Below are 57,671 nucleotides of genomic sequence, written 5' to 3'. Positions count from 1 at the left end.
GGCGCGCTGGTGAACACCAACCTGCCGTCCGGCTTCAAGTCGAGCCTCGGCTACGACTCCAACAACGCCTATCTCAATCTGGTGCTCGACTACACGCCGCCGACGCCGCCCGGGCCGCCAACGCCGCCAGTGGTCAACAGCGGTCTCAATGCCAACCAGACCCAGGTCGCCAATGCGCTGACGAGCTACTTCACGCGTACCGGCAGCATTCCGATCGTGTTCGGCGCACTGACCCCGAGTGGGCTCAGTGCGGTATCGGGCGAGACCGCGACCGGCGCACAGCAAGCGACGTTTGGCGCCATGACGCAGTTCTTGGGCGTGCTGACCGATCCGTTCGGCAACGGCCGCGGCTCAGCGAATGCGACCTCCGGCGCCTTGCCGTTCGCCGATGCCGGGCAAGCCGGTTCGGCCCGTGACGCCTATGCGATGCTGACCAAAGCGGCCGCGCGCACCCCGTTCGCGCCGCATTGGAGCGTGTGGGGCGCCGGCTTCGGCGGTTCGCAGACCACCGACGGCAATGGCTCGCTCGGCTCCGCCAGTTCCACCAGCCGGCTCGTCGGCATCGCCGCCGGCGCCGATTACTGGCTGTCGCCGCAGACCGTTGCCGGCTTCGCTATGGCGGGCGGTGCGACGCAATTCGGTCTCGCCAACGGCCTCGGCTCGGGGCGCTCCGACCTGATGCAGGTCGGCGGCTTCGTCCGCCACAGCTTCGGCGCCAGCTATCTCACCGCGGCGGCGGCCTATGGCTGGCAGGACATCACGACGGAGCGGACTGTCGTCGTCGGCGGCTTCGATCAGCTTCGTGCCGACTTCAATGCGCATGCTTATTCGGCCCGTGTCGAAGCCGGCCATCGCTGGGTTGCACCGGCGCTCGGCGGCGTCGGCCTCACGCCTTACGCCGCCGCGCAGGTCACCGCTTTCGATCTGCCGGCCTATGCGGAACGGGCGGTGGGCGGCAGCAGCGTGTTCGCACTCGACTATGCAGCCAAGACCGTTACCTCGACGCGCAGCGAACTCGGCCTGCGCAGCGACAGGTCGTTCGCGCTGGACGGCGCGCTGCTGACGCTGCGGGGCCGAGCGGCATGGGCGCACGAATTCGACGTCGAACGGTCTGTCACCGCCACCTTCCAGGCGCTGCCGGGCGCCAGTTTCGTCGTCGGCGGCGCCCGCCCGGCACGCGATGCGGCGCTGACCACGGTGTCGGCGGAGGTGAATTGGCTGAACGGATTCTCGGTCGCAGCCGCGTTCGAAGGCGAGTTTTCGGACGTCTCGCGCAGCTATGCGGGCAAGGGCGTGCTGCGCTATTCGTGGTGATCGCTGCGGCGGGCATCTGCCGCACCCGACCGCTCAATGCATGGTCTTGCTGCTCTTGAGGAACGGCCGGCGGGCGGATTCGTGTTTCTCGTAGAGCTCGAGCCAGCGGCAGTCTTCGGGCCGGACCCACTCATTGCGCGTGACCTGCGGCAGCGGCATGCTCTTTCTGATAATTTCCTCCAGGCGGAAATATTCGGCGGTTTCTTCCGCCGTCAGCCCGATCAGCACCCGGTTCCCGAACCGGTCCAGCTCGTAGTCGTCGTCTTTGATCATGCGGTTAGGTGACCACGCCTTTCGGCCCGGTCAACGCGATTACGTTCTTAACCTAACCGATCAACCTTACTTCGTAGCTCAGGTAGTCCGAATTCGTGGCTCTACGAGGTAAGCGTTAACCGCTTCTTGTAGGCTTGCACTTAGTTGTGAGCACAACGGATCACAAGCAGCGCCCAGAGAAGGACCCGCACAGATGCTCAACTCGATTTCGGCCCGGATGATTTTCGCTATCACGCTGGTCGCGATCGGCTCGTGCGCGGTTTTGGCCGGCTTCAGCGTCTGGCGGCAGCAGGCGACGATCGACGTCGCGCTGGAGCGCGAACTGCGCGCCGACTATGCCAACATCACCGCGGCCACCGAAGCCGAGACGCGGACGACGCTCGCACTCAGCGATAGTCTGGCGGCGTTGCAACCAGTGCGTGAAATGACCAAGGCGGGCGATCGCGCCGGGCTGATGAAGCTGCTGAAAGAAGGCCGCGACCTCACCACGCAGCGCGGACTGTCTCTCTACACGATTCAAATCCCGCCTTCGTCGACCCTGATCCGAATTCATAATCCCGAGAAGTTCGGCGACGACGTCTCGGCGCGTCGCAAGATGGTGGTGCAGGCGATGACCACCGGCCAGGCGGTCGGCGGCATCGAGCCGGGCCTCGATAACCTCACCGTGTTCGGCACCACGCCGATGGTCGAGAACGGCAAGGTGATCGGCACCGTCGATATCGGCGCGCCGTTCGGCAAGGCCTTCGTCGAGCGGATGAAGGCGCGGTTCGGTGTCGACGTCGCGATCCTTCAGCTCAACGGCGACAAGGTCAACGTGATCGCCTCGAGCCTCGCCAAGCCCGGCACCGACCTCGCAACCCTGCGCCGTGCGTTCGGCGGCGAATTGGTGATCGAAAAGGGCGAGGCCGACGGCAAGGCGGTGGCCACCACCTTCGGTCAGATCAAGCGGTTCTCCGGCGATCCGGTTGCGGTGCTGCAGATCGTGCGCGATGCCAGCGCCTACGCGGCGCTGGAACGGCAATCGATGCAGTGGCTGGCGTTCGCGGCGATTGCCGCCGTGCTGGCGGCTGCCGCGGTCGCGGTGTGGCTCGGCCGCGGCATGGCGAAGCCGATCCAGGCGCTGGAAAGCGCGATGCGCGCCATCAGCAGCGGTCGTCACGACGTCGAGGTACCCGGTAAGGGCCGCCACGACGAGATCGGCTCGATGGCCCAGGCGGTCGAAGTATTCAAGGAAGGGCTGATCGAGACCGGCCGCCTGCGCGCCGCGCAGGACGAACAGCGTATCAGCCACGAGAGTGAGCGGCGCAAGGCGATGCACGAACTGGCGGCGCGGTTTGAAACCGGCGTCGGCAGCGTGGTCACGCTGGTCGGCTCGGCCGCGACCGAACTGCGCGGCACCGCGGATTCGATGGTCGGCACCTCGCGCGAATCCGAGCGCCGTCTGGTGGCGGCGACCGCGGCCTCGTCGCAGGCGACGTCGAATGCACAAGCCGTCGCGGCTGCGGTCGAAGAGTTGGACGCCTCGATCACCGAGATCGGCAACCGGGTCGATCAGTCGGCGCGGGTCGCCAACGAGGCGGCGAACCAGGCCGGCCGGACCAATGACGAGGTGAGGGGGCTGGCCGAAGCGGCGCAGAAGATCGGCGAGGTGGTGACGCTGATCAGCGACATCGCTTCGCAGACCAACCTGCTCGCGCTGAACGCCACGATCGAAGCGGCACGCGCCGGCGATGCCGGCCGCGGCTTCGCCGTGGTCGCCGCAGAAGTGAAGGCACTGGCCGAGCAGACCTCCAAGGCGACCGAGGAGATCACCACGCAGATCAATTCGATCCAGCAGGCGACGCAGTCGTCGGTGCATGCGATCGAGGGCATCACCGGCACGGTGGCGCAGATCAACGAGATCGCCGCCGCGATCGCCAGTGCGGTGCGCGAGCAGAGCTCGGCGACCCGCGAGATCGCCCACAACGTCGCCGAAGCCGCGCGCTCCACCACGGAGGTGTCCGGCAACATTGCCGGCGTCAACGAGGCCGCCCGCGAAACCGGTGTGGCGGCGACCCAGGTGGTCGAGTCGGCGTCCGAATTGTCGCGCAGCGGCGAGGCGCTGAGGACTCAGGTCGAAACCTTCCTGCGCGAAGTGCGCGCCGCCTGATCAGACGAGCGTGTTTTCGAGCGAAGCCGACACCGGTTGGCGTGCCGAATACGCCTCACAGCGAAAGACAAGAGCCCCGGTTCCGACGCGATCGGAATCGGGGCTCTTGCGCATGACGACATCGCGGCGCCGCGGACGTAACTGTCCGCGCGCGGCGTATCGTTAACAAATCGTCGCCCGATACCGTTCAATTCTCTTTAATCAGATTGGTGGACTGTGCGCGGATGACGCGCGGAGTTCGTTTGTATCTCGTCGGCTCCTTCGTGCTCGTCTCGCTTGCGGGATGCGGTCGCGGTCTGTTTCAGATCGCCGAACGCGAACCGTGGCGGGCCGAGGCCGAGATCGCATGCCTGAAATCGGGCGCGGTCCGAGAAGGCCCGGATTTGGTGCGGATCGATCCGATCTCCGGTCCCGGTGTGTGTGGCGCCGAGTTTCCGCTGAAGGTCGCTGCGCTCGGAGAAAGCGGTGCGATCGGCTATGCCGACGATCTGCGTCCGCCGGGTGCGATCGGTGGCACCGCGCAGCAGCCACGCTGGCCGGCCGGCCAGCAGCCCTACGGTGCCTACAAGGCGCCGGCCCAACGCAGCTATCAGGAGCAGCCGCGCGCCGGCTACGGCACCAACGCCGGTGCCGCGCAGCCTTACGGTGCGGGCGCGCCGGGCTATGGCCGCGGTAGTGCGCCGGTGTCCCTGAATGCGCCGGGTGTGGTGCCGGCCCACCCGGACAGCGATCTGCCGCCAGAGGGCGAGCCTGCGGCCGAACGTCCGCCGGCGGAGAACGTCACCGGCTATCCGCAGGATCGCAACTACTCGCCGAACTCGCACTATCCGAACGACGCCGAGCGACCGCTGCCGCGGCTCGGGCCGGGCCAGCAGGCCGGCATCACCGGCTCGGTCGGGCCGGTCGCAATCAAGCCGACCGCGACGCTGGCGTGCCCGATCGTCTCGGCGCTGGATCGCTGGCTGGTGGAAGCGGTGCAACCTGCGGCGATGCGCTGGTTCGGCGTGCGGGTGGTCGAGATCAAACAGATCTCGGCGTATTCCTGCCGCGGCATGAACGGCAATCCGAACGCGCACATCTCCGAACACGCTTTCGGCAATGCGCTCGACATCGCCGGCTTCGTGCTGGCCGACGGCCGTCGCATCTCGGTGAAGAACGGTTGGCGCGGTCTGCCGGAAGAGCAGGCGTTCCTGCACGACGTGCAGGACTCGGCGTGCCGGGTGTTCAGCACGGTGCTGGCGCCGGGCTCGAACGTGTATCACTACGACCACATCCACGTCGATCTGATGCGCCGGCGCAGCCAGCGCACCATCTGCAAGCCGGCCGCGGTGTCCGGCGAGGTGATCGCGCAGCGACTGCAGCAGCGCAATCCTTACGCGGCGAGCGGCTGGAACGGGCCGACCGGCTCGATCGGCCGCGCAACCGGGCGCAAGGCAGTGGATCGCGACGAAGCCGAGGACGATTAGTCCAAGCGGCTTAGTTGCCGGGCTTCTTCCGGTAGGTCGCCAGAAACATCCGGGTCGCGCTGTCGACGACTTCGGCGATATGTTCGGCCGAGGGCGCGCCCATCGTCTGGAAGATGTACGGCAAGAACAACGTCGCCTGGCACAGCTTGGTGAATTGCGCCGCGGCGAGATGGCAGTCGTCGATCTGCAGCGCGCCGGCTTGCACCTGCTGCTGCAGATAGCGGGTGAACTTGCCGAGCGAATTGGCGATGACGCGCTCGTAGTAATGGCGGCCGACGTCCGGCATCCGTTCGGCGATCGCCATCACGGTCCGGATCGCGGAGGCGCCACGCGGATCGCAGAGCAGCTTGATATAGGCCTCGCCGAACACCTTGAGAGAGGTTTCGACGTCGAGATCCGGCGAGAACTCGAATGCCAACATGCCCTGTGCCACGCTCTCCTGTTCCATGATCTCGCAGAACAGCGCGTTCTTGTCGGCGAAATACACGTAGAGCGTGCCTTTGGAGACCCCGGCCGCGCGGGCGATCTCGCCCATGCTGGCGCGGTCGAAGCCCTGCTCGAGAAACACCGTGCGGGCGCCGTCGAGGATCTGGCGTCGCTTGGCGCTGTCCTCGTCGTTGTGAATCGGCACCGCCGACGCTGTTGCAACCATTGGTTCAGCCTGTCCGGTAAATTCAGTCGAGATAGGGTGAGAGCGGAATTGCTCTAATGCTACCCTTCTGTCGGCAGATTATGTTGACCGAACCGTTCGGTCAATGGTAGTTGAGGGTGCCAGCTCGGGCTACCGTCGGGCTGGTCGTTTTTTTGTCGTGCGAGCTGAGTTCAGGAGAACCCGATGTCCGGACGCGACCAAGCTGCCCGCGTGCTGCGCTCCGAGCCGGAAAACGGGGAGGCCGTCCCGGCCGCCGGCGCGTCGCCGCATCCGGCTGCGCCGCAAGGTGCGCCGTCGCAGGCCGACGCGCTGCGATCGCTGCTGGAAGATCCCTCGACCCTGAAGCTGGCCGATCCGCCGGAGCCGGAAGCCGAGACCGAGCCGGTGGCACCGGCCGCGCGTCCTGGCACCGCCGCCAAGCCGCCGAGCAAGAAGAAGTTCGTGCTGATCGGCGTCGGCATCGCGGCGCTGGCCGCGCTCGGTTACTTCGGCACCGAGTACATGCTGGTCGGCCGCTTCATGGTCGGCACCGACGACGCCTATGTCCGCGCCAACAACACCACGCTCGGGGCCCGGGTTTCGGGACACCTCGCCGCGATTCTGCCGCGCGACAATTCCGAGGTGAAGGCCGGCGACGTCGTGTTCCGGATCGACGACGGCGACTACAAGATCGCCGTGGACTCCGCGCGCGCCAAGATCGGCACCCAGGAAGCCACCATCGCCCGGATCGGCCGCCAGATCACGGCGCAGCAGAGCGCGGTGGAGCAGGCGCAGGCGCAGCTCGACTCCGCCGAGGCCGCAGCCAAGCGCGCCGCGCTGGATTTCGATCGCCAGCAGGCGCTCTCGACCAAGGGCTTCGCCTCACGCGCGGTGTTCGAGACCTCGCAGGCCAGCCGCGACCAGACCGTCGCCTCGGTCGCCGCCGCGAAGGCCGCGTACGATGCCGCCCGCGACAACGTCGAAGTCACCAAGGCTCAACAGGCCGAAGCCCGCGCTCAGCTCCTCGAGCTGCAGAGCGCGCTGGCCAAGGCCGAGCGCGATCTCGCCTTCACCAGTGTACGGGCGCCGGTGACGGGTGTGTTCTCCAACCGCCTGGTCAATGTCGGCGACTACATCAATGCCGGCCAGCGCATGGCCAATATCGTGCCGCTCGACGGCGTTTATATCGACGCCAATTTCAAGGAGACGCAGCTGCGCCGGTTGAAGCCGGGCCAGAAGGTCGCGATTTCGGTCGACGCGTTCTCCAGCCGTAAGATCGAAGGCACGGTCGACAGCCTGTCGCCGGCTTCCGGCCAGGTGTTCACCCTGCTGCCGCCCGACAACGCCACCGGCAACTTCACCAAGATCGTGCAGCGCGTCCCGGTCCGCATCCGCGTCCCCGCCGACGTCGCGCGCGAGAACCTGCTGCGCGCCGGCATGTCGGTGTACGTCGACGTCGACACGCGGACGGGCGAGGCGAAGTAGTTCCTTTCTGTCAGCGTCATTGCGAGGAGCAAAGCGACGAAGCAATCCAGCGCAGTGCACCGAGCCCTGGATTGCTTCGCTTCGCTCGCAATGACGGAAACTCTCTTCGAATCTTGACGGCCCTTCGGGGCGGGCGCTGAGAACGCAACGATGTCCGCGACCACCACAGCAGACACCCGGGCCGCCGCGGCGCCCGCCGAACCGTCCGAGCACGTCCCGGCGAGCCGGCTGATCGCGTTCCTGATCATGGTGTTCGGGATGTTCATGGCGATCCTGGACATCCAGATCGTCTCGGCGTCGCTGTCCGAAATCCAGGCCGGCCTGTCGGCGTCGTCGAGCGAAGTCTCGTGGGTGCAGACCGCGTATCTGATCGCCGAAGTGATCGCGATCCCGCTGTCCGGCTTCCTGTCGCGCGCGCTCGGCACCCGCAATCTGTTCGCGATCTCGGCGGCCGGCTTCACCTTTGCGAGCTTAATGTGCGGCTTCACCTCGACCATCGCCGAGATGATCGTGTGGCGCGCGATCCAGGGCTTCCTCGGCGCCGGCATGATCCCGACCGTGTTCGCCTCGGCCTATACGGTGTTTCCGCGCAGCAAGTTCAACATGGTCGGCCCGATCATTGGCCTCGTCGCGACGCTGGCGCCGACCATCGGGCCCACGGTCGGCGGCTACATCACCGATCTGATGTCGTGGCACTGGCTGTTCTTCATCAACGTCGTGCCCGGCGTTCTGATCACCATCGGCGTGCTGGCGCTGGTCGATTTCGACGAGCCGCATTACGAGCTGCTCGATCACTTCGACTGGTGGGGCCTCGGCTTCATGGCCGGCTTCCTCGGCTCGCTCGAATACGTGCTGGAGGAGGGGCCGCGCAACGACTGGTTCAACGACGAGTCGATCTTCATCTTCGCGATCGTTGGCGCGGTGTCGGCGGTGGCGTTCTTCTGGCGGGTGCTCACCGCGCGCGAGCCGATCGTCGACATCCGCGCCTTCACCGACCGCAATTTCGCGATCGGCTGCATGTTTCAGTTCTGCGTCGGCATCGGACTGTACGGCCTGACCTACATCTATCCGCGCTATCTCGCCGAAGTGCGCGGCTACAGCGCGCTGATGATCGGCGAGACGATGTTCGTCTCCGGCATCGCGATGTTCTGCACCGCGCCGATCGTCGGCCGGCTGATGGCGCTGGTCGACATGCGGATTCTGGTCGCCGTCGGTCTGTTGCTGTTCGCCGGCGGCACCTGGCAGATGACCTGGATCACCCGCGACTTCGATTTCTACGAGCTGCTCTGGCCGCAGATCTTCCGCGGCGTCGGCATGATGATGGCGATGGTGCCGGTCAACAACATCGCGCTCGGCACGCTGCCGCCACACCGGGTCAAGAACGCCTCCGGCCTGTTCAACCTGACCCGCAACCTCGGCGGCGCGCTCGGGCTGGCACTGATCAACACCGCGCTCGACAACCGCACCGACTTCCACATCTCCCGGCTGCACGACAAGGTGAACTGGGGCAACGCCCAGGCGGTCGAACTGCTCAACACCTTCACCCAGCGCTTCCAGGGCATGGGCGACGCCTCGATGATGGCGCTGAAACAGCTCACCAACATCGTCCACCGCCAGGCGGTGGTGATGAGCTACGGCGACGCCTTCTTCCTGCTGACGGTGTTCTACCTCGGCCTGACCACGCTGGTGTTCCTGCTGGCCAAGCCGGCCAACCCGATGGCCGCGGCGGGCGGCGGGGGGCATTGAACTGCTCTCGTCAGTTGCGTTCTCTGCGGCTGGCGGAGCAGCTCGTATTCTAGTTACCCACGAGGTGCGTCGAGCCAAGGGAAGCTTTGGGATAAAGATCGGCGAAGGTCCTACTAGATAGTAGGATTGCGAGCTATTGGCGTTTGGAGCGGCTTGTGGATAGCCGGGACAACCCAAATCTATCTAGCCAGCAGTTGGAGATCAATGCGAGCTTGTTATTACCGACGAATCAAGTTTGCTGGATTGCGCACTAGATTAGTCTGGTGGTGAGCAGGACGTCGCATTGAGAGAAGGGAAAGACTATGAGTTCGGACGACGAAAAGATCTTCGGGACGAATTCCATCGGGGATATCTCGACTAATTCGTTGACTACCTCGCACCTTTTCAAACCGGTCAAGTCTGACTCGTCCCCAGCTCAGCAATCGCAGCCAGCGTCGGAAGTGGCTCCCAAGCCGCCGAAAAAGCAAGAATAAATATGCCTTATGCGGATGAGGTGAGCTATCTGGCAAATATTACTGCAATTTTGGCGCTTCTGATTGGCGTCGTCGCACTATGGTATGCTGGTCGGCAACTCGATCTGGCGCGTAAGGCGGGGTCAGCGACGGCGCTTATTGCTCTTGCTCAATCGTTTCGGAGTGGGTGGTACTTGGTGCGGACGTCAAAGAATGATGATGAACGAGGTTATCACTTTGCCGACCTCATGAATGAGCTTGAGATCGCTTGTGCTGTCATTCGCGACGAAGTGTTTTTCGATAAGTCCAAGGATTTATTGGAGTGCTATCTGCTTGATGTGTTTGATGGAATTGAGCGTGACGAGCAAACTTTGGCGTTGTTGCGACCTTGCTTGGCGGATGCCACGACATTCGAGAACATTCGCGTCTTTTTGAGAAATCATCGCAAATCAGCAGAAGCGTTCGTGCCGAGCTAGGGCGAAGGGCCCGACGTTTCCGCCGAGCCCTTCATGAAGAAGTATCAGCCGGCCTGTAAGCCGGGTTCTGGAGAGCACCGCGTCCTTGCGGACGTGATACGCGACGGCCATTCCTCTGGGACGCTGTTTGCACAGCGCCTCGAGCAACCTACCCGGACGGCGGGTTTGACATCACCCTGCGGAGTTATCGCTGCGAGCAGCGAACTATCCGCGATGCCGTCCCTATTCGGTTTTGCTCCCGGTGGGGTTTACCATGCCGTCTCCGTTGCCGGCGACGCGGTGCGCTCTTACCGCACCTTTTCACCCTTACTTGCCCCCGCCCCGAAGGAAGGGGGAAGCGGTTCGTTCTCTGTGGCACTTTCCCTGGGGTCGCCCCCGCCGGACGTTATCCGGCACCGTATGTCGATGGAGCCCGGACTTTCCTCCCCCGCAGCCTTTCGGCCCTAGCGGGAGCGGCCGTCCGGCCGACTGACGCGGCAAGCCATGCGGGCTCGGGCCGTGATCGTCAAGCTGCAAGTGGTGTGGAGGAAGCGCTCAGCCCAGCGCCGCGATGGCGCGGGCTTCGACCGGGAGGCGGTCGAGCAGCGTGTGCAGCGTCGCCAGCGTCGAGGCGTCGGCGATGCCGTCGACCTTCTCGGGGCGGAAGTGACGCTGGAACGCGGTGACGACGTCGTTGGTGGCGTGGTCGTAGCTGCCGTTCACCGGGACGCGGTAGCCGTAATCGGCGAGCGCCTGCTGCATCAGCCGCACTTCGTCGCCCTCGGCGCCTTGCTGCAGCGCCGGCCCGGGCACGATCCGCGCCGGCTCGACCCATAGGCCGACGCCGGAGGCGGCGAGCGAGCGCCACGGGAATTTCTCGCCCGGATCTTTCTTGCGGGCCGGTGCGACGTCGGAATGGCCGACGACGCGATGCGGTGGCACGTCGCGGCGCAGGATGATGCCGCGGCACAGCGCGATCACCGCCGCGATCTGGCGCAGCGGGTAGTCCGGATAGCCCCAGTCGTGGCCGCGATTGATGATCTCGATGCCGATCGAGCAGGAGTTGATGTCTTCCTCGCCGGCCCAGCAGGCGAGGCCGGCGTGCCAGGCGCGCTTGGACTCCTGCACGCATTGCAGGATGCGGCCGTCCTCGAGCACGACGTAATGCGCCGAGACTTCGGTGCCGGCCTTGCACAGCCGGGTCAGCGCGCCTTCGACGTCGGGCATGCCGGTGTAGTGCAGCACGATCATGTCGGGCCGGCGCGCCTTGTTGCGCTCGCCGAAATTGGGCGACGGCAGCACGTCGGACACCATCGACGAGTCGGGCGTGAAGGTCTGCATGGACGAGATGCCCTTGGGCAAAGGGAGGGCACGTCGACGTTTCGACTCCGGACCAGCGGACGCTAACGAACCTGACAACATCGGACGACTCAATACTGGCAGGACCACGGCGAGGCGGAGCGGCGCCGGCTGCAACTTCCAATTTACTATCTGAGTCCCTACGGCTTCCTGCAACGCGCTGTATTCACGATTTTGCCATTTTCTGTGGACGAGGCCGGGTTCCTTCATCTTGCAGCGCATCGCGATGCAGTGACGAAACGCCGCCTGCTCCCCCGCGCGGAATGACCGGGCAGCCGTCAACGGTTTCTTAAGCGTAAGCGCCGTTACTGAGGGGTGAACAGCCGGTGTCAAATTGCCGGCAAAATCTCCTGTGACGCCCCATAAGCCGATGGAAATCAACCAGATTTCTTACGGAGAGCTAGGTTCGTCGGCCGTCTTGGCCGGCTGGCACAGCGCTCTGTCGGCGGATTGGGACGAGGCGAGGCACGATGCGCCCATTGCCCTGCAGCAAGCCGACGATCAGCCGGGCCGGTTTTCGCACGATGCGGACCGGACGTGGCTCTGGCGCGGCCGGGGCGATCGCATGACGTCTTCCGACGCGCGCCATATTCCGGTGCTCGGCCCCGAAGCGGTCGGTCTGCTCGCGCCGCGCGACGGCGGCGTCTATGTCGACGGCACGTTCGGGGCCGGCGGCTATACGCGGCTGATCCTGCAGACCCCCGGCAGCCGCGTGATCGCTATCGACCGCGACCCGACTGCGATCGCTGGCGGCGCCGAGTTAGTGGCCGAAGCCGGCGGTCGGCTGACGCTGGTGCACGACCGGTTCTCCAATCTGGCTGACGTGTGCGCCGGGCAGGGCGCCGATAAGGTCGACGGCGTGGTGATGGACATCGGCGTGTCGTCGATGCAGCTCGATCAGGCCGAGCGCGGCTTCTCGTTCCGGTTCGACGGGCCGCTCGACATGCGGATGGGGCGGGACGGGCCGAGCGCGGCCGATGTCGTCGCGCGCGCCTCCGAAACCGATCTCGCCAACATCATCTACATCTTCGGCGAGGAGCGCTATTCGCGCCACGTCGCCCGCGCCATCGTGGCGGCGCGCAACGAAGCGCCGATCACCACCACCAAGGCGCTCGCCGACATCGTCGCCAAAGTGGTGCGCGCCAAGCCCGGCGAGATCCACCCGGCGACCCGCACGTTCCAGGGCCTGCGGATCTTCGTCAACGAAGAGCTCGACGAATTGCATCGGGCGCTCGACGCCGCCGAGCGCGCGCTGAAGCCGGGCGGCCGGCTGGCGGTGGTGTCGTTCCATTCACTGGAAGACCGCATCGTGAAAACCTTCCTCACCGCGCGCAGCAAGACCGGCGGCGGCTCGCGCCATCTGCCGGAGCTCGCGCAGGCGGCGCCGAGCTTTACGCTGCTCGGCAAGCGGCCGGTCGTTGCCGGCGATGCCGAAGTCGCGGCCAATCCGCGCGCCCGCTCGGCCAAGCTGCGCGGCGCCGAGCGGACCCACGCGCCCGCGCACCCCGCCGGCGATCTGCCGGGATGGCCGACGCTCGCCAGCGTGATGAGGGCCGGCCGATGATGCGCCTCGTCCATGTGCTGGTGATCGGCATGCTGGTGTTCGCCGCGGCCTATGTTTACCGCATCAAGCTGGAATCCACCGTGCGCACCGAGAAGGTGCTGCAGCTCCATGCCGAGCTGCGCAAGGAGCGCGAGGCGATCGCCCGGTTGCGCGCCGAATGGGCCAAGCTGGACTCGCCGGGCCGGCTACAGGGGCTTGCCGCCCGGCACCTCAAACTGAAGCCGGTCGCCGCGCGCCAGTTCGATGCACTGAAGAACCTTCCCGAGCGCCCGCCGGCGGTCGTCGATCCCAACGCTCCTGATCCGATCGCCTCGATGATCGAAAAGATCGACCCCGACATCGTCACCGGCTCTCTGCCGGCTCCGGAGCCCGCCCAGTGACAGATTCCACGATGCCGCTCGTCGGCCACCACATCAAATGGCGCCAGCGCCTGATCCGCAGCCTGATCTACGGCAGCGAGGTCGACCGCGACGCCAAGGCGCGGGCGCGGGTCGGGCTGGCGATGATCGCGTTCGCGGCGGTGTACGGCGTGATCGCGTTCAAGCTGGTGATGATCGCGGTGATCGGTGACGGCCATGGTGCACGGCGCGGCGTATCGCAGGACGCGGTCGCCACCGCACGGCCGGACATCGTCGATCGCAACGGGCAGATCCTCGCCACCGACGTCAAGACGCCGTCGCTGTTCGGCGAGCCGCGCCGGATCATCGACCAGGACGAGGCGGTGGAATTGCTCACCGCGACGCTGCCCGACCTCGAAACCCAGGAGGTGCGCGAGCGGCTGGCGTCGAAGAAAGGTTTCGTCTGGCTGAAGCGTGAAATCACCCCGCGCCAGCAGGCCGAGATCAAGAAGCTCGGCATTCCCGGCATCGGCTTCCTGCGCGAGAACAAGCGCGTCTATCCCAACGCCGCCGAAGTGTCGCACCTGATCGGCCTGGTCAACATCGACAACCAGGGCATCGCCGGCATCGAGAAGTGGCTCGACAGCAATGGCCTCGCCGACCTGCACCGCGCCGGCTTCGCCTCCGACCGGATGCAGCGGCCGATCGAGCTGGCGCTCGACGTCCGCGTCGAGCATGCGCTGCGCGACGAACTGCTGAAGGCCAAGGAGAAGTTCAGCGCCAAGGCGGCGTCCGGCCTGGTCTCGGACGTCAACACCGGCGAGATCGTCGCAATGGTGTCGCTGCCGGACTTCGACCCGAACAATCCGAAAGAGGCCAACGACCCCGACCGGATCAACCGGCTCACCACCGGCGTCTACGAGATGGGTTCGACCTTCAAGACGCTGACGCTGGCGATGGCGCTGGACAGCGGCAAGGCGACGCTGAGCTCGATGTACGACGCGCGCGCGCCGCTGCAATACGGCAAGTTCAAGATCCACGACGACCACCGGATGGGGCGCTTCATCTCGCTGCCGGAAGTCTTCACCTATTCGTCCAACGTCGGCGCGGCCCGGATCGCGCTGGCGCAGGGCGTCGAGGCGCACAAGGCGTTCCTGAAGAAGATCGGCCAGCTCGACCGGCTGCGCACCGAGTTGCCGGAGAGCGCCTCGCCGCTGGTGCCGAAGCGCTGGGGCGAACTCAACACCATCACCATCTCGTTCGGTCACGGCATCGCGGTGGCGCCGTTGCAGGCGGTGATGGGCATCAACGCCATGGTCAACGGTGGCTATCTGATTCCGCCGACCTTCCTGAAGCGCACCCACGAGGAGGCGATGAAGGTCGCCAAGCGGGTGATCAAGCCGGACACCAGCGAGAAGATCCGTTACCTGATGCGGCTCAACGCCGAGGTCGGCACCGCGCGCCAGGCCGAGCAGATCGCCAAGGGCTACTATCTCGGCGGCAAGACCGGCACCTCCGAGAAGGTCATCAACGGCCGCTACGCCAAGAAGCAGGTATTGAACTCGTTCACCGCGATCCTGCCGGCCGACAAGCCGAGATACCAGGTGCTGGTGATGCTCGACGAGCCGAAGGGACTGCCGGAGACCCACGGCTTCATCACCTCGGGCTGGAATGCGGTGCCGACGGGCGGCAAGGTGATCGAACGAATCGCGCCGCTGCTCGGAATCGAGCCACGGTTCGACCTGCCGCCCCCGGACCGCCTCATTCTTGCGGCATCGCGGGCCGGCCAATAGCCGCGCGGATTGCCGCGCCGGCGGCACTCCTGTCGTTTTGCGTGGCGCCCCGCTTGCGCTAAAAGCCTCGCAGGCGTGAGAACATCTCTCGAATCGGACGCCCGAGGACCATGAAGCTCCGCGACCTCTTCAGCGACGAGGCCGAGATCGCCGCGCCGGCGGCCGACCTCGCCATCGGCGGGATCGCCGTCGACAGCCGCGCGGTGAAACCGGGCGATCTGTTCTTCGCGCTCGCGGGCGCCAAGACCGATGGCGCACGCTTCGTCGCGGCGGCAATTGCGGCCGGTGCAGTGGCGATCGCAGGCGAGCATCGGCCCGAGGGCCAGCTGGCGGTGCCGTTTGTGCGGCTCGCCAATCCGCGCCTGGCGCTGGCGCTGGCCGCGGCACGGTTCTATCCGCGCCAGCCGGAGGTGATCGCCGCGGTCACCGGCACCAGCGGCAAGACCTCGGTCGCAGCCTTCACCCGGCAGATCTGGCAGCGGCTCGGCCATGCCTCCGCCAGCATCGGCACCATCGGTCTGGTGACGCCGACGCGCAGCGTGTACGGCTCGCTGACCACGCCGGACCCGATCGCGCTGCATCGCTCGCTCGACGAGATCGCGCGCGAAGGGATCACCCATCTGGCGCTGGAAGCCTCCTCGCACGGGCTCGATCAGTTCCGCCTCGACGGCGTCCGCGTCGCCGCCGGCGGCTTCACCAACCTGTCGCGCGACCACATGGATTATCACCCGACCATCGCGCACTATCTCGATGCCAAGCTGCGGCTGTTCCGCAATCTGGTGCAGGACGGCGGCGCGGCGGTGATTTCCGCCGATCATGACTGTTCGGCGCAAGTGATCGAAGCGGCGCGGACCCGCGGTCTGCGGCTGATCGCGATCGGCCGCAACGGCGATCCGGGCGCGGGCATCAAGCTGATCGACGCCGCAGTCGACGGCTTCGCGCAGCGGCTGACGATCGAGCACGAGGGGCGGCGGTCCACCATCAAGCTGCCGCTGGTCGGCGAATTCCAGATCGAGAATGCGCTGGTCTCGGCCGGTCTGGTGATCGGCACCGGCGGCGACGCGGCGGCGAGCTTTGCCGCGCTCGAACATCTCGAAGGCGCGCCGGGCCGGCTCGACCTGGTCGGCGCCCGGGGTGGCGCCCCGGTGTTCGTCGACTACGCGCACAAGCCCGATGCGCTCGCCAAGACGCTGCAGGCGCTGCGGCCCTATGCGAAGCGCAGGCTGGTCGTGGTGTTCGGCGCCGGCGGTGACCGCGACACCGGTAAGCGGCCGCTGATGGGCGCGATCGCCGCCGAGAACGCCGATGCGGTGATCGTCACCGACGACAATCCGCGGAGTGAAGATCCCGCTGCGATCCGCGCCGCAATTCTCGCGGCCGCGCCCGGCGCGCGCGAGATCGGCGACCGCGCCGAGGCGATCCGCATTGCGGTCGATGAACTGCAGCCGGGCGATGTGCTGCTGATCGCCGGCAAGGGACACGAGATCGGGCAGATCGTGGGCGACACGGTGCTGCATTTCAGTGATCACGAAGCCGCGCACGCGGCGTTGTCAGCGAGCGCCGCATGAGCACAGAACCGCTATGGACCTCCGACGCGATGGCGGAGGCGATGGCCGCGGCGCCGAGCGGCACGCTGCCGCGCGACGTGTTCGGCATCTCGATCGACAGCCGCACGCTCGCACCCGGCGACGCATACTTCGCCATCAAGGGCGACGTGCATGACGGCCACGACTTCGTCGCCGCGGCGCTGAACGCCGGCGCGGCGCTGGCCGTGGTCGAGAAGGCGCAGCGCGACAAGTTCGCCGCCGACGCGCCGCTGCTCGTCGTCGACGACGTGCTCGAAGGCTTGCGCCGACTCGGCATCGCGGCGCGCTCGCGGCTGCCTGCCAAAGTCATCGCGGTCACCGGCTCGGTCGGCAAGACGTCGACCAAGGAGGGCTTGCGTGCTGTGCTCGGTGCGCAAGCCCCGACCCATGCGTCGGTGGCATCGTTCAACAATCATTGGGGCGTGCCGTTGACGCTGGCGCGCTGTCCGGCCGGTGTAAACTACGCGGTGTTCGAGATCGGCATGAACCACGCCGGCGAGATCGAACCCTTGGTGAAGATGGTGCGGCCGCACATCGCCATCATCACCACGGTCGAACCGGTGCATCTGGAATTCTTCTCCGGCATCGAGGGCATTGCCGATGCCAAATCGGAGATCTTCGCGGGACTGGAGCCCGGCGGCATCGCGGTGCTCAACCGCGACAACCCGATGTTCGACCGGCTCAGCGCCAACGCGCTGCGCGCCAATGTCGGGCGCATCGTCACCTTCGGCACGAATGCTGCGGCCGATGCGCGACTGCTCGACGTCGCGCTGCACGCCGATTGCTCGGCGGTGCACGCCCGCATTCTCGGCCACGACGTCACCTACAAAATCGGCATGCCGGGCCGGCACATGGCACTGAATTCGCTGGCGGTGCTGGCTGCTGCGGAGCTTGCCGGTGCCGATCTCGCGCTCGCCGCCTTGGCGATGTCCCAGGTCCAGCCCGCATCCGGTCGCGGCGCGCGCAAGCCGCTGTGGATCGGCTCCGGCGAAGCCACGCTGATCGACGAAAGCTACAATGCCAATCCGGCCTCGATGGCGGCGGCGCTCGGCGTGCTCGGCGGCGCCGAGATCGGCGCGCAGGGGCGGCGGATCGCGGTCCTCGGCGACATGCTTGAACTCGGCCCGACCGGACCGGAGCTGCATCGCGTGCTGGAAGCGGCGGTCCGAGCCAATGGTATCGATCTGGTATTTTGCTGCGGTCCATTGATGCGCAATCTGTGGGACGCCCTTTCCTCCGGCAAACGAGGCGGCTATGCAGGCGATGCGGCCGGACTCGAATCCCAGGTCGTCGCCGCGATCAGAGCCGGCGACGCCGTGATGGTGAAGGGTTCGCTCGGATCACGCATGAAAACGATTGTCACCGCGCTCGAGAAGCGCTTCCCCGGCAAGGCCGCGCGCGACGGCGCAGCGGTGTAAGGCGGCTTGAATGCTATATTGGCTGATCGACCTCTCCAGCTCGTTTCCTGCGTTCAACGTTTTCCGCTACATCACTTTCCGCACCGGCGGCGCGATGGTGACCGGGGCGCTGTTCGTGTTCATGTTCGGCCCGTGGATCATCGACAATCTGCGGCTGCGGCAGGGCAAGGGCCAGCCGATCCGCACCGACGGTCCGCAATCGCATCTGGTGTCCAAGAAGGGCACGCCGACGATGGGCGGCCTGATGATCCTGTCCGGGCTGACGGTCGGCACCGTGCTGTGGGCCAATCCGCTCAATCCCTATGTCTGGATCGTGCTGGCGGTGACGCTCGGCTTCGGCTTCGTCGGCTTCTACGACGACTACATGAAGGTCACCAAGCAGACCCACGCCGGCATCTCCGGCCGCACCCGGCTGCTGATCGAATTCACCATCGCCGGCGCGGCGTGCTTCGCGCTGGTGTGGCTCGGCCGGGCGCCGCTGTCGAGCTCGCTGGTGATCCCGTTCTTCAAGGAAGTGATGATCAACCTCGGCTGGGCGTTCGTGGCGTTCGGCGCCTTCGTGGTGGTCGGCGCCGGCAATGCGGTGAACCTGACAGACGGGCTCGACGGCCTCGCGATCGTGCCGGTGATGATCGCCGCGGCCAGCTTCGGGCTGATCTCCTATCTCGCGGGCAATGCAGTGTTCGCCGAATATCTGCAGATCAACTACGTCGCCGGCACCGGCGAACTGTCGGTGCTGTGCGGCGCGCTGCTCGGGGCCGGGCTCGGCTTTCTGTGGTTCAACGCGCCGCCAGCTTCGATCTTCATGGGCGACACCGGCTCGCTGGCGCTCGGCGGCATGCTCGGCTCGATCGCGGTCGCGGTGAAGCACGAGATCGTGTTGGCGGTGATCGGCGGCCTGTTCGTGCTCGAGGCGGTGTCGGTGATCGTGCAGGTCGCCTCGTTCAAGCTCACCGGCAAGCGCGTGTTCAAGATGGCGCCGATCCACCACCACTTCGAACAGAAGGGCTGGACCGAGCCGCAGATCGTGATCCGGTTCTGGATCATCGCGGTGATGCTGGCACTCGCCGGCCTGTCGACGCTGAAGCTGCGGTGAGGGAAATGATGCGCACCCCTCCACGAGTCGTCCCCGCGAAGGCGGGGACCCATAACCCCTGTGGTTGGGATGAACGTATTCGGCTCCATACTCCGACCGAGAGCGCAGGGAATATGGATCCCCGCCTTCGCGGGGATGACGGCTGTGCAGTTGGTAAGGCGCGCGCGCCCATCTGGAGTCCGGCATGATCCCCGTCACCACTTTCGCCGGCCGCTCGGTCGCGGTGTTCGGGCTCGGCGGCTCGGGGCTGGCGAGCTGCCATGCGCTCAAGGCCGGCGGCGCCGAAGTGATCGCCTGCGACGACAATCTCGACCGCATGGTCGAGGCGGCGCAGGCCGGCTTCGTCACCGCGGATCTGCGCAATCTGTCGTGGATCAATTTCGACGCGCTGGTGCTCACGCCCGGCGTGCCGCTGACGCATCCGACGCCGCATTGGACCGTGCTGAAGGCGCAGGAAGCGGGCGTCGAGGTGATCGGCGACGTCGAACTGTTCTGCCGCGAGCGCCAGGCGCATGCGCCGCGCGCGCCGTTCGTCGCCATCACCGGCACCAACGGCAAGTCGACCACGACGGCGCTGATCGCGCATCTGCTGCGCGAGGCCGGCTGGGATATTCAGCTCGGCGGCAATATCGGCACCGCGATCCTGTCGCTGGAGCCGCCCAAGGACGGCCGTGTCCACGTGATCGAGATGTCGTCGTATCAGATCGACCTGACGCCGTCGCTCGATCCGACCGTCGGCATTCTGCTCAATGTCACCGAGGATCACATCGATCGCCATGGCACTATCGAGCACTACGCCGCGGTGAAGGAGCGATTGGTCGCCGGCGTGCAGGACGACGGCACTGCGATCATCGGCGTCGATGATGAATTCGGCCGCGCCGCGGCAGACCGAATCCAGCGCGCCGGCAAGCGCGTGGTGCGGATGTCGGTGCAGGGACCGCTCGAGGCCGGTATCACCGCCGATCTCGATGCCATTCGCCGCATCGACGGCGGCACCTCCACCGAGGTCGCCAAACTCGGCGGCATCGGGTCGCTACGCGGCCTGCACAATGCCCAGAACGCAGCGGCGGCTGCCGCGGCGGTGCTGGCGCTCGGCGTGTCTGCCGAAGTGCTGCAACGAGGGCTGCGCAGCTTCCCCGGTCTGGCGCACCGGATGGAGCAGGTCGGCCGGCAAGAGGGCGACAAGGGCGCGACGCTGTTCGTCAACGACTCCAAGGCGACCAACGCCGATGCCGCCGCCAAAGCGCTGTCGTCGTTCGGCGACATCTTCTGGATCGCCGGCGGCAAGCCGAAGACCGGCGGCATCGAGAGCCTGGCCGAGTATTTCCCGCGGATCCGCAAGGCCTATCTGATCGGCGAGGCGGCGGCCGAGTTCTCCGCCACGCTGGAGGGGCGGGTTCCTTACGAAATCAGCCGGACGCTCGAGAATGCGGTGCCCGCCGCGGCGCGCGATGCCGCCGCGTCGGGGCTCGCCGAACCGGTGGTGCTGCTGTCGCCGGCCTGCGCGTCGTTCGACCAGTTCCGCAATTTCGAAATCCGCGGCACCAGGTTCCGTGAGCTGGTGACGGCGCTGGACGGCGTGCACCCCATCCCCTGACGTCATCGCCCGCGCAGGCGGGCGACCCAGTATTCCAGGGCGTTTCGATTGAAGCGATAGGCTCTGGATACTGGATCCCCGCCTTCGCGGGGATGACAGTGGAGGGGGGACAGCGCGTGTGGGATGGGAACGGGTCCGTCGTTCACATCTCAATTCCGCCTCAAAGCATTAACCGCGTGGCAACCACGCGAGCGCACCAATGGGCGGTCTGTTTACCCAGGATCGCCGATGATCTCCCGTGACCAACGCACCCCATTCAGCGAATGGTGGTGGACCGTCGACCGCGTGCTGCTGGTGGCGCTGATCGCGCTGATGCTGGCGGGCGTGATCCTGTCGCTGGCGGCATCGCCGCCGGTCGCGACCCGGATCGGGCTCGACCCGTTCCACTTCTTCAACCGCCACGTCTTGTTCCTGTTTCCGTCGATCGTGGTGCTGATCGGCGTGTCGTTTTTGTCGCCGCGGCAGATCCGGCGCTCGGCGCTGGTCGTGTTCGCGCTGTCGGTCGCGTTGATCGTCGCCACGCTGCTGATCGGGCCGGAAGTGAAGGGCGCGCGGCGCTGGATCACGCTGGTCGGCGTCAACATCCAGGCCTCGGAAATCGCCAAGCCGTCGTTCGTCATTCTCGCCGCCTGGCTGTTCTCGGAAGCGGCGCGGCGGCCGGAGATGCCGGCGACCTCGATGGCGATGATGCTGCTGCTGACGCTGGTGTCGCTGCTGGTGATGGAGCCGGATTTCGGCCAGACCATGCTGATCACCATGGTGTGGGGCGCGCTGTTCTTCATCGCCGGCATGCGGGTGATCTGGGTATTCGGGCTCGGCGCCACCGCGGCGGGCGGCTTGTTCGCCGCTTACTTGCTGGTGCCGCACGTCGCCGGCCGCATCAAGCGGTTCATGAACCCGGCCTCCGGCGACACGTTCCAGGTCGACATGGCGAGCGAGGCGTTCAGCAATGGCGGCTGGTTCGGCCTCGGGCCGGGCGAGGGCATCGCCAAGCGCAGCCTGCCGGACAGCCACACCGACTTCGTGTTCGCGGTCGCCGGCGAGGAATTCGGCATCGTGCTGTGCCTGGCGCTGCTGGCGCTGTTCGCCTTCATCGTGCTGCGGACGCTGTCGCGGGCCTATCGCAGCGAGGATCTGTTCTCGCGCTTCGCCGCTTCCGGGCTGGCGATCCTGTTCGGCATCCAGGCCGCGATCAACATGTCGGTGAACCTGCAACTGATCCCGGCCAAGGGCATGACGCTGCCGTTCATCTCCTATGGCGGCTCGTCGATGGTGTCGCTGGCTTACGGCGTCGGCATGATGCTGGCGTTGACGCGGCAGCGGCCCAAGACCGAGGTCAATGCGATCGAGGCGGCGGGAAGCTACGCTTGAGATCATGACAGATGCACCCTTGATCCTGCTCGCCGCCGGCGGCACCGGCGGGCACCTGTTCCCGGCCGAAGCGCTCGGCGTGGTGCTGATCCGGCGCGGCTATCGCGTCCGCCTGGTCACCGATCATCGCGCCACCCGCTACAGCGGGCTGTTCTCCGCCGAGATGACCGACGTGGTGCCGAGCGAAACGGTGCGGGGCAGGACGCCATGGGCGCTGGCGAAGACCGCGCTCAAGCTCGGCTCGGGCGCGGTGCTGGCGTTCAATCTGATCGGGCGGCTGAAGCCGGCTGCGGTGGTCGGTTTCGGCGGCTATCCGACGTTGCCGCCGCTGCTGGCGGCGACCTGGCGCCGCGTGCCGACGCTGATCCACGAACAGAACGCGGTAATGGGCCGCGCCAATCGCTTCCTGGCGCCGCGGGTCGATGCGATCGCCACCGGCTTTCCCGGCCACGAGACCGCATGGCCGGCCCTGGCGGCCAAGATCAGCAACACCGGTAACCCAATCCGTCCAGCGGTCGCCGATGCCGCGACCGTCGCCTACGACTCGCCGGCCGCCGGCGGCCCGTTGCGGGTGCTGGTGTTCGGCGGCAGCCAGGGCGCCCGGGTGATGGCCGATATCGTGCCGCCGGCGCTGGAGAAGCTCGACCCGGCGCTGCTACAGCGGCTGGTGCTGACCCAGCAGGTGCGGGACGAGGACATGGACCGGGTTCGCGCGGTGTACGCCCGGCTGCAATTGAGCTGCGAGCTGGCGCCGTTTTTCACCGATCTGCCGCAGCGGCTGGCGGCGAGCCAGCTGGTGGTGTCGCGCTCCGGGGCCGGCACCGTCGCCGAACTCGCCGCGATCGGCCGCCCCGGCATCCTGGTGCCGCTGCCGGGCGCGCTCGACCAGGACCAGTTCGCCAATGCCGGCGTGCTGACCGCGGCCGGGGGCGCGATCCGTATCGTTCAACCGGATTTTACCCCGGACCGGCTCGCGGCCGAGATCACCGCGCTGGCCGCCGATCCGGCCAAATTGGCTCAAATGGCCACGTCCGCCCGCCAAATCGGCCGTCTGGATGCGGCCGAGCGGCTCGCCGACGTGGTCGGCCGCGTCGCCCAGGTCTAGCTCCGGCCAAGGAAAACGTCCCAGCGGCGCATTTGCCGGACTTGTACCGGCCATCCCCGTCTTGCATGAAGTGACCTTGAATCGGGAATGCCCGGGACAATCCCGCGTATGACCAGCAACGATAGAGACCCTCCCCATGAGATTGCCGCGCGAGATCGGACCCATCCACTTCGTCGGGATCGGCGGTATCGGCATGAGCGGCATCGCCGAGGTGCTGTGCAATCTCGGCTACACCGTGCAGGGCTCCGACGCCTCCGAAAGCGCCAACGTCAACCGGCTGCGCGAGAAGGGCATCCAGATTCACGTCGGCCACCAGGCCGACAACATCAAGGGCGCCGACGTGCTGGTGGTGTCGACCGCGATCAAGCGCGACAATCCGGAACTGCTGGCGGCACGCGCCCAGCGCATTCCGGTGGTGCGCCGCGCCGAAATGCTGGCCGAGCTGATGCGGCTGAAGAGCTGCGTCGCGATCGCCGGCACCCACGGCAAGACCACCACGACCTCGATGGTGGCGGCGCTGCTCGACGCCGGCGAGCTCGATCCGACCGTGATCAACGGCGGCATCATCAACGCCTACGGCACCAATGCGCGGCTTGGAGCCGGCGACTGGATGGTGGTCGAGGCCGACGAGAGCGACGGCACCTTCCTGAAGCTGCCGGCGGATGTGGCAATCGTCACCAACGTCGATCCCGAGCATCTCGATCACTTCAAGACCTTCGACGCGGTGCAGGACGCATTCCGCAACTTCGTCGAGAACGTGCCGTTCTACGGCTTCGCGGTGATGTGCATCGATCATCCGGTGGTGCAGACGCTGGTCGGCAAGATCGAAGACCGCCGCATCATTACTTACGGCGAGAACCCGCAGGCCGACGCGCGGCTGCTCGACCTGACGCCGTCGGGCGGCGGCTCCAGCTTCAAGGTCGCGTTCCGCGATCGCAAGGCCGGCACCGCGCACGAGATCGCCGATCTCAAGCTGCCGATGCCCGGCCGTCACAACGCGCTCAACGCCACCGCGGCGATCGCCGTGGCGCACGAACTGGGGCTCTCCGATGAGACCATCCGTAAGGCGCTCGCGGCGTTCGGCGGGGTGCGCCGCCGCTTCACCAAGACCGGCGACTGGAACGGCGTCACCATCATCGACGACTACGGCCACCACCCGGTCGAGATCGCCGCGGTGCTGAAGGCGGCGCGGCAATCGACCTCGGGCAAGGTGATCGCCGTGGTGCAGCCGCATCGCTTCACCCGGCTGCAGTCGCTGTTCGAAGAATTTTGCACCTGCTTCAACGATGCCGATGCGGTGATCGTCGCCGACGTCTATCCGGCCGGCGAAGCGCCGATCGAAGGCGTCGACCGCGATCACTTCGTGCTCGGCCTGCGCGCCCACGGCCATCGCGAAGTCCATCCGCTGCAGGATTCCGCTTCGCTCGCCGGCGTCGTCGCCGGCCTCGCGCACAGCGGCGACTACGTCGTCTGCTTAGGCGCCGGCAACATCACCCAATGGGCTTACGCGCTGCCCGGCGAATTGAAGGCGCTGGGCGGCTGACGCGACACGAGGCGCCGATGGCGGTCCTGAGCGACGACACCTGGAAACGGCACGCCAATCCGTGGAGCGTATGGACCCGCTACGCCGCGTTTCCGCTGTTGATCCTCGCGGTCTGGAGCCGGGACTGGATCGGCTGGTGGTCGCTGCTGCCGGTCGGACTCTCGATCGCGTGGCTCGCCTATAATCCGCGCGCGTTTCCGCCGCCGGCTTCGACCGATAGCTGGGCCTCGAAAGCGGTGCTCGGCGAGCGGATCTGGGTCGGGCTGAAGCGCGACGAGATTCCGGAGCGGCATCGTATCGTGCCCGGCGTAGCCGCGGGCATTTCGATGTGCGGCCTGCCGGTGCTGGCCTGGGGCCTGATCGTGCTCGATCTCGCCGTCACGCTGCTCGGCATGATCGTCGTCATTCTCGCGAAGACCTGGTTCGTCGATCGCATGGTGTGGCTGTTCGAGGACATGAAGGATCAGAACCCGGAGTATCGTTCTTGGCTGTACTGAACTTCCCCGACATCACCCCGGAGCTGAAAGCCGCGATGCCGGAGCTGCGCGGGCGGTTGCTCGGCAACGAGCCGCTGGCGCCGCTCACCTGGTTTCGTGTCGGTGGGCCGGCGCAGGTGCTGTTCACGCCGGCCGACGAGGACGATCTCGGTTACTTCCTGTCGCGGCTGTCGGCCGAGATTCCGGTGCTGTGTCTGGGGCTCGGCTCCAACCTGATCGTGCGCGATGGCGGTTTGCCGGGGGTCGCGATCCGGCTGTCGCCGCGCGGCTTCGGCGAGCACCGGGTCGAGGGTGAAGTGGTCCACGCCGGCGCCGCTGCGCTCGACAAGCGCGTCGCCGAGACCGCGGCGGCGGCGCAGCTTGGCGGACTTGAATTCTACTACGGCATTCCAGGCTCGATCGGCGGCGCGTTACGGATGAATGCCGGCGCCAACGGCCGCGAGACCAAGGACGTGCTGATCGAGGCCGCCGCCTATGATCGCAGCGGCACGCGCCGGCTGTTCGACAACGCCGCGATGCAGTTCTCGTATCGCCACAGCGGCGCCGATCCTGCGCTGATCTTCACCTCCGCGCGGCTGCGCGGCACGCCCGCGACGCCGGATCACATCCGCGCCAAGATGAACGAGGTGCAGGCGCATCGCGAATTGGCGCAGCCGATCCGCGAGAAGACCGGCGGCTCGACCTTCAAGAACCCGCCCGGCCACAGCGCGTGGCGACTGATCGACGCCGCGGGCTGCCGCGGCTTGCGCATCGGCGGCGCGCAGGTGTCGGAGATGCACTGCAATTTCCTGATCAACACCGGCGATGCGACCGCTTCCGACATCGAAACACTCGGCGAAACCGTCCGCGCCCGCGTCAAGGCGCAGTCCGGCGTCGAGCTGCAGTGGGAAATCAAGCGGATCGGCGTCGCGCCCGGGCAGGGCTGACCAGGTTGTTACTTCGGCGGCGGGCCGGGCGGCAGTTCAGGCGTATCCGGCAACGACAGCACGTGTTCGAGCGGCAGCGGTGATACCCGGAAGACGCCGCTGAATGGGTCTTCCTGCAGCGCGATCAGACCGAGCGCGACGATCGCTCCGGTGGCGAACACCGACAGCGCCGCGATCATCGGCCGCTGCTTGTCGAGATGTACCAGCGCGAGTGCGATCTGGGTGACGACGCCGAGGATCAGCACCGAGATCCATTTCAGATCGCTGGTGCGGTCGGTCGACAGGCTGATCCGGGTATTCCGTGCGGTGCCGACTCTCACCGCCGAACTGAGCAGTGCGACGTGGACCGCCGCGCCGGAATCGCGGGTGATGGCCGGCGCGCTGATTTCGCCGAGCATCTTGTCGAAGGCGGTGCTGGTTGCTGGCGCGGCGACGCCGTTCACCGTCGGCCATTCGTTCTTCAGCACCGAACTGACATAGTCCTTCAGCGCGATGCGAATATTGCGCATGTCCGACGCTGCGGCGATGCTGAGGGTGTAGACGTTCTGCAGTTCGCCGGCCTCGGTCTGCACCGCACGTGTCGCCTGCCGGTTCCGTTCGGCGACATCGTAGCCGAGGAAGCCGGTCAGCAGGCCGAACAACACCGCCACCGACGAAAAGAACGGCGCGACCACCCCCTGGAATCTCGCGATCGATCCGCTGAGCGGCGAGGCAAAGACCACGGCGACCAGCGCGGCGGCGACGCCGTAATACAGCAGTGCCAGCGTCGCGAACGTGCCGAACGGCGGGAGGTCGAGCCAATCCTGAATCATTTGTCTCTCTTTATTTCGGCGCAACGCAATGAAACAGATTCGCCGCCCGCCGCACGAATGCGCGTACGACATTCGTCTAGTTTCGGCCGAACCATGGCGGTTTTCGTCGCTATCGTCCATCGGGACGGCGCGAAGGGTTTGGCTGCTCTGCGCGTATCGGAGGTGGCGCGTCACGGTTCCGCCCGACGCGGCTGCCACACCTATGCTGGACAGAGTTGGAGCATCCCGCCTTGCAACCGCAATTCGCGCCCCGCTGGCGGGCTCTCAGCCGCTACGAAATCGTGCTGATCGTCGTGGTTGCAGCGGCGCTGTGCGTCTATCTTCCGATCGTCGTGCGACGTTCTGCCATGCAGGGCTTCGGCGACGTTCAGGTGTTCTTCCGCGCCGGCTGGGCGGTGTGGACCGGATATCCGTTGTATCAAGTCGCGGATCATCACGGCTGGACCTATCACTATCCGCCTACCTTCGCATTGCTGATGGGGCTGTTCGCCTATCCGCTCGAGGGCTTCGCGAAGCCGAACTGGGCGCTGTCGCTGCCGGTCTCGGTCGGCGTTTGGTACGTAATCAGCGCGATTGCGATGCTCGCGGCGCTGGATCTGTGGGCCAAGGGATTGCAGCGCTTCGCGCCGCAGCCGCTCGATCAGGGTGGCTGGAACGGGTGGTGGCTGTTGCGGATCGGGCCATTATTGGCGCTGTTGCCGTTCTTCGGCGATGGCCTCGGGCGCGGACAATTGAGCGCGCTGGTGCTGCTGACGATGGTGGCGTTTCTGGTGCTGTATGTCCGCGGCCGGATCTACATGGCCGCCTGCGCGCTGGCGATCGGCTTCACCATCAAGCTGTTTCCGCTGGCGCTGCTGATCTTCCCGGTGCTGCGCGGCGATCTCCGCACCGTGCTCGCCACCTTGGGCTTCAGCGCGGTGTTCCTGTTCGTGGTCCCGGCGCTGTGCCTGGGGCCGTCCGAAGTGGTGACGCTGTATAGCGCGATGTGGACCGAGCATCTCAGCGGCATCATGACCGGCGTGCCGAATCCGAAGATCGCCGACGAGATCACCTTCACCTCCTACGACATGCTCAGCATCGGCGCGATGCTGGCGCGGATCGCGGCCGGCGGCCTGCCGGCGACCGACACGCTGCCGCGCTTCGCAACCGCCGGGCAACTCGGATTCGATGCGGTCTTTCTGATCGCGCTGGTGTGGATCGGCCACGGCCGGTTCTGGCGTCTCAATGGCCCGCAACCGCAGCCGGCCGAAGCGCTGCTGATCGGTGGCGCGATCCTGGCCGCGGCGCTCCCGGTGATGCTGTCGGTGTCGCAACCGAACTACGTCGCCTTCGCGGCGCCGCTGGTCGCAGTGGTGCAGTTCGAGACGTGGCGGCGAACGGGGCGGGTCGATGTGGTGCCGGCGCTGGTCGCCTGGGGGGGCGTGATGTGGTTCGGCATGATCGCCACCGAGGGCGGAATCTGGCAACCACTGCGGGTGATCGGTCTCGCAACGCCGGCGCTGATCGCTCTGCTGATCTGGGGGCTGGTCTGTCTGCGGCGTGCCGCCGCGCCGACGTAACGCCGCTTCTCCGAATCGTCCAAATCGGCAAAATGGCGCCGCGCGACGGCCCGCGGGGCGCATCTTTCTTCGACTTCAGCAGGGACCGCGCGGCGGATCGACCATGCGACACACCATTCTGTTCGGCGGCACCAGCAAGGAGCGGCTGGTGTCTGCCGCCTCGGCGCAGGCGCTGCACGGCGCGCTGCCGGATGCCGATCTGTGGTTCTGGAACGACGACGACCGCGTCCATGCCGTGTCGGCCCAGGCACTGCTCGCGCATGCGCGCCCGTTCGAAGAGGCGTTCGTGCCGGACGGTGAAGTGATCGGTGTGCTCGAAGCCGCGCTCGACCGCGCCGCCGCGGAGCAACGCCTGCTGGTTCTCGGCCTGCACGGCGGTGTCGCCGAGAACGGCGAACTGCAGGCGATGTGCGAACTGCGCCGCGTGCCGTTCACCGGCTCGGGTGCCGCGGCGTCGCATCTTGCCTTCGACAAAGTCGCCGCCAAGCGCTTCGCCGCGATCGCCGGCGTTCGCACCGTGACCGGCATATCGCTCGCCGATGCCGAAGCTGCGCTCGAAGCGCATGGCCGGTTGATCGCCAAGCCGACCCGCGACGGTTCGAGCTACGGCCTATTCTTCATCAACGCCAAGCAGGATCTGGTCGCGGTGCGCAACGCCGCCAAGACCGAGGACTACCTGATCGAGCCGTTCGTCGCCGGCATCGAGGCGACCTGCGGAGTGCTCGAGGCCGAGGATGGTTCGCTGCGCGCGCTGCCGCCGATCGAGATCGTGCCGGCGGACGGCGGCTTCGACTACACGGCGAAATATCTCGCCAAGTCGACCCAGGAGATCTGCCCCGGCCGGTTCGCCCCCGAGGTTGCGGCGGCGATCATGGATTATGCGGTGCGGGCGCATCGGGTGATGTCGTGCCGCGGCTACTCGCGATCGGACTTCATCGTCGGCAAGGACGGTCCGATTTTCCTGGAGACCAACACGCTGCCCGGCCTGACCAAGGCCTCGCTCTATCCCAAGGCGTTGAACGCGCAAGGGATCCCGTTCGTCGACTTCCTGGTCGGCCAAATCGTGCTCGCCGAACGCGCCGTGCGGAACTGAACGGACCCTGCCGGTTCCCTCCAGAAGGGGTGTCAGAAAAGCCGCCATTTCGCCGCAAATCCTTCTCAGGACGCAACAAATTCGGTTCTGCGCAGGCCTGCTTTACGATTTGTTTACCAGGAGGGCCGAAGGTTAACGCTGGCGGCGCATCCTGGCGCTCGGCTGTCGTGGCGTAAGCCGGGCGGAGCAGTTTTTTCCGTTTCGGTCTCACATTGCAACAGACGGTCCGGCCCGTAGTCGGGTCCGGAACCACCGAGACGTCACTTGCGCGATTGCCCGGAGTAGGCGCGGGCGCAACGTGTAACGAGCTCTTGCAATGGACGGTGGAGGGCGCCTCGCCCGGTCGTCAAGACTGTCGAGGCTTCAGTCTGACCTGAAGGCGGTCGCCCTGGCGGTGGCTGCGCTGCTGCGCGAACGCCGTTCGCGCAAGAAGCAGGCGCAGCCGCAGCCTTTGGCGCGGCCGGAGCCGCAGCGTGGTGTGATCGCCGCGCTGGAGCGCTGGCTGCCGCGTCGGGTCGGCGTCGCCTTCACCGCGCTGATCCTGCTCGGCAGCGCCGGCATGGGCATCGTCAAAGGCGGCCATGTCGATGAATTCATCGAGGCGCTCGACGATACCCGCAACGCCGCCGCCAATCTCGCCGGCTTCCGGATCACCCAGGTGGCGATCGCCGGTCGCAAACAACTGACCCAGGACGAGATTTTGGCGATCGGCGGCATCACCGGCCGGTCTTCGCTGCTGTTTCTCGACGCCGCCGCGGTGCGCGACAAGCTGAAGGCCAATCCGTGGATCGCGGACGCCACCGTGCTGAAATTCTATCCGGGCGAACTGCAGATCGACATCGTCGAGCGCAAGGCGTTCGCGCGCTGGCAGCTCGACGGCCATATGTCGGTGATCGCCGACGATGGTGCGGTGCTCGAACCCTATGTGGCGCGGCGCTTCCTGTCGCTGCCGCTGGTGGTCGGCAAGGGCGCCGGCGAGCGCGCCAAGGATTTCATCGCGCTGCTCCAGCGCTATCCGCAGGTGTGGTCGCAGACCCGCGCCGTCGCTCTGGTCGGCGAGCGGCGCTGGAACGTCTGGCTCACCAGCGGCCTCGTCATCCGGATGCCGGAGCACGATGTCGGCAATGCGCTGACGATGCTCAGCAAGCTCGATCAGGACGACAAGCTGTTCTCGCGCGACATCACCGCGATCGACATGCGGCTGCCGGACAGGCTGACGGTGCGGCTGTCGGACGCCGCCTTCAAGGCCCGCGAAGAACAGTTCAGCAAAGACAAGAAGTCCAAGAAGAAGGCTGGTGACGCGTGACCGTCTTCGATCGCACACAGACCCCGAAGACCCGGCCGATATCGCCGCATCGCACAGCGATGGTGGCGTCGCTCGACATCGGCACCAGCAAGATCGCCTGCATGATCGCTCGGCTGAAGCCGTGCCCGCCGCAGGAGGCGCTGCGCGGCCGCACTCACGCCATCGAACTCGTCGGCTACAGCCAGATCCAGTCGCGCGGCGTCAAGGCCGGCGCCGTGGTCGATATGGCCGAATGCGAAAAGGCGATCCGCCATGCCGTGGCGCTGGCCGAGCGGATGGCCAAGGTGCGGGTGGAGTCGGTGCTGCTGTCGGTTTCCGCCGGTCGGCTGCAGGGCCAACTGATCGAGGCCGCCTCCGATATCAGGGGCGGGGCCGTCACCGCCGAAGACATTAGCCGCGTCACCTCGACCGGCATGCACCACGCCACCGGCATCGGCCGCGCCGTGCTGCACGCGCTGCCGGTCGGCTACACGCTCGACGGCGTCAAAGGCATTCGCGATCCCCGCGGCATGGTGGCGCGCCAGTTCGGCGTCGACATGAACGTGGTGACCACCGACGCCACCGTCGCCAAGAACCTGATGCTCGCGGTCGAGCGCTGCCATCTCGAAGTCGAGGCGATGGCGGCGAGCCCCTACGTCGCCGGCCTGTCGATGCTCACCGACGACGAGATCGATCTCGGCGCCGCGCTGATCGAGATGGGGGCTGGTACCACGACGATCGCGATCTATTCGGGCGGACGCTTCGTTCACGCCGGCGGTTTTGCGGTCGGCGGGCATCACATCACGATGGATCTGGCGCGCGGACTAGGCGCGTGCATTGCGGATGCCGAGCGAATCAAGACGTTATATGGCACGGTGCTAACTGGCGGTTCCGACGCGCGCGAGTTGATGTCGATTCCGGCCGCCGGGGACGAGCGGGACACCCCGCAGGTTATTTCCCGCGCCACGATCGCGAACATCATCCGGCATCGGGCCGAGGAGATTTTTGAAATGGTCAGGGACCGGCTGGCGGATTCGCCGTTCGCGGCAGAGCCCCGGGCGAGGGTGGTGCTCAGCGGCGGTGCGTCGCAGCTCACCGGCGTTCCCGAGCTCGCGACGCGGATCCTCGGCCGTTCGGTGCGGGTCGGCCGGCCGCTCGGCGTCAGCCGGCTGCCGAACGAAGCCAAGAGCGGTTCGTTCGCGGTTCCGACCGGTCTTTTGGTGTATCCGCAATACGCCCATCTCGAGCACATCGAGCCCCGCCATACCCGCCACATCCGGGCCGATGCCCATGCCGGTTACTTCGGCAAAGTCGGCCGCTGGCTGCGCGAGGGCTTCTGATGACTCTTTTCCGCCCCCTTCCGCCATCACAGATCGTCCAGGCCATTTGCCGGGGACTTCACGAACCAACGCGCGCGTAATCGAGAGGCAACCATGACCATCAATCTCAACGTCCCGGATATTCGCGAGCTGCGGCCCCGGATCACCGTGTTCGGCGTCGGTGGCGCCGGCGGCAACGCGGTCAACAACATGATCACGGCCGGGCTCGACGGCGTTGATTTTGTGGTCGCCAACACCGACGCGCAGGCGTTGACGATGTCGAAGGCGCAGCGCCTGATCCAGATGGGCACGCAAGTGACTCAGGGTCTCGGCGCCGGCTCGCAGCCCGACGTCGGTTCCGCCGCCGCGCAGGAAGTGATCGACGAAATCCGCGACCATCTCACGGGCGCCAACATGGTGTTCGTCACCGCCGGCATGGGCGGCGGCACCGGCACCGGCGCAGCCCCGGTGATCGCCAAGGCGGCGCGCGAGATGGGCATCCTGACCGTCGGCGTCGTCACCAAGCCGTTCCACTTCGAAGGTGCGCGCCGGATGCGCACCGCCGAGACCGGCATCACCGAGCTGCACAAGGTCGTCGACACTCTTCTGATCATCCCGAACCAGAACCTGTTCCGGGTTGCCAACGAGAAGACCACCTTCGCCGACGCGTTCGCGATGGCCGACCAGGTGCTGTATTCGGGCGTCGCCTGCATCACCGACCTGATGGTCAAGGAAGGGCTGATCAACCTCGACTTCGCCGACGTCCGCGCCGTGATGCGCGAGATGGGCAAGGCGATGATGGGCACCGGCGAGGCCTCCGGCGAGAAGCGCGCGCTGACCGCCGCCGAAGCCGCGATCGCCAATCCGCTGATCGACGATTCCTCGATGAAGGGCGCCCGCGGCCTGCTGATCTCGATCACCGGCGGCAAGGACCTGACGCTGTTCGAAGTCGACGAAGCTGCCACCCGCATCCGCGAGGAGGTCGATCAGGACGCCAACATCATCGTCGGCGCCACCTTCGACGAGAGCCTCGACGGCATCATCCGCGTGTCGGTGGTCGCCACCGGCATCGAGCAGGCGCAGCTGTCGCGCAACGCCGGCACCCCGGCGGCTGCGCCGACGAGTGCGGTGGGAAACGATAGCCGCTTGGCTGAGCTGACAGCCAAGCTGCGGGCAGACAATCAGCGGATCGCCGAAGCCGCCGCGATGCGCGCCGCTCAGGCCTCCGCTGCTCCGGTCGCCGCTGCCGCCGAACCCGCTCCGCGCCAGGCCGCCAATGTCGAGCGCGCCGCGCTCGCCGCGATCGCCGCCGCGGTCGGCAACGAGCCGATGCCGCAGGCCGAGACCCCGGTGCAGCCGGCGTCGTATGGCGACGTCACCGTCCGCGCGATCCCGCAGAAGCCGTCGCTGTTCCCGGATCCGGACCAGTCGCGCGTCGTGGCCGAAGAGCCGACCGCTCCGGAAGCCTTCGTGCCGCCGGCCGCCGACCGCGCCGCGATGCGCCCGCCGCGGATGCCGCGGTTCGACGAACTGCCGGTGCCGGCCCAGAACGAAATCCGCCAGGCCCGCGGCGACGCCGAGGACGATCATCCGCAGAAGAATCGGCTGTCGCTGCTGCAGCGACTCGCCAACGGCCTCGGCCGCCGCGAGGACGAGCCGGCCGAACAGCCGATCGCCCGTGGCAACGGCCCGGCGATGCCGCAGATGCCTCCGATGCCGGAGCGTCGGCAGCAGCGCAGCGTCGCCGAGCAGATGGGCAAAGAACCGGTGTCTGAGTACGCCAAGCGTGCGGCGCCGCAGGGCCTCGATATCCACGGCCGCCCGGCACCTGTGGCCCCCGCGCCACAGGGTGACGACCATCTGGATATCCCCGCCTTCCTGCGGCGGCAGGCGACCTGAAACAATGACTGAAATCTGACACAACCCAGGGCCTCGGCGAACCGCCGGGGCCCTTTTTTGTGGCAAGCCCGGGTTTTCGCCACTGCGATTTAAGTTACTGAAATATCGTCAATTTGCGACTTTAGGCGAAATTGAGTGAAAGCCGCTGCGATCACGATTGATGTCGAATTCGATCGCGGGGCGGCGGTAATGCGGCGGAGTTGGGGTAACAATCCGTAAAAAAGCGTGAGTTGGCGCGATTTGGGGCAGTGCTATGGTCAATCCGGACTTGGGGACGCACAGAGCGAGTCGCCCGGCCGCCAGGACCGGATCGATTTCCGCACTGCGTCAGTGGGACAATTTACTTATGAAGTTCAGCCGGCAAACCACGCTGCGTTCGCAAGCCACGGTGACGGGCGTAGGTGTTCATTCGGGCCGTCCTGTGACACTGACGTTGGGACCCGCAGATGTCGATGCGGGTTTTCTTTTTGTACGGACTGGACTTGAGGGCGCCGATCGCGAGATCAAGGCGACCTCCAAGGCGGTCGTCGCCACCGAGCTGGCGACCGTCCTCGGCGACAGCGACGGGCCGCTGGTTTCCACCGCCGAACACGTTCTGTCCGCGCTGCGCGGCATGGGCATCGACAACGCCACGATCGAAGTCGACGGTCCCGAAGTTCCGATCATGGACGGCAGCGCCGCCCCGTTCGTCGCCGCCATCGATCAGGCCGGCCTTCGCGAACAGACCGCTCCCCGCCGTTATCTCCAGGTTCTGAAGCCGGTCTCCGCATCGATCGGCGAATCGTTCGGCGAATTCCGCCCCTATGCGTCGGGCTTCCGCGTCGAAGTCGAAATCGACTTCACCAACCCGCAGATCGGCAAGCAGAAATATGCGCTCGCGGTCGAGCCGGAGATGTTCCGCCGCGAAGTGTCGCGCGCCCGCACCTTCGGCCGGATGAGCGACGTCGCCCGGCTGTGGAAGATGGGCTACGCGCTCGGCGCCTCGTTCGAGAACTCGGTGGTGTTCGACGAAGACCGGCTGCTGAATCCGGAAGGGCTGCGCTATTCCGACGAATGCGCCCGCCACAAGGCGCTGGACGCGATCGGCGACCTCGCGCTCGCCGGCCTGCCGATCCTCGGCGCCTATCGCTCGGTTCGCGGCGGTCACAAGCTCAATCACACCGCACTCACCACTCTTTTGGCCGATCGCAGCGCTTGGCGGGTGATCGAAGCCGAGCCGGCCCGCCGCGCGGTGCGCGGCCACGCCGAAGCCGTCACCGGTCTTGTGGGCGGCATGGTCGCTCCGGCCTACGGCCCGGACGTGTCCTGAACGCAACAGGCGCGCGCTGCTTTTCCACATCGTTGCCGCCGGTTAACCGATTGGGCCGGCCGCCTTATTCCCGGCGAATTGGCTGCTTACCCGGTTGGTGAAGTCGCCTTTTTCGGCTAAACAGCCGGCGGTCGTCTATTTTCGTCCGGCGTAGCTAGATGGCTGAAGGCCGTCGCGGCTTCGGTCGGGTGCCGGAGCACACCGTTCTCCATTTGGTCGGGTTGGAATTGATGTCGGTACAGCGGATCGCGCTCGGACTGCGGAACGGGGAAACTTCGCGCAGGCTCGATCGCCTGCGGCGCGGCCTCCCGATGGTCTTCAGCCTGCTGGCGCTGTCGCTGCCGCTCGGTGGCTGCGGCACCGGTGCAATCTGGGACAAGTTTCTGGCCAAAGACGACAAGATGGTCGATGAGCCGGCGGACAAGCTCTACAACGAGGGCTTGTACCTGATGAACAAGGACAAGGACACCAAGGGCGCCGCCAAGAAGTTCGAGGAAGTCGACCGCCAGCACCCGTATTCGGATTGGGCGCGCAAATCGCTGCTGATGTCGGCCTACGCCTATTATCAGGCCGGCGATTACGACAGCTGCATCGGCGCCGCCACCCGCTACGTCACGCTGCATCCCGGCAGCCCGGATGCCGCCTATGCGCAGTATCTGATCGCGGCGTCGAATTACGACCAGATCCCGGACATCTCGCGCGACCAGGGCCGCACCGAAAAGGCGATCGCGGCGCTCGAAGAGGTGATCCGCAAATATCCGACCTCCGAATACGCCACCAGCGCCAAGCAGAAGCTGGAAGGCGCCCGCGACCAGCTCGCCGGCAAGGAGATGGATATCGGCCGCTATTACATGAGCAAGCGCGACTACACCGCCGCGATCAACCGCTTCAAGACCGTGGTGACGCGCTACCAGACCACCCGCCACGTCGAAGAGGCGCTGGCGCGGCTGACCGAAGCCTATATGGCGATCGGCATCGTCGGCGAGGCGCAGACCGCCGCCGCCGTGCTTGGCCACAATTTTCCTGACAGCAAGTGGTACAAAGACGCCTACACTCTTGTAAAGTCGGGTGGACTCGAACCGACCGAGAACAAGGGCTCCTGGATCTCTAGGTCGTTCAAGAAACTCGGCCTCGGATAGGACCTGTCTCTCATGCTGGCGCGCCTTTCGATCCGCGATATCGTGTTGATCGAGCGGCTCGACATCGAATTTTCCCGTGGCCTTGCGGTGCTGACCGGCGAAACCGGCGCCGGCAAATCGATCCTGCTCGATGCCTTTGCGCTGGCGCTCGGCGGCCGCGGCGATGCGGCGCTGGTCCGCCACGGCGCCGAGCACGGCCAGGTCACCGCCAGCTTCGATGTCGCCAAGACCCATCCGGCGTTCGCGATCCTCAAAGCCAACGGCCTCGACGATCGCGAGGTCGACGAATCCGGCGAGCTGATCCTGCGCCGCGTCCAGCTCGCCGACGGCCGCACCCGCGCCTTCATCAACGACCAGTCGGTCAGCGTGCAGACCCTCAAAGCGGTCGGCGCGACGCTGGTCGAGATTCACGGCCAGCACGACGAGCGGGCGCTGGTCGATGCGGCCACCCATCGCCGGCTGCTCGATGCCTTCGCCGGTCTCGACAAGGACGTCGCCGCGCTGGAGACGCTGTGGGACGGCCGCCGCACCGCGCGTGCCGCGCTCGATGCCCATCGCGCCGGGATGGAGCGCGCCGCGCGCGAGGCCGACTATCTGCGCCACGCCGCCGATGAGCTGAGGCAGCTGGCGCCGCAGGACGGCGAGGAGACCTCGCTGGCCGAGCGCCGCGCCACCATGATGCAGGGCGAGAAGATCGCCGCTGATCTGCGCGAGGCGCAGGAGGCGGTCGGCGGGCATCATTCGCCGGTGGCTTCGCTCGCCGCCGCGGTGCGCCGGCTGGAGCGCCGCGCCGGCTCCGCGCCGCAACTGGTCGAGCCGGCGGTGAAGGCGATCGACGCCGCCATCAATGCGCTGGAGGAGGCCGACCAGCTGCTCAATGCGGCGCTGGCGGCGGCCGATTTCGATCCCTTGGAGCTGGAGCGGATCGAGGAGCGGCTGTTCGCGCTGCGCGCCGCTGCCCGCAAATACTCGACCCCGGTGGATTCGCTCGCCGCGCTCGCCGCCCAATACGTCGCCGACGTGGCGCTGATCGACGCCGGAGCCGATCGGCTGGTGGTGCTGGAGAAAGACGCGGCCGAGGCCGATGCCCGCTACGACGCGGCGGCGGCGAAGCTGTCGGCGGCGCGCACCAAGGCGGCCGACAAGCTCAACAAGGCGGTCGGCGCCGAGCTCGCGCCGCTCAAGCTCGAACGCGCCAAGTTCATGACCCAAGTCGAGGCCGACGCGGCCGCTCCGGGGCCGCAGGGCATCGACCGCGTCGAATTCTGGGTGCAGACCAATCCCGGCACGCGGCCGGGCCCGCTGATGAAGGTGGCGTCGGGGGGCGAGCTGTCGCGCTTCCTGCTGGCGCTGAAGGTGGTGCTGTCCGACAAGGGCTCGGCGCCGACGCTCGTGTTCGACGAGATCGACACCGGCGTCGGCGGCGCGGTGGCCGATGCGATCGGCGCGCGGCTGGCGCGGCTGGCCTCCAAGGTCCAGGTGATGGCCGTCACCCACGCCCCCCAGGTTGCCGCCCGCGCCGACCAGCACCTGTTGATCTCGAAGGCCGCCCTGGACAAAGGCAAACGCGTCGCCACCCGCGTCGCCGCTTTGGCCGAGGAACACCGCCGCGAAGAAATCGCGCGGATGCTCGCCGGCGCCGAAATCACCGCCGAAGCGAGAGCGGCGGCCGACCGGCTGATCAAGGCGGCGGGGTAGGGACCTCTTCCCAGTGGTCGAGATTCCGGGTTCGCGAGCGACGCTCGCGCCCCGGAATGACTCGTTGAGAGGTGTGTTGCCAAGAATACCGTCATTCCGGGGCGCTCGCGAAGCGAGCGAACCCGGAATCCCGAAGTTCAGGGCACCCGGCCTCAGCCTATCGCGCGATGGTCTCGAACAGATCGTCCCAGCCCGAATTCTCCCGCTCGATCAACGCCACCTTCCACGCCCGCCGCCACTTCTTGACCTCCTTCTCCCGGGTGATCGCGGAGATCGGGTCGTCGTGGATTTCGAACCACACCAGCCTAGCGATGTTGTATTTCGACGTGAAACCCGGCACGGCTTTGGTGCGATGTTCATAGACCCGGCGGACGAGGTCGTTGGTGACGCCGACATACAGCGCTCCGTCTTTGCGGCTGGCGAGCAGATAGACATAATAGGCCACCGGCAGTCGCCGCCCGCGGCGAGATTCCGGGTTCGCTTGCGTGCCGCAAGCGCCCCGGAATGACGCGCGGTAAAGCTAAACACCTCTCCCCAAGGTCATTCCGGGGCGCGAGCGTGAGCTCGCGAACCCGGAATCTCAAGTGTCAGCAGATGGTCTCAAAGTCTAAGTCAGTGGATCCCGACCTCTCCAAGCTCACCAGAGCGAAAGCCAAGGTCGAGGCGATGCGATTGCGGCTTGCGATCGAGGGGCACGACAAGGCGTACTATCAGGACGACGCGCCGAAAATCTCGGATGCCGACTACGATGCGCTGCGGCGGCGGCTGGAGGCGATCGAGCAGAAGTTTCCCGAGCTGGTCAGCGCGTCGTCGCCGAGCCAGACCGTCGGCGCCGCGCCGGCGCGCGGCTTTGCCAAGGTGCAGCACGTCGTGCCGATGCTGTCGCTCGGCAATGCGTTCGCCGACGACGAAGTCGCCGAGTTCGTCGAGCGGGTGCAGCGCTTTCTCAAGCTCGACGACGTGCCGGCGATCGTCGCCGAGCCGAAGATCGACGGCCTGTCATTGTCGCTGCGCTACGAGCACGGCGAGCTGGTGCGCGCGGCGACCCGCGGTGACGGCTTCACCGGCGAGGACGTCACCGCCAATGTCCGTACCATCGCCGACGTGCCGAACACGCTGAAGGGCAAGGCCATCCCCGCCGCCTGCGAATTGCGCGGCGAAGTCTATATGCTGAAGCACGACTTCCTTGCGCTCAACAAGCGCCAGGAGGAGGCGGGCGAGACCGTGTTCGCCAATCCGCGCAATTCGGCGGCCGGCTCGCTGCGGCAGAAGGACGTCGCCATCACCGCGTCGCGGCCGCTGAAGTTCTTCGCCTATGCGTGGGGCTTGATGAGCGACTATCCGATGGACGAGCCGACCCAGCACAAGATGCTGCAATGGCTCGACCGCGCCGGCTTCGTGGTGAATCCCGAAATCACGCTGTGCCACAGCGTCGAGGACGCGCTGGCGTTCTATCGCCGGATCGGCGAACAGCGCGCGTCGTTGCCGTATGACATCGACGGCGTGGTCTACAAGGTCGACCGGCTCGACTATCAGGAACGGCTCGGCTTCGTGTCGCGTAGCCCGCGCTGGGCGATCGCGCACAAATTCGCCGCCGAGCAGGCGACCACCGTGCTGGAGAAGATCGACATCCAGGTCGGCCGAACCGGCGCGATGACGCCGGTGGCGCGATTGCAACCGGTGACGGTCGGCGGCGTGGTGGTGCAGAACGCCACGCTGCACAACGAGGACTACATCAAGGGCATCGGCAACGACGGCGAGCCGATCCGCGATGGCGTCGACATCCGCGAAGGCGACACCGTGGTGGTGCAGCGCGCCGGCGATGTGATCCCGCAGATCGTCAGCGTGGTGATGGACAAGCGCCCCGCTGCAGCCGAGCCCTATCACTTCCCGCACAAATGCCCGGTGTGCGGCAGCCACGCCGTGCGCGAAGAGGGCGAGGCGGTGTGGCGTTGCACCGGCGCGCTGATCTGCCCGGCGCAGGCGGTGGAGCGGCTGAAGCACTTCGTGTCGCGGCTCGCCTTCGATATCGACGGGCTCGGCGAAAAGCAGATCGAGCTGTTTCACGAGCGCGGCTGGGTGCAGGAGCCTGCCGACATCTTCACGCTGAAGGCGCGCAATGCGGATCTTAAGCTCGAGCAGCTCGAAGGCTATGGCGAGACCTCGGTGCGCAATCTGTTCGCGGCGATCGACGCGCGGCGCACGATCGAACTGCACCGGCTGATCTTCGCGCTCGGCATTCGCCACGTCGGCGAGGGCAACGCCAAGCTGCTGGCGCGGCATTACGGCACGCTGGATTCGTTCCTCACCGCGATGCGTGCCGCTGCTGACGCGCAGACCGAGGAGGGCAACGCCTCCGAGGCGTATCAGGACCTCGACAACATCGCCGGGATCGGCGACGTCGTGGCCGAAGCGGTGGTCGAGTTCTTCGCCGAAGAGCGCAACATCAAGGCGCTGGACGCGCTGCTCTCCGAGCTGACCGACGTGCTGCCGGCCGAGAAGGCCAAAAGCGACACCGCGGTCGCGGGCAAGACCGTGGTGTTTACCGGATCGCTGTCGAAATTCACCCGCGACGAGGCCAAGGCCACCGCCGAGCGGCTCGGCGCCAAGGTCGCCGGCTCGGTATCGAAGAAGACCGACTACGTGGTGGCCGGCGAGGATGCTGGCTCCAAGCTGACCAAAGCGAAAGACCTCGGCGTCACGGTGCTGAACGAAGACGAGTGGCTGGCGCTGATTGGCGGGTAGTTCACGGCGTTGCTGCGTCAACCGACGTCATCGCCCGCGTATGCGGGCGACCCAGTATCCCAGAGCGTTGACGCGATCCGCCATCGCCTCCACGAGTCATTCCGGGGCGCGCGCAGCGCGAACCCGGAATCTCTGCTGTCGTGCAGGTGTCAGATTCCGGGTTCGCTCACTGGCGTGAGCGCCCCGGAATGACTCGGGGAGGGGTAGCGGGCGGCAGTAAGGCTCTAGATACGGGATCCTCCGCTTTCGCGGAGGATGACGGTGGAGGAGCGTCGCTCTACACCAACGTCTCTTCTTCCGCCTGTTCGATCATCTCTTCGGTCGCGATCAGATTGCGGCGCGGCACCAGGAAGATCATGGCCGAGGCGCAGGCGAGCGCGGTTCCGAAGATCGCGATGTTGAGCGGCAGCGGCGTCGCGAAATGGCCGCCGAGCCAGGCGCCGGCCTGCGAACACAGCGAGCCGAACCCGAATTGGGTGAAGCCCATCAGACCGGAGGCGGTGCCGGCCGCCTGCGGGCGGATGCTGATCGCGCCGGCGGCGGCGTTGGCCATCACCGCGGCGTTGCCGAACATGATGATCATGTGGGTGCCGAACAGCCAGCTGGGCACCTGATTCCAGCCGAGGACGCCCCACGCCAGATTGAGCGCGGCGCCGGCGATCTGCAAGCCGAGGCCGAACCAGATCAGCCGGTCGAGCGAATGCCGCGGCGAGAACTTCACGCAGAACAAATTGCCCATCAGATACGCGAAGCCGGAGCTGGCGAACCAGGCGCCGTATTCGGCGCTGCTGCGGCCCATCTGCGTCACCACGACGTAGGGGCCGCCGCCGGCGAAGATGAAGATGATCGCCGAGGCGAGCACCTGGCACAGCACGTAGCCGATGAAGGCGCGGCTGCCGAACAGGCTGCGCAGGTCGGTGCGGAAGCCGCCGCGCTGCGCGGCGGGCGCGCTGCTGCGCCGGCTCGTTTCCGGCAGCGCCAGCGTGATCGCGGCGGCGACGACGATCGCCCCCGCGGTGACGGCGTAGAAGATCGCGCGCCAGCCGAACGCGGTTTCGATCACGCCGCCGGCCAGCGGGCTCAGCATCTGCGCGATCATCATCACGGCGATCACCAGGCTGAGCATGCCGCCGACGCGGTCGCGGCTGTAGAGATCGCGGATGATGGCGCGGCTGATCACCATGCCGGAGGCGCCGCCGAGCGCCTGCAGGAAGCGCAAGGCGATCAGTTGCGGCAGCGTCTGCGCGAAGATGCAGCCGATGCTGGCCGCGACCATCAGCGCCAGCCCGCCGAGCAGCACCGGGCGGCGGCCGAACCGGTCGGACAACGGCCCCATGATCAGCTGCGAGCAGGCCAGCCCGACCATGTAGAGCGACACCGTCATCTGCGCGACCGAGATGTCGCTGGAAAAATCGCTCGCCAGCACCGGCAGCGCCGGCACGAAGATGTACAGCGCGATCGGTGCCGCACCGTTCATCAGCACCAGCAGCAGAAGCAGCAGCTTCGACGGCGGCGCGTCGCGCCGGCTGGCGTCGATCGTTGCGTATCTGCCGACGATTCCGTGCATGCGTGAGCGGTTCCCGACGGGCTTGCCGTGGCGAAGGATTTGAGCTGATGAAACAACTGTAGCCTGCCAGGGCGATGCTAACAGGCGGTTTTTCGGCATAAGGCTATGCGCACCCGGTCGTCCGGGCGCGCGCAGAGACTCTCGATTGTCATTCCGGGGCGCCGCGCAGCGGCGAACCCGGAATCTCGAGCTTAGCGTGCGCGACGCAGCTCCAGGCCGTACTCGTTTCAGATTCCGGGTTCGCGAGCTTGGCGCTCGCGCCCCGGAATGACTCGTGGAGAGGTCAGTGCGCCAGCGGTGCTGTCGCGGCGTCGAGCCAGGCCTGGGTCGGGCCGTCGAGCTGGGGGCGGATCAGGTCGCGGACGCGGGTGTGGTAGGCGTTCAGCCAGGCCAGTTCTTTGCGGCTCAGCATGGCGACGTCGATCAGGCGGCGGTCGATCGGCGCCAGCGTCAGGGTCTCGAAGCCGTTCATCGGCTTCTCGGCGCCGTCGATGGTTTTCTCCACCACCAGTTCGAGGTTCTCGATCCGGATGCCGAAGCCGCCTTCCTTGTAGTAGCCGGGCTCGTTGGACAGGATCATGCCGCGCTTCAGTGGCGTGGTGCCGAGCTTGGAGATCCGCGCCGGGCCTTCGTGCACCGACAGATAGCTGCCGACGCCGTGGCCGGTGCCGTGTTCGAAATCGATCCCGGCCTGCCACAGGAATTGTCGCGCCAGCGTGTCAAGCTGCGCGCCGGTGGTGCCGTCGGGAAACACCGCGCGGGCGATCGCGATGTGGCCGCGCAGCACCCGGGTGAAGCGGTCGCGCATCTCCGCCGTTGGTTCGCCGACCGCGATGGTGCGGGTGACGTCGGTGGTGCCGTCCTGATACTGCGCGCCGGAATCGATCAGCAGCAGGTCGCCGGGCTGGATCCGGCGGTTGCTCTTGCGGGTGACGCGATAATGCACGATCGCGCCATTCGGGCCGGTGCCGGAGATGGTCGGGAACGACACGTCCTTGAGCGCGCCGGTGTCGCGGCGGAACGTCTCCAGCGCCTCGACCGCGTCGATCTCGGTCAGCGTCTCGTTCGGCGCCTCGGCGTCGATGAAGGCGAGAAAGCGCGCCAGCGCCACCGCGTCGCGGCGATGCGCCGCGCGGGTGCCGTCGATCTCGGAAGCGTTCTTCACGGCCTTCAGCAGCGCCACCGGATCGGCGCCGCGCAGCGGCTTGCCGCCGGCCTCCTTGATCAGCCGGGTCAGCGCGTCGGCCGCGGTGACGCTGTCGAGCGCGATGCTGGCGCCGGCCTTGGCGAGTTCGCGCAGCATCGGCGCCAGCGCCGCGGGCTCGGCGACCTCGGCGGTCTGTTCGAGATGATCGCGCACGCTGTTCGACAGCTTGCGGCCGTCGATGAAGATGGTGGGGCGGCCGTCCTTCGGCAGCAGCGCGTAGGACAGCGGCAGCGGCGTGTGCGAGACGTCGGCGCCGCGGATGTTGAAGGTCCAGGCCACCGCGTGCGAGTCCGACAGCACCAGCGCATCGGCCTTCAACCGGGCGAGCTCGTCGTTGATGCGGCCGAGCTTGCTGGCCTCGCTCTCGCCGGCAAATTCCACGCCGTGGACGCTGACCGGGCCGAGCGGCGGGGCGGGGCGCTCGCTCCACACCGCATCGACCGGATTGCCGTCGACCGCGACCAGCTCGGCACCGGCCTTGGCGCAGGCGGCCTGCATCCGCTCGACTGCCGAAGAAGTGTGCAGCCATGGATCAAATCCGAGGCGATCGCCGGCTTTCAGATGGGTCTCGAGCCAGCGTTCCGGCGGCGGCTCGATCAGCGACTCGATGCTCCAGGCGTTGCCGTCGACCTGCTTGGCGGCCTGCAAGGTGTAGCGGCCGTCGACGAACAAAGCGGCCCGATCGATCAGCACGTAGGCCAGACCGGCCGATCCGGTGAAGCCGGTGAGCCACGCCAGCCGCTCTTCGGACGGCGGCACATATTCGTTTTGTTGCTGATCTGCGCGGGGAATCGCAAATCCGGTGAGCTTGCGCCGCAGCAGTTCTTCGCGGAACGCCGACAGCCGCGCGGCGAGTGCGACGCCGCCTTCGGGCTCCTCGAAGCTCTGGAAATGCGACTCGAACATAACGGTCTGCTCCTCCACCTGTTGCGCGCTGCTCACGCGCTATGCATAAAGCTGGGCTTATGGCACGAGTTATGCTTGATTTATCGAGCCCGCAAGAGACGGGCGCGAGCTCGCAGCGCCCGCTGCACACGCTCTGACAACGCGTCCGGGACAAGCCCGGGAGTGTCTCAACTCAACAACGAGGTGATACACCATGCCTGCTTTCACGTTTGAGAAGATTTCTCCGCCGGTCCGCCCGGGTGGTACGCCCCCGAACGTCGAGCCCGAGCAGAAGCAGCCGCGTGGTGTGATCGTGCGCATCCTGGATCGCTTCGTCGAGACCGCGGCGAGGCGCGCCGCCCCGAAGGGCGACGCTCATAGCCGCTTCCCCGACAAGCCCGCCCCGTAGCCGCTCAGAACGTCTTCACCAGCAGCAGGCTGCTCCAGCCTTCGATCACCAGCTGCCGGAGCAGCACGCAGCCGCGCGCCCGGTACGCCGCGATCACGCTTTGCGCCTGCGGCTGCAGCAGCCCGGACAGGATCACCAGCGCGCCCGGCGCCAGGTGCTCGCTCATCGGCTGGGCCAAGGCGCGCAGCGGATTGGCGAGGATGTTGGCCAGCACCAGATCGAACGGCGCGTGGGCGGCGAACACCGGCGAGGCGAAGCCGGTCGCCCATTCGGCCTGCACCAGATTGCCGACGCCGTTGAGCCGCGCGTTCTCGCGCGCGACCAAAACCGACTGCTTGTCGATGTCGGTGGCCAGCACGGTGTGGCGCAGCGCCTTGGCAGCAGCGATTGCCAGCACGCCGGTGCCGGTGCCGAGGTCGAGCACGCGCTGCGGCGGGCCGGCGCGCAGCACCAGGTCGAGCAGGGTCAGGCAGCCGCGGGTGGTGCCGTGATGGCCGGTGCCGAACGCGAGCGCCGCCTCGATCTCGATGCCGAGCTTGTTGGCCGGCACCCGGTCGCGATCATGGCTGCCGTGGACCACGAAGCGGCCGGCCGGAACCGGCACCAGCCCTTCCAGGCTCGCCGCGACCCAGTCCTTGGCGGCGACGGTTTCGACGCTGATCGCCTGTGCGGCCTCGGGACCGGCGGCCTGCGCCACCAGCTCGCGGATGTGGTCGAGGTTCGGCTGCTCGCCGAAATGCAACGCGACCTCCCAGCTCCGGTCCGGCCGCTCGAACGCCGCGATCGCCATCTCGGCCTCGTCGAAGCACTCGCCGAGCAGGTCGGTGACGCGGCGGGCGGTGGCCTCGTCGCCGAGCACGAAGCTGGCGCGGACGGTGGGGGCGGGATCAGTCATGGCGGGTCCGAAGGTTGGCGGCGAAGGAGCGCCGCTGAAGCGATTTATCAACAGATCGTCCACCGCTTCTGCGCCGGAAACACACAGCTTGTCCACCGGTTAAGCACAGAGGTGAATCCGATTGATTCAGAAGCTGAGAGGATAGTTTGACTCAAAGCCGAACAGGCTGAATTGTAATTGCGTTGTGATGCAATCGAATTATTTCGATCGAAGGTTCTTGGATTGACAATCAATTTTGTACCCGAGCGCGGCCGGATCTTGATGTGCGACTACGATATGGCCCGCGTCCCACCGGAGATGGAGAAAATTCGCCGGGTCGTGGTGGTATCTCCGCGCTCTTACAATCATCGACATGGGAGCAGGCCGGGGCGATGTGTCGTGGTCCCATTCTCGGCGACCGATCCGGACCGTCATGCGACACCTGCCGATGTCCCTTTCGACGGGGCGACGTATGAGTGTTTGACAGTCAACACGTGGGCGATCTGCTCCGCAGTCATGAGCGTCTCACATGACCGGTTGGATCGTGTTCAGATTCGCCGGCATGGTGCGCCTCCGCGCTATTCGTCTGAAATGCTGACGACGATCGACATGATGCGGATTGAACGTGGGCTGAAGCACGCTCTCGGCGCTTGAAAGCGATGCGGTTCCTCGTCTTGTAGGGATTCGCTTTCGGCTATATGTTTATGGCCATCCCTTCGGGGACCTGTGGGGCCGGGTGCCTGCTCGCAGCGCGCCGAGCAAAGGTCCGGTCTCGAATTACGCCCCGTTCCTACTCAGGAGCGGGGCGTTTCGTTTCTGAGCTTAGTGTTTCCTCGTCATAAGCCGCGGCATTTAAAGGCAGTTTGGCCTGCCTTATGCACAGCTTGAGGCAGAGATTTCCACAGCTTCTCCACAGGCTTATCCAGGTCCTTATCCGCGGTTTGCGAACGAGCTGCGACGGTTGTTGAGGATCGCGGCCGCGGCGTTGGGCCGGCTTTCGGGCCGCCACGCTGGCGGCAAGGCGGGGCATAGCTGGCGTCGCCTCATCAGGCGGTGACTTCGGTCGGGCGTCCAGGAGTTGCCTTCCCGCAGTGGCACGCGGAACCAGTACAGGGCTGGCAGCGTTTCAAGTTTTGGTTGTGAGCGTCCTATTGTCGCCTTGATCTCTGGCCAATGCGTTCGCGCGCTTGGCCGCAGCTGAATCACGGCGCCGCCAGCGACGATCCCAAACAGCGAACGTGAGGTGTGATGATCAAGGCCAACGAAGTTTCATTTGCGACCGCCACCCGGCGTCGGGGACTGTCCGCGATTGTAGCCGTTTCAGCCTTGGTCGCACCGGTCGGCACGTCCGCGGCATTCGCCAACGGGCAGGGCGGCGTTACGCCGGTGGCTTTCCCGGCCGGGCAGCCGGCCATTCCGACCGGCGTCGACTGCGTCACGGTGCGCTACTACGTCAACGAACACGGCCGCGCCAAGTCGATCGCCTGGGCAATCAAGAACGGCTACAGCTGGGCGCAGATCGCCGAAGCCAAGCGCTGCCTGCGCGGCTAAGCGACGGCTCGCAAAAGCCGGTGTCGGCAACAGGTTTTCCACAACTTATCCACAGGCTTATCCCCGGACTTACCCACGGCTTGCGAACAGGCTGCGGTGGTCGTTGAGGATGGCGGCTGCGGCGTTGTGGCCGGGGGCGCCGGTGACGCCGCCGCCGGGGTGGGCGCCGCTGCCGCAATGGTACAGGCCCTTCAGCGGGCCGCGATAGTCGGCATGGCCGAGTAGCGGGCGCGCCGAGAACAGCTGGTTCAGGCTGAGCGCGCCGTGGAAGATGTCGCCGCCGACGAGGCCGAACTCGCGTTCGAGATCGAGCGGCGACAGCACCTGGCGGCCGAGCACGCTGGCGGCGAAGCCGGGCGCGTAGCGGTCGACGGTGGCGATCATCAGGTCCGCGACCTCGTCGCGATGATCGTCCCAGGAGGCACCGTCCGGCAGGTCCGGGGCGACGTGCTGGCAGAACAGGCTGGCGACATGCTGTCCGCTCGGCGCCAGGCTGTCGTCGAGCGTGGAGGGGATCAGCATCTCGACCACCGGCTCGCGGCTCCAGCCGTGGGCGCGGGCGTCCTGATAGGCGCGGTCCATATAGCCTAGGCTGGGCGCGATGATGATGCCGGCGGTGAGGTGGTCGCCGTCGCCGGGCAGTGCGGTGAACGACGGCAATTGCGATAGCGCGACGTTCATCCGGAAGGTGCCGGAGCCGGTCTTCCAATGCTGCATCCGGCGGCGGACGTCGTCGGGCAGGGCATCCTGCGGCAACAGGCGGGTGTACAAGAGCTTCGGATTGACGTTGGACGCCACGAACCGGGCACGCACGCTGCGGCCATCGTCGAGGCTGACGCCGACAACGCGATCCTGCTCGACCAGCACCTCGCGCACCCCGGCCGAGGTCTCGATCTCGGCACCGGCGGCGCGGGCGGCGGCGGCCATCGCCTGGGTGATCGCGCCCATGCCGCCGATCGCGTGGCCCCACACGCCCTTCTTGCCGTTCACCTCGCCGAAGGCGTGATGCAGCATCACGTAGGCCGAGCCGGCCGCATATGGGCTGGCGTAGTTGCCGACGATGGCGTCGAAGCCGAACAGCGACTTGACCAGATCGTGCTCGAATCGTGCGTCGAGCATCTCGCCGGCCGAGCAGGTGAACAGATCCAGCAGCAGCCGCTGCTGCTCCATCGTCATGGCGCGAAGCCGGTTGGCCGTTCCTAGCGCGTTCAGGCTCTCGCGGATCGCCGGCAGGCCGAACTGCGCCACCAGATTCGGCGGCGCGCGCAGTACGAAATGCCGCAGCACGTCGGCGATGGTTTCGAGCTCGGCCGCGAAGCCGCCGAACGCCGCGGCATCATGCGGGCTGAGCCGCGCCAGCGAGGCGGCGGTGACGTTGCTGCCGGTGAGCAGATATTGGCCGTCCGGCGCGGGCAGGAAGTTCTGCGCCTTGCGCTCGACGATTCTGAGGCCGTGCTCGTGCAGCTTGAGGTCGGCGATCACTTTCGGATTGAGCAGGCTGACCGTGTAGGCCGCGACCGAATTGCGGAAGCCGGGGTGAAACTCCTGCGTCACCGCAGCGCCGCCGACCACGCTGCGGCGCTCCACCACCTTCACCTTCAGCCCGGCGCGCGCCAGATAGGCCGCACAGGTGAGGCCGTTGTGGCCGGCACCGATGATCAGGACGTCGGGATCGGACATCGGAAGTTTCCCGGACCGGGGGTGACAAATGGATGCGTGGCTGGTTTTGCCATCGTTCATGGAGCGACGCTAGGATGCGGCGCGTCACGGCCCGGCCGGAATCGACTGCCATGACCGAAGATGTCGAGCGTCCGCGGTAGCGGGCCGCAGCAGGAGCCGCCATGACCGAGCCGTCGTCCGCCGCCGCGAGCCGGAATAGCCCGGCGCGCAACCGGCAGATCCTGATCGTCTATACCATCGCGATCTTCGTCAGTGCGTTGCTGCTGTTCTCGGTGCAGCCGCTGTTCACCAAAATGGTGCTGCCGCGGCTCGGCGGCTCGCCGGCGGTATGGTCGGTGGCGATGGTGTTCTTCCAGTCGCTGCTGCTCGCCGGCTACGCCTATGCGCACGGCCTGAGCCGGTTTGCCGATCGCCGGGTGCCGGTCGTCGTCCACCTCCTGCTGCTGGTCTGCGCGCTGCTGACGCTGCCGCTGGCAATCGCGACCGGCTGGGGCACGCCGCCGTCGAGCGGCTATGAGCTGTGGCTGCTCGGCCTGTTTGCGGTGTCGATCGGCCTGCCGTTTTTCGCGCTCGCCGCCAACAATCCGCTGCTGCAGGCGTGGTTCGTCCGTACCGGTCATCCCGACGGCCGCGATCCGTACTTCCTCTATGCCGCGTCCAACATCGGCAGCTTCCTGGCGCTACTGTCGTATCCGGTGCTGCTCGAGCCGCTGTTGACGCTGCGGCTGCAGAACCTGGTCTGGACCGCCGGCTACGGTGTGCTGATCCTGCTGATCGCCGGCTGCGGCGTGCTGCTGCTACGGGCGCCGGCTACGGCGGCGGCCGAATTGATCGCCGACGGCACCGACGCGCCGTCGCCGTCGTGGCTGACGGTGGGGCGGTGGGTGTTTCTCGCCGCGGTGCCGTCCGGGCTCCTGATCGCCGTCACCGCGCATATCTCCACCGACGTCGCTGCGGCGCCGCTGCTGTGGGTGCTGCCGCTGTCGCTGTACCTGCTCACCTGGGTGCTGGTGTTCCAGTCGCGCCCGCTGCTGCCGCATAGATGGATGCTGGCGCTGCAGCCGGTCGCGATCGCGGTGATCATCGTGCTGCTGGCCTATTCGGCCTCCGAGCACAATCTGCTGCTGACGCTGGGCGGGCACCTGGTCTGCTTCTTCATCATTGCGATGGCCTGCCATGGCGAGTTGGCGCGGACCCGGCCGCCGGCCCGGTATCTCACCGGCTTCTATGTGGCGCTTTCATTCGGCGGCATGGTCGGCGGCTTGTTCGCGGGGCTGCTGGCGCCGTACACGTTTTCGTGGATCGCAGAATATCCGATCCTGCTGGCGCTGGCGGTGTTGTGCCGGCCGCAAATGCCGGAACGCGTCCCACAATGGTCGCTGCGGATCTGGCTGCTGATCGCCGCGCTGGCAGTGGTGCTGATCACTTCCGCCTTCACCACCGGCAAGCTGCACGACTGGTTCATGACCAACCGCGTGCTGGTGATCGGCGACGTCGCCGCCTTCGCCGCCGTGATCGCACTGGTGCTGCGCGCCGGCCCGGCCAAGCTGCTCGCCACCGTCGCGTTGGCGCTGCTGCTGATCCGGCTGTATCCGGCCGATGATGGCCGGGTCGAAACCGTGCGCAGTTTCTTCGGCGTGCACAAGATCCAGGTGACCTCGGATGGCCGCTTCCATGTGCTGCTGCACGGCACCACGATCCACGGCGCCGAGCGGGTGATGAACGACGACGGCACGCCGGTGACCGGCCGGCCGGAGCCGATCTCGTACTACTACAAGGACGGTGGCATTGGGCAGGCAATCACCGCGATCCGCGAGCGCAAGGGCGGCCCGATCCGCGCTGCCGTGATCGGGCTCGGCTCCGGCACGCTGACCTGCGCGGCGGCACCGGACGAGCACTGGCGGTTCTTCGAGATCGACCAGTCGATGATCGACACCGCGCGCGACCCGAAATATTTTCGCTTCGTCAGCACATGCGCCCCGGATCTGCAACCGGTGGTCGGCGACGCCCGGCTGACTTTCGCGCACGAGCCGGACGGCACCTACGACCTGATCATCGTCGACGCCTATTCGTCTGACGCGATCCCGATCCATCTCGCCACCCGCGAGGCGATGGCGATCTACAGGGCCAAGCTCGCGCCGCAGGGCGCGGTGCTGATGCACGTCTCCAACCGCCATCTCGAATTGGCGAGCGTCGCGGTCGGCATCGCCGACGCCAACGGGCTGAAGAGCTGGGTGGCGTCGCAGGATGCCGGGCGCGATGCCGAATACATCTTCGCCACCTCCGTGGTGATTTCGGCGCGCGAGGCCGCCGACATCGGCCGGCTCGCCGGCAACGACGATTGGACCCTGACCGCGCCGCGCGCTGGCGACCGGGTGTGGACCGACGACTATTCCAACGTGCTCGGCGCCGTGTGGCGCCGGCTGCGCGACGGTGAGGACTAGGCAAAACAAAACGCGCGGCCCGGGAGGCCGCGCGTTGCAATCGGAACAATCGGAGCCGCGGTTCAGTAGGCCGAGTAGCCGCTATAGCCGCGGTCGTAATAGCCGCGCGGCTGGTAATAGCGCCGCGGCGCGTAATCCTGGGCGTAGGAGTCGTTTTCGACGTAGCCGTATTGCGGTGGCGCCAGACGGCGATAGCCGGGAGGGGCCGGGTAGCGGCGGTCGGCGTAGCTGCCGTCGGCCGGATAGATATAGCCGTCGTCGGCGACCTGCGGAGTTGCGACGCGTGGCTGGCTCGGCGCCAGTTCGACCGGAGCCCCGGCTGCATCGTAAGTCGGGTCGGGCGCCGGTTCGGCGCGAGCGACGGCGCTGCCGGCCTTGGTCTTCAGCCGCGCCAGCGCGACCCGCGATGAGCCGGTCAGCGTCACCGTGGTATTGAGCACGCCTTCCTTCTCGACCAGCGCGTACAGCGTGGCGGCGTTCTCGCGCGACAGCCGCACGCAGCCGTGCGACACCGGCACGCCGAGCTTGCCTTCCGACGTGGTGCCATGGATGGCGTGGCCCTGCTTGGTGAAGAAGATCGAATGCGGCATCGGCGCGTCGTCGAACTCCTTCGAATAATGGTCGGCTTCCATTCTGAATGTCTGGAATTTGCCGTTCGGGGTTTCGTGCGACGGATTGCCGGTCGATACCGGCCACCGGTAGCGCTCGACGCCGTCAACCGCGACCGAGAGCTGCTGATTGTCCTTGTCGACGGTGATGGCGACTTTCGCCTGCGCGGCGCTGGAGAGCGCCAGCAGGATCAGGCCGGTGAGAGATACAAGATACGAACGCATGGTGCCGGCCTCCTGGCCCGATCCTTCCACTTCCTTGCCCGCCCGAAGGTAATATGCATAGCGACCGCGACAGTTTCCAGTCGCCGCCGCACCGCAACGGCAAAACCTTCGGCATCGTTAAGATGGCTTCCGCGACTCCAGCGGCAGCATCAAGACACCGACGCGGCGGAATCTCGGCGAAACGGGAACCCGCGGCGGGGTGCGGCGTTAACGTGTCGCACAATTCGCGGCCGACGTTCTGTCGGGCGTTTCAAATCCGGAGGGACATCGATGAAGACCACTGCCAACGCGTTCGCCGTTCGCGCCGACCAACCCCTGTTCAAAGCGCTGTTCGCGGCGGCTGCTCTGGCGCTCGCGGTGCTGACGATTCCGACCCCCGGCCATGCGCAGGGCATTGTGCGCGGCGCCGAGCAGGGTGCCCGGGAAGGTAATCGCGCTGCCGGTCCGATCGGCGGCGCGGTGGGCGGCGCGATCGGCGCCGGCGTCGGCGGTGCGGTCGGTGCCGTCAACGGTGTGCTCGGCATTCCGAACCAGGGCCCGCGCTATCGCTATCACCGCGGCCATCGCTGCAAGGGCTACTACACCCGCAGCGGCAAATTCCGCTGCTATCGCCGCCGCTGAGGCAAGCGGGTCTGATCAAATGGGGCGCGGCCGGTCGGCCGCGCCCTTTCGTTTGTAACGATGGTTTCAGGCGGAACGGCCGCGCTCAGGCCTTCAGCCGATAGCCGGTCTTGAAGATCCACCACACGATCCCGAGGCAGACGAGCAGGAAGCCGAAGGTGGCGGCGAGGCTGACGGCGACATTGACGTCGGCGATCTCGTAGAAGCTCCAGCGGAAGCCGGAGACGAGATAAACCACCGGATTGAACAGCGCGATGGTCTGCCAGAGCGGGGGCAGCATCGAGATCGAATAGAAGCTACCGCCGAGGAAGGTGAGCGGCGTGATGATCAGCAGCGGCACCACCTGCAGCTTCTCGAAGCCGTCGGCCCAGATGCCGATGATGAAGCCGAGCAGGCTGAACGTCACCGAGGTCAGCACCAGGAAGCCGAACATCCACACCGGATGGGCAATGTGCAGCGGCACGAACAGGCCGGCGGTGGCCAGGATGATCAGGCCGAGGATGATCGACTTGCTGGCCGCAGCGCCGACATAACCGACCGCGATCTCCAGGAACGACACCGGCGCCGACAGGATCTCGTAGATGGTGCCGGTGAACTTCGGGAAATAGATGCCGAACGAGGCGTTGGCGACGCTCTGCGTCAGCACGCTGAGCATGATCAGGCCGGGCACGATGAAGCTGCCGTAATTGACGCCTTCGACCTGGTCGATCCGCGAGCCGATCGCGGCGCCGAACACGATGAAATACAGCGAGGTCGACAGCACCGGCGACACGATGCTCTGCATCAGCGTCCGCCAGGTCCGCGCCATTTCGAACAGATAGATCGCGCGGATCGCCCGCAGGTTCATGCTCACGTCCTCACCAGGCTGACGAAGATCTCTTCCAGCGAGCTCTGGCTGGTGTCGAGATCGTGGAAGCGGATGCCGGCGGCGCGGACGTCGCCGAGCAGGGCGGTGATGCCGGTGTGTTCGGCGCGGGTGTCGTAGGTGTAGATCAGCTTGTGGCGGTCGTCGGACAGCGCCAGGTCGTAGGCGGCGAGCTGCGGCGGCACCGCGTCGATCGGGGTGTCGAGATGCAGCTTGAGCTGCTTCTTGCCGAGCTTCTGCATCAGCGCCGACTTCTGGTCGACCAGGATCAATTCGCCGTGGTTGATGACGCCGACGCGGTCGGCCATCTCCTCGGCTTCCTCGATGTAATGCGTGGTCAGGATGATGGTGACGCCGGTCGCCTTCAGGGCGCGCACCACCTCCCACATCCCCTTCCGCAGTTCGACGTCGACACCGGCGGTCGGCTCGTCGAGAAACAGGATCTGCGGCTCGTGGCTGAGCGCTTTCGCGATCATCACGCGGCGCTTCATGCCGCCCGACAGCGTGATGATCTTAGAGTCCTTGCGGTCGAACAGCGACAGGTCGCGCAGCACTTTTTCGATATGCGCCGGGTTCTTCGGCCTGCCGAACAGGCCGCGGGAGAAGCTCACCGTGTCCCACACCGATTCGAACGCGTCGGTGTGCAGCTCCTGCGGCACCAGCCCGATCAACTCGCGCGCCGCGCGGTAGTCGGTGATGATGTCGTGGCCGTCGACCGTCACCGTGCCGCCGGTCGGATTGACCAGCCCGCAGATCGTGCCGATCAGCGTGGTCTTGCCGGCACCATTGGGCCCGAGCAGCGCGAAGATCTCGCCGCCCATGATGTCGAGGCTGACCCCGTTCAGCGCCTTGCGCCCGGTGCCGTAGGTCTTGCTCAGATTCTTGACGGAAATAATCGGGGCCATGCGGGCTCGCGAAGCGTGGGGCGCAGGAAAAAGGGCGAAACGCAGCCGGGAGGCGCGGGCGGCTTACATAAGGACGGCCGAGCGCGGGCGCAACCGACAGCACGAACAGGCCGGGGCGGGGAAAATTTCGCGTCACGGCTTCCTGACACCGAACCTCACCGCGTCGCTTCGTGGCATCGCCCCTCACCGCGTCATTGCGAGGAGGCGAAGCCGACGACGCAATCCTGCGACTGGGGAGACGTTGGTGCGATCACTCTGCCGCGTGGGCGCGGCTTGGTGTTTCGATCAGCGCGACGATGTAGTTCTGGATGTCGTCGGCGACGTCAGGATCGGCCTTCAGTTCGGTCAGCGAGCGCGGCTTGGGCTGCGGCTTGCCGTCTTGCTCGACCTGCGCGAGGTACAGCTCCAGCGCCTCGGGCGCATTGCGCAGCGCCTCGTCGAGATTGTCGCCCGCGGAGACGCAGCCGGGCAGGTCGGGAAACCACACCCCGACAGCCACGTCCGGCCCGGCGTCTTCGATGATGGCGATGTAGTGGGTCATGGCCGACCTCAATCCGGCTCCCAGCCTGCGCCCTTATAGATGGCACGGACCAAGCCTTTTCCCAAGTCCTTCTTGGGGTGCGGCACGGTGACGATGTCCCGGCGCACGGGATGCTTGAAAACGTGATGCGATCCAGTGACGCGGACGCAAGTCCAGCCTTCACGTTCGAGACGTCGGATGACATCGCGGCTACTGGTGAGCATCGGGCGGTCGTCAGGTAATTAATTTAAACTGCAATGCCGCAGCCTACATCTCCTTCGCCAAAGGAGCGAGCGCGTTCTTCCTCTCGGTCACCTCAAATAGCTCACGCCCGGCCGCTATTCGGCTGCGTCTGCCTCGGCATCAAATTCGATCAACGCCAAGATCGCGTCTTTGCTCGCTGCGACGAAGACCGGGTCATTGTTCAGCTCGTCGATCGACCGCGGCGGATTCAGCGCGATCGCACCATCTGAATCTTCCATCGCATAGGCGAGAAGCTCGGCGGCTTCCTCTTCGGCTTCTTCGATCGTCTCGCCAGCGGTGACGACGCCCGGAATGTCGGGAAACGACACGCTGTAGCTGCCGTCGGCGTCCTGATGGATCAAGGCGACGTAGTGCACCATCACACCCGCTCCACGAAACTATCGACCACCTTCTTCTCGCCGGCCTTGTCGAACGCGATGGTGAGCTTGTTGCCGTCGATCTTGGTGACGTGACCGTAGCCGAACTTCTGATGGAAGACGCGGTCTTTCAGGGAGAAGTCCGACTCGGTGCCGGTGGATTTGGCGACCAGTTCGCCCTCGATGGTGAAGGGGGCGCGGCGGGTGGTGCCGGAGGAGTAGGACGAGCCACTCTCACTGAAGCCGCCGCTGCGACCGCCGTTGCTGCCGCCACCGCTGCGGCCGCGATTGGCCTGGGCGCGCTGCCAGCCGGGTGTCGAATAGCTCGAGCCGAACGACTCGACGTTGTCGAACCGCGACGGGCCGTAGCCGCTCATGCCGCCCCAGCCGGAGCCGCCTTTCGACTCGGTGATCTCGACATTGGCGGCTGGTAGTTCATCGAGGAAGCGTGACGGGATCGTCGTGTTCCAGGTGCCGTGGATGCGGCGGTTGGTGGCGAAGTACAACTTCGCGCGCTTGCGGGCGCGGGTGATGCCGACATGGGCGAGGCGGCGCTCTTCTTCCAGCCCGGCGCGGCCCTGTTCGTCGAGCGCGCGCTGATGCGGGAACAGCCCTTCCTCCCAGCCGGGCAGGAACACGGTCTCGAATTCCAGGCCCTTGGCGGAGTGCAGCGTCATCACGCTGACGGCGTCTTCGTCGGCGCCGCCGTCGCGGTCCATCACCAGCGAGATGTGCTCGAGGAAGCCTTGCAGGTTCTCGAATTCCTCCATCGAGCGGACGAGTTCTTTCAGGTTCTCCAGCCGGCCTGCGGCGTCGGCGGAGCGATCCTTCTGCCACATCTCGGTGTAGCCGCTCTCGTCGAGCACGATCTCGGCGAGTTCGGTGTGGGGCAGGGCGTCGCGCTGCACCTGCCAGCGTTCGAAGTTCTCGATCAGGCCGCGCAGGCTGCCGCGCGCTTTCGGCTTCAGCTCGTCGGTGTCGATCACCATCCGGGCCGCCTCGAACAGCGGCATGCGGCGCTTCCTGGCATGATCGTGCAGCATCTGCACGGTGGCGTCGCCGAGGCCGCGCTTCGGCACGTTGACGATCCGCTCGAAGGCGAGGTCGTCGGCCGGCGAGTTGATCACCCGCAAATACGCCAGTGCGTCGCGGATTTCGGCGCGCTCGTAGAACCGCGGACCGCCGATCACCCGGTAGGGCAGGCCCAGGGTGACGAAGCGGTCTTCGAATTCGCGCATCTGGAACGACGCGCGGACCAGGATCGCGATCTCGTTCAGCGCATGGCCCTGGCGCTGCAGCTGTTCGATCTCTTCGCCGATGGCGCGAGCTTCTTCTTCCGAATCCCAGGCGCCGGTGACGGTGACCATCTCGCCGTCGACATCCTCGGTCCGCAGCGTCTTGCCGAGCCGGCCTTCATTGTGCGCGATCAGGTGTGAGGCGGCGGCGAGGATGTGGCCGGTCGAGCGATAGTTGCGCTCGAGCCGGATCACCTTGGCGCCGGGGAAGTCGTGGTCGAAGCGCAGGATGTTGTCGACCTCGGCGCCGCGCCAGCCATAGATCGACTGATCGTCATCGCCGACGCAGCAGATGTTTTTGGGTGCGGAGGAGGTGGCCATCTGCTCGGCCTGCTCCCTCTCCCCGCGTGCGGGGAGAGGGGTGGGGTGAGGG

Annotated in this window: 48 protein-coding genes and 1 other RNA gene (1 of these 49 running past the window's edge); 32 read left to right on the top strand and 17 right to left on the bottom strand. The window is 66.5% G+C overall.

The window, feature by feature from the left end:
• Positions 1–1,314, top strand: the end of a protein-coding gene (locus DNX69_RS22965; protein ID WP_110788328.1) for an autotransporter outer membrane beta-barrel domain-containing protein. 2,160 nt of this gene lie to the left of the window's left edge; only the last 1,314 of its 3,474 coding nucleotides appear in the window; its start codon lies off the left edge, out of view; the stop codon is at positions 1,312–1,314.
• A 33-nt stretch (positions 1,315–1,347) separates the two neighbouring features.
• Here the strand turns inward: DNX69_RS22965 and DNX69_RS22960 are convergent, their stop codons facing one another.
• Complete coding sequence (locus DNX69_RS22960; protein ID WP_110788327.1) at positions 1,348–1,587, bottom strand: hypothetical protein; 240 nt, start codon at positions 1,585–1,587, stop codon at positions 1,348–1,350.
• 193 nt (positions 1,588–1,780) lie between these two features.
• Here DNX69_RS22960 and DNX69_RS22955 point away from each other — a divergent pair, with 193 nt between their 5' ends.
• Together DNX69_RS22955 and DNX69_RS22950 are read left to right on the top strand one after the other, a co-directional pair.
• Positions 1,781–3,736 carry a methyl-accepting chemotaxis protein gene (locus DNX69_RS22955; RefSeq protein WP_110788326.1) on the top strand — a complete coding sequence of 652 codons (1,956 nt, stop codon included), beginning with the start codon at positions 1,781–1,783 and terminating at the stop codon, positions 3,734–3,736.
• 224 nt (positions 3,737–3,960) lie between these two features.
• Positions 3,961–5,202 carry an extensin family protein gene (locus DNX69_RS22950; RefSeq protein ID WP_110788325.1) on the top strand — a complete coding sequence of 414 codons (1,242 nt, stop codon included), beginning with the start codon at positions 3,961–3,963 and terminating at the stop codon, positions 5,200–5,202.
• 10 nt (positions 5,203–5,212) lie between these two features.
• On the opposite strand, the gene DNX69_RS22945 is transcribed toward DNX69_RS22950, so the two are convergent.
• Positions 5,213–5,854, bottom strand: a complete 642-nt coding sequence (locus DNX69_RS22945) for a TetR/AcrR family transcriptional regulator (RefSeq protein WP_110788324.1) — start codon at positions 5,852–5,854, stop codon at positions 5,213–5,215.
• Positions 5,855–6,037: 183 nt separating this feature from the next.
• Here DNX69_RS22945 and DNX69_RS22940 point away from each other — a divergent pair, with 183 nt between their 5' ends.
• The 3 genes from DNX69_RS22940 to DNX69_RS22930 all read left to right on the top strand — a co-directional run bounded on the left by DNX69_RS22940 (position 6,038) and on the right by DNX69_RS22930 (position 9,992).
• Positions 6,038–7,318, top strand: a complete 1,281-nt coding sequence (locus DNX69_RS22940; RefSeq protein WP_110788323.1) for an HlyD family secretion protein — start codon at positions 6,038–6,040, stop codon at positions 7,316–7,318.
• A gap of 150 nt (positions 7,319–7,468) precedes the next feature.
• Positions 7,469–9,064 (top strand): DHA2 family efflux MFS transporter permease subunit, encoded by a 1,596-nt coding sequence (locus DNX69_RS22935; RefSeq protein WP_110788322.1) that lies wholly within the window; start codon positions 7,469–7,471, stop codon positions 9,062–9,064.
• 475 nt (positions 9,065–9,539) lie between these two features.
• On the top strand, positions 9,540–9,992 hold the full coding sequence (locus tag DNX69_RS22930) for a hypothetical protein (protein ID WP_110788321.1): 453 nt from the start codon (positions 9,540–9,542) through the stop codon (positions 9,990–9,992).
• 40 nt (positions 9,993–10,032) lie between these two features.
• Here the strand turns inward: DNX69_RS22930 and rnpB are convergent.
• Together rnpB and DNX69_RS22920 are read right to left on the bottom strand one after the other, a co-directional pair.
• Positions 10,033–10,464, bottom strand: an RNA gene (gene rnpB, locus DNX69_RS22925) — RNase P RNA component class A.
• 62 nt (positions 10,465–10,526) lie between these two features.
• Positions 10,527–11,393, bottom strand: coding sequence for an N-acetylmuramoyl-L-alanine amidase (locus DNX69_RS22920; protein WP_110788320.1), 867 nt, complete (start codon positions 11,391–11,393; stop codon positions 10,527–10,529).
• 502 nt (positions 11,394–11,895) lie between these two features.
• Between DNX69_RS22920 and rsmH the strand changes: the two genes are divergently transcribed.
• The 12 genes from rsmH (at position 11,896) to murB (ending at position 26,164) form a co-directional block, all read left to right on the top strand.
• Entirely contained in the window at positions 11,896–12,894 is a 999-nt protein-coding gene (gene rsmH, locus DNX69_RS22915) for a 16S rRNA (cytosine(1402)-N(4))-methyltransferase RsmH (RefSeq protein ID WP_110788355.1), read from the top strand.
• On the top strand, positions 12,894–13,274 hold the full coding sequence (ftsL, locus tag DNX69_RS22910) for a cell division protein FtsL (RefSeq protein WP_207803182.1): 381 nt from the start codon (positions 12,894–12,896) through the stop codon (positions 13,272–13,274). Before rsmH ends, ftsL begins: the two co-directional genes overlap by 1 nt.
• An 11-nt stretch (positions 13,275–13,285) precedes the next feature.
• Entirely contained in the window at positions 13,286–15,025 is a 1,740-nt protein-coding gene (locus DNX69_RS22905; protein WP_110788319.1) for a peptidoglycan D,D-transpeptidase FtsI family protein, read from the top strand.
• 110 nt (positions 15,026–15,135) lie between these two features.
• Complete coding sequence (locus tag DNX69_RS22900) at positions 15,136–16,593, top strand: UDP-N-acetylmuramoyl-L-alanyl-D-glutamate--2,6-diaminopimelate ligase (protein ID WP_110788318.1); 1,458 nt, start codon at positions 15,136–15,138, stop codon at positions 16,591–16,593.
• Entirely contained in the window at positions 16,590–18,029 is a 1,440-nt protein-coding gene (locus DNX69_RS22895; protein ID WP_110788317.1) for a UDP-N-acetylmuramoylalanyl-D-glutamyl-2,6-diaminopimelate--D-alanyl-D-alanine ligase, read from the top strand. The genes DNX69_RS22900 and DNX69_RS22895 overlap by 4 nt, the downstream gene beginning before the upstream one ends.
• Positions 18,030–18,039: 10 nt before the next feature.
• Entirely contained in the window at positions 18,040–19,125 is a 1,086-nt protein-coding gene (mraY, locus tag DNX69_RS22890; protein ID WP_110788316.1) for a phospho-N-acetylmuramoyl-pentapeptide-transferase, read from the top strand.
• A gap of 184 nt (positions 19,126–19,309) precedes the next feature.
• Entirely contained in the window at positions 19,310–20,722 is a 1,413-nt protein-coding gene (gene murD, locus DNX69_RS22885) for a UDP-N-acetylmuramoyl-L-alanine--D-glutamate ligase (RefSeq protein WP_110788315.1), read from the top strand.
• 228 nt (positions 20,723–20,950) lie between these two features.
• The gene (ftsW, locus tag DNX69_RS22880; RefSeq protein ID WP_110788314.1) at positions 20,951–22,093 is read left to right on the top strand and encodes a putative lipid II flippase FtsW; all 1,143 of its coding nucleotides are present in this window, start codon (positions 20,951–20,953) and stop codon (positions 22,091–22,093) included.
• Positions 22,094–22,097: 4 nt separating this feature from the next.
• Entirely contained in the window at positions 22,098–23,198 is a 1,101-nt protein-coding gene (gene murG, locus DNX69_RS22875) for an undecaprenyldiphospho-muramoylpentapeptide beta-N-acetylglucosaminyltransferase (RefSeq protein WP_110788313.1), read from the top strand.
• A gap of 136 nt (positions 23,199–23,334) precedes the next feature.
• On the top strand, positions 23,335–24,741 hold the full coding sequence (gene murC, locus DNX69_RS22870) for a UDP-N-acetylmuramate--L-alanine ligase (protein ID WP_110788312.1): 1,407 nt from the start codon (positions 23,335–23,337) through the stop codon (positions 24,739–24,741).
• Positions 24,742–24,758: 17 nt separating this feature from the next.
• Positions 24,759–25,238, top strand: a complete 480-nt coding sequence (locus DNX69_RS22865; protein ID WP_110788311.1) for a DUF6653 family protein — start codon at positions 24,759–24,761, stop codon at positions 25,236–25,238.
• Positions 25,235–26,164, top strand: coding sequence for a UDP-N-acetylmuramate dehydrogenase (gene murB, locus DNX69_RS22860; RefSeq protein ID WP_110788353.1), 930 nt, complete (start codon positions 25,235–25,237; stop codon positions 26,162–26,164). The genes DNX69_RS22865 and murB overlap by 4 nt, the downstream gene beginning before the upstream one ends.
• Before the next feature lie 8 nt (positions 26,165–26,172).
• On the opposite strand, the gene DNX69_RS22855 is transcribed toward murB, so the two are convergent.
• Positions 26,173–26,976, bottom strand: coding sequence for a DUF4239 domain-containing protein (locus DNX69_RS22855; protein WP_110788310.1), 804 nt, complete (start codon positions 26,974–26,976; stop codon positions 26,173–26,175).
• Positions 26,977–27,206: 230 nt separating this feature from the next.
• Between DNX69_RS22855 and DNX69_RS22850 the strand changes: the two genes are divergently transcribed.
• The 8 genes from DNX69_RS22850 to recN all read left to right on the top strand — a co-directional run bounded on the left by DNX69_RS22850 (position 27,207) and on the right by recN (position 38,277).
• The gene (locus tag DNX69_RS22850) at positions 27,207–28,535 is read left to right on the top strand and encodes a glycosyltransferase family 87 protein (protein WP_110788309.1); all 1,329 of its coding nucleotides are present in this window, start codon (positions 27,207–27,209) and stop codon (positions 28,533–28,535) included.
• Positions 28,536–28,638: 103 nt separating this feature from the next.
• Positions 28,639–29,628: a D-alanine--D-alanine ligase family protein gene (locus DNX69_RS22845; RefSeq protein ID WP_110788308.1), complete on the top strand. Its 990-nt coding sequence runs from the start codon at positions 28,639–28,641 to the stop codon at positions 29,626–29,628.
• 316 nt (positions 29,629–29,944) lie between these two features.
• Positions 29,945–30,934, top strand: coding sequence for a cell division protein FtsQ/DivIB (locus tag DNX69_RS22835; protein ID WP_110788307.1), 990 nt, complete (start codon positions 29,945–29,947; stop codon positions 30,932–30,934).
• Positions 30,931–32,253 (top strand): cell division protein FtsA, encoded by a 1,323-nt coding sequence (gene ftsA / locus DNX69_RS22830; RefSeq protein ID WP_110788306.1) that lies wholly within the window; start codon positions 30,931–30,933, stop codon positions 32,251–32,253. The genes DNX69_RS22835 and ftsA overlap by 4 nt, the downstream gene beginning before the upstream one ends.
• Positions 32,254–32,346: 93 nt before the next feature.
• Complete coding sequence (gene ftsZ, locus DNX69_RS22825) at positions 32,347–34,131, top strand: cell division protein FtsZ (RefSeq protein WP_110788305.1); 1,785 nt, start codon at positions 32,347–32,349, stop codon at positions 34,129–34,131.
• Between the two features lie 346 nt (positions 34,132–34,477).
• On the top strand, positions 34,478–35,440 hold the full coding sequence (gene lpxC, locus DNX69_RS22820; protein ID WP_110788304.1) for a UDP-3-O-acyl-N-acetylglucosamine deacetylase: 963 nt from the start codon (positions 34,478–34,480) through the stop codon (positions 35,438–35,440).
• 230 nt (positions 35,441–35,670) lie between these two features.
• A complete protein-coding gene (locus tag DNX69_RS22815) occupies positions 35,671–36,579 on the top strand; it encodes an outer membrane protein assembly factor BamD (protein ID WP_110788352.1) in 909 nt (302 codons plus the stop codon).
• 12 nt (positions 36,580–36,591) lie between these two features.
• Complete coding sequence (gene recN / locus DNX69_RS22810) at positions 36,592–38,277, top strand: DNA repair protein RecN (protein WP_110788303.1); 1,686 nt, start codon at positions 36,592–36,594, stop codon at positions 38,275–38,277.
• Between the two features lie 157 nt (positions 38,278–38,434).
• Here recN and DNX69_RS22805 read toward each other — a convergent pair whose 3' ends face one another.
• On the bottom strand, positions 38,435–38,722 hold the full coding sequence (locus DNX69_RS22805; protein ID WP_110788302.1) for a GIY-YIG nuclease family protein: 288 nt from the start codon (positions 38,720–38,722) through the stop codon (positions 38,435–38,437).
• 149 nt (positions 38,723–38,871) lie between these two features.
• Here DNX69_RS22805 and ligA point away from each other — a divergent pair, with 149 nt between their 5' ends.
• Complete coding sequence (gene ligA / locus DNX69_RS22800) at positions 38,872–41,022, top strand: NAD-dependent DNA ligase LigA (RefSeq protein ID WP_110788301.1); 2,151 nt, start codon at positions 38,872–38,874, stop codon at positions 41,020–41,022.
• Positions 41,023–41,299: 277 nt separating this feature from the next.
• Here ligA and DNX69_RS22795 read toward each other — a convergent pair whose 3' ends face one another.
• Both DNX69_RS22795 and DNX69_RS22790 read right to left on the bottom strand, forming a co-directional pair.
• Positions 41,300–42,589, bottom strand: a complete 1,290-nt coding sequence (locus DNX69_RS22795) for a multidrug effflux MFS transporter (RefSeq protein WP_110788300.1) — start codon at positions 42,587–42,589, stop codon at positions 41,300–41,302.
• Between the two features lie 283 nt (positions 42,590–42,872).
• Entirely contained in the window at positions 42,873–44,702 is a 1,830-nt protein-coding gene (locus DNX69_RS22790; protein ID WP_110788299.1) for an aminopeptidase P family protein, read from the bottom strand.
• A 193-nt stretch (positions 44,703–44,895) separates the two neighbouring features.
• Here DNX69_RS22790 and DNX69_RS22785 point away from each other — a divergent pair, with 193 nt between their 5' ends.
• Positions 44,896–45,090, top strand: a complete 195-nt coding sequence (locus tag DNX69_RS22785) for a hypothetical protein (RefSeq protein ID WP_110788298.1) — start codon at positions 44,896–44,898, stop codon at positions 45,088–45,090.
• A 4-nt stretch (positions 45,091–45,094) separates the two neighbouring features.
• Here the strand turns inward: DNX69_RS22785 and DNX69_RS22780 are convergent, their stop codons facing one another.
• Positions 45,095–45,985, bottom strand: a complete 891-nt coding sequence (locus DNX69_RS22780) for a 50S ribosomal protein L11 methyltransferase (protein ID WP_110788351.1) — start codon at positions 45,983–45,985, stop codon at positions 45,095–45,097.
• A gap of 177 nt (positions 45,986–46,162) precedes the next feature.
• Between DNX69_RS22780 and DNX69_RS26925 the strand changes: the two genes are divergently transcribed.
• Together DNX69_RS26925 and DNX69_RS22770 are read left to right on the top strand one after the other, a co-directional pair.
• Complete coding sequence (locus tag DNX69_RS26925; RefSeq protein WP_425327322.1) at positions 46,163–46,618, top strand: type II toxin-antitoxin system PemK/MazF family toxin; 456 nt, start codon at positions 46,163–46,165, stop codon at positions 46,616–46,618.
• 594 nt (positions 46,619–47,212) lie between these two features.
• The gene (locus DNX69_RS22770; RefSeq protein WP_110788296.1) at positions 47,213–47,515 is read left to right on the top strand and encodes a hypothetical protein; all 303 of its coding nucleotides are present in this window, start codon (positions 47,213–47,215) and stop codon (positions 47,513–47,515) included.
• A gap of 69 nt (positions 47,516–47,584) precedes the next feature.
• On the opposite strand, the gene DNX69_RS22765 is transcribed toward DNX69_RS22770, so the two are convergent.
• Positions 47,585–49,195, bottom strand: a complete 1,611-nt coding sequence (locus tag DNX69_RS22765) for a phytoene desaturase family protein (RefSeq protein ID WP_110788295.1) — start codon at positions 49,193–49,195, stop codon at positions 47,585–47,587.
• Between the two features lie 161 nt (positions 49,196–49,356).
• Between DNX69_RS22765 and DNX69_RS22760 the strand changes: the two genes are divergently transcribed.
• Positions 49,357–51,639, top strand: a complete 2,283-nt coding sequence (locus DNX69_RS22760) for a spermidine synthase (RefSeq protein ID WP_110788294.1) — start codon at positions 49,357–49,359, stop codon at positions 51,637–51,639.
• Between the two features lie 62 nt (positions 51,640–51,701).
• On the opposite strand, the gene DNX69_RS22755 is transcribed toward DNX69_RS22760, so the two are convergent.
• Entirely contained in the window at positions 51,702–52,472 is a 771-nt protein-coding gene (locus DNX69_RS22755) for a L,D-transpeptidase (protein ID WP_110788350.1), read from the bottom strand.
• 270 nt (positions 52,473–52,742) lie between these two features.
• On the opposite strand from DNX69_RS22755, the gene DNX69_RS22750 reads away from it, so the two are divergent.
• Entirely contained in the window at positions 52,743–53,093 is a 351-nt protein-coding gene (locus tag DNX69_RS22750) for a hypothetical protein (protein ID WP_110788293.1), read from the top strand.
• Positions 53,094–53,178: 85 nt separating this feature from the next.
• On the opposite strand, the gene DNX69_RS22745 is transcribed toward DNX69_RS22750, so the two are convergent.
• From DNX69_RS22745 to DNX69_RS22720, 6 genes are all read right to left on the bottom strand, one after another.
• Positions 53,179–53,940: an ABC transporter permease gene (locus DNX69_RS22745; protein ID WP_110788292.1), complete on the bottom strand. Its 762-nt coding sequence runs from the start codon at positions 53,938–53,940 to the stop codon at positions 53,179–53,181.
• Positions 53,941–53,942: 2 nt separating this feature from the next.
• Positions 53,943–54,863 carry an ABC transporter ATP-binding protein gene (locus tag DNX69_RS22740; RefSeq protein WP_110788291.1) on the bottom strand — a complete coding sequence of 307 codons (921 nt, stop codon included), beginning with the start codon at positions 54,861–54,863 and terminating at the stop codon, positions 53,943–53,945.
• Between the two features lie 250 nt (positions 54,864–55,113).
• The gene (locus DNX69_RS22735) at positions 55,114–55,404 is read right to left on the bottom strand and encodes a type II toxin-antitoxin system HicB family antitoxin (RefSeq protein WP_110788290.1); all 291 of its coding nucleotides are present in this window, start codon (positions 55,402–55,404) and stop codon (positions 55,114–55,116) included.
• Positions 55,405–55,412: 8 nt separating this feature from the next.
• Positions 55,413–55,607 carry a type II toxin-antitoxin system HicA family toxin gene (locus DNX69_RS22730; protein WP_110788289.1) on the bottom strand — a complete coding sequence of 65 codons (195 nt, stop codon included), beginning with the start codon at positions 55,605–55,607 and terminating at the stop codon, positions 55,413–55,415.
• A gap of 114 nt (positions 55,608–55,721) precedes the next feature.
• Positions 55,722–56,006 (bottom strand): type II toxin-antitoxin system HicB family antitoxin, encoded by a 285-nt coding sequence (locus DNX69_RS22725; protein ID WP_110788288.1) that lies wholly within the window; start codon positions 56,004–56,006, stop codon positions 55,722–55,724.
• A partial coding sequence (locus tag DNX69_RS22720) for an ATP-dependent helicase (protein ID WP_165825313.1) occupies positions 56,006–57,671 on the bottom strand: 1,666 nt, incomplete at its 5' end. The genes DNX69_RS22725 and DNX69_RS22720, both read right to left, overlap by 1 nt.

The organism is Rhodopseudomonas palustris (genome assembly GCF_003226555.1).
In the GTDB taxonomy this organism is placed as follows: domain Bacteria; phylum Pseudomonadota; class Alphaproteobacteria; order Rhizobiales; family Xanthobacteraceae; genus Rhodopseudomonas; species Rhodopseudomonas palustris_I.
Note: the sequence above shows the minus strand (reverse complement) of the source record. Positions and strands in the feature narration are given on the sequence as shown.

Coding starts and splice junctions, on each gene's coding strand:
- DNX69_RS22920 (WP_110788320.1), bottom strand. CDS start 11,393: ATGTTGTCAGGTTCGTTAGCGTCCGCTGGTCCGGAGTCGAAACGTCGA.
- DNX69_RS22745 (WP_110788292.1), bottom strand. CDS start 53,940: ATGAACCTGCGGGCGATCCGCGCGATCTATCTGTTCGAAATGGCGCGG.
- murD (WP_110788315.1), top strand. CDS start 19,310: ATGATCCCCGTCACCACTTTCGCCGGCCGCTCGGTCGCGGTGTTCGGG.
- DNX69_RS22770 (WP_110788296.1), top strand. CDS start 47,213: ATGATCAAGGCCAACGAAGTTTCATTTGCGACCGCCACCCGGCGTCGG.
- rsmH (WP_110788355.1), top strand. CDS start 11,896: ATGACGTCTTCCGACGCGCGCCATATTCCGGTGCTCGGCCCCGAAGCG.
- mraY (WP_110788316.1), top strand. CDS start 18,040: ATGCTATATTGGCTGATCGACCTCTCCAGCTCGTTTCCTGCGTTCAAC.
- ftsZ (WP_110788305.1), top strand. CDS start 32,347: ATGACCATCAATCTCAACGTCCCGGATATTCGCGAGCTGCGGCCCCGG.
- DNX69_RS22930 (WP_110788321.1), top strand. CDS start 9,540: ATGCCTTATGCGGATGAGGTGAGCTATCTGGCAAATATTACTGCAATT.
- DNX69_RS22790 (WP_110788299.1), bottom strand. CDS start 44,702: ATGTTCGAGTCGCATTTCCAGAGCTTCGAGGAGCCCGAAGGCGGCGTC.
- DNX69_RS22865 (WP_110788311.1), top strand. CDS start 24,759: ATGGCGGTCCTGAGCGACGACACCTGGAAACGGCACGCCAATCCGTGG.
- recN (WP_110788303.1), top strand. CDS start 36,592: ATGCTGGCGCGCCTTTCGATCCGCGATATCGTGTTGATCGAGCGGCTC.
- ligA (WP_110788301.1), top strand. CDS start 38,872: ATGGTCTCAAAGTCTAAGTCAGTGGATCCCGACCTCTCCAAGCTCACC.
- DNX69_RS22955 (WP_110788326.1), top strand. CDS start 1,781: ATGCTCAACTCGATTTCGGCCCGGATGATTTTCGCTATCACGCTGGTC.
- lpxC (WP_110788304.1), top strand. CDS start 34,478: ATGAAGTTCAGCCGGCAAACCACGCTGCGTTCGCAAGCCACGGTGACG.
- murC (WP_110788312.1), top strand. CDS start 23,335: ATGAGATTGCCGCGCGAGATCGGACCCATCCACTTCGTCGGGATCGGC.
- DNX69_RS22940 (WP_110788323.1), top strand. CDS start 6,038: ATGTCCGGACGCGACCAAGCTGCCCGCGTGCTGCGCTCCGAGCCGGAA.
- ftsW (WP_110788314.1), top strand. CDS start 20,951: ATGATCTCCCGTGACCAACGCACCCCATTCAGCGAATGGTGGTGGACC.
- DNX69_RS22905 (WP_110788319.1), top strand. CDS start 13,286: ATGCCGCTCGTCGGCCACCACATCAAATGGCGCCAGCGCCTGATCCGC.
- DNX69_RS22760 (WP_110788294.1), top strand. CDS start 49,357: ATGACCGAGCCGTCGTCCGCCGCCGCGAGCCGGAATAGCCCGGCGCGC.
- DNX69_RS22895 (WP_110788317.1), top strand. CDS start 16,590: ATGAGCACAGAACCGCTATGGACCTCCGACGCGATGGCGGAGGCGATG.
- DNX69_RS22735 (WP_110788290.1), bottom strand. CDS start 55,404: ATGACCCACTACATCGCCATCATCGAAGACGCCGGGCCGGACGTGGCT.
- DNX69_RS22795 (WP_110788300.1), bottom strand. CDS start 42,589: ATGCACGGAATCGTCGGCAGATACGCAACGATCGACGCCAGCCGGCGC.
- DNX69_RS22765 (WP_110788295.1), bottom strand. CDS start 49,195: ATGTCCGATCCCGACGTCCTGATCATCGGTGCCGGCCACAACGGCCTC.
- DNX69_RS22945 (WP_110788324.1), bottom strand. CDS start 5,854: ATGGTTGCAACAGCGTCGGCGGTGCCGATTCACAACGACGAGGACAGC.
- DNX69_RS22855 (WP_110788310.1), bottom strand. CDS start 26,976: ATGATTCAGGATTGGCTCGACCTCCCGCCGTTCGGCACGTTCGCGACG.
- DNX69_RS22950 (WP_110788325.1), top strand. CDS start 3,961: ATGACGCGCGGAGTTCGTTTGTATCTCGTCGGCTCCTTCGTGCTCGTC.
- DNX69_RS22730 (WP_110788289.1), bottom strand. CDS start 55,607: ATGCTCACCAGTAGCCGCGATGTCATCCGACGTCTCGAACGTGAAGGC.
- DNX69_RS22725 (WP_110788288.1), bottom strand. CDS start 56,006: ATGGTGCACTACGTCGCCTTGATCCATCAGGACGCCGACGGCAGCTAC.
- DNX69_RS22900 (WP_110788318.1), top strand. CDS start 15,136: ATGAAGCTCCGCGACCTCTTCAGCGACGAGGCCGAGATCGCCGCGCCG.
- DNX69_RS22780 (WP_110788351.1), bottom strand. CDS start 45,985: ATGACTGATCCCGCCCCCACCGTCCGCGCCAGCTTCGTGCTCGGCGAC.
- ftsL (WP_207803182.1), top strand. CDS start 12,894: ATGCGCCTCGTCCATGTGCTGGTGATCGGCATGCTGGTGTTCGCCGCG.
- DNX69_RS22815 (WP_110788352.1), top strand. CDS start 35,671: ATGTCGGTACAGCGGATCGCGCTCGGACTGCGGAACGGGGAAACTTCG.
- DNX69_RS22845 (WP_110788308.1), top strand. CDS start 28,639: ATGCGACACACCATTCTGTTCGGCGGCACCAGCAAGGAGCGGCTGGTG.
- DNX69_RS22785 (WP_110788298.1), top strand. CDS start 44,896: ATGCCTGCTTTCACGTTTGAGAAGATTTCTCCGCCGGTCCGCCCGGGT.
- DNX69_RS22935 (WP_110788322.1), top strand. CDS start 7,469: ATGTCCGCGACCACCACAGCAGACACCCGGGCCGCCGCGGCGCCCGCC.
- DNX69_RS22740 (WP_110788291.1), bottom strand. CDS start 54,863: ATGGCCCCGATTATTTCCGTCAAGAATCTGAGCAAGACCTACGGCACC.
- DNX69_RS22750 (WP_110788293.1), top strand. CDS start 52,743: ATGAAGACCACTGCCAACGCGTTCGCCGTTCGCGCCGACCAACCCCTG.
- DNX69_RS22755 (WP_110788350.1), bottom strand. CDS start 52,472: ATGCGTTCGTATCTTGTATCTCTCACCGGCCTGATCCTGCTGGCGCTC.
- DNX69_RS22960 (WP_110788327.1), bottom strand. CDS start 1,587: ATGATCAAAGACGACGACTACGAGCTGGACCGGTTCGGGAACCGGGTG.
- DNX69_RS22835 (WP_110788307.1), top strand. CDS start 29,945: ATGGACGGTGGAGGGCGCCTCGCCCGGTCGTCAAGACTGTCGAGGCTT.
- murG (WP_110788313.1), top strand. CDS start 22,098: ATGACAGATGCACCCTTGATCCTGCTCGCCGCCGGCGGCACCGGCGGG.